This window comes from Mangrovibacter plantisponsor (assembly GCF_003182475.1).
GTDB lineage: Bacteria > Pseudomonadota > Gammaproteobacteria > Enterobacterales > Enterobacteriaceae > Mangrovibacter > Mangrovibacter plantisponsor.
Genome location: NZ_QGTS01000013.1, coordinates 57,672 through 115,342 on the forward strand (window position 1 = coordinate 57,672; position 57,671 = coordinate 115,342).

Sequence of the window (57,671 nt, forward strand, 5' to 3'; positions counted from 1 at the left end):
CAGCATAAATCACGTCTTAATGAAAACCGGAATTACTGCCAGTTGAAAAATGGAAACCACCGCGCAAACAGCAAACTAAACGCAATATATGCGCATAATAGAAGGACACAGACTGATGTAATGATATGATTAGCGCAATTTGCGTGGGCGTGTAGAGCAGCCCCACTTCAAAACAGGTAAAGGTTACGCATATGATTATTGTCACTGGTGGCGCCGGTTTTATCGGCAGCAATATTGTTAAGGCTCTGAACGATAAGGGCTATCGCGACATCTTAGTGGTAGATAACCTGAAAGATGGTACGAAATTCGCCAACCTGGTGGATTTGGATATTGCCGATTATATGGACAAAGAAGACTTCCTTATCCAAATCATGGCCGGGGAAGAATTTGGCGAAGTAGAAGCAGTATTCCATGAAGGTGCCTGCTCATCCACCACCGAGTGGGATGGCAAGTACATGATGGATAACAACTATCAGTACTCCAAAGAACTACTTCACTACTGCCTGGAACGTGAAATCCCCTTCCTTTACGCTTCATCCGCAGCAACCTATGGTGGCCGCACATCTGATTTCATTGAGTCACGTGAATATGAACAGCCACTGAATGTCTACGGCTACTCTAAGTTTCTGTTTGACGAGTATGTTCGCCAGATTCTGCCTGAAGCTGATTCGCAAATCGTGGGGTTCCGTTACTTCAATGTTTACGGTCCACGTGAAAGCCACAAAGGCAGTATGGCAAGCGTGGCCTTCCACCTGAACACACAGCTGAACAAGGGTGAAAACCCGAAACTGTTTGAAGGTAGCGACAATTTCCGTCGTGACTTTATCTATGTTGGCGATGTTGCCGCGGTTAACTTGTGGTTCTGGGAAAATGGCGTTTCTGGCATTTTCAACTGTGGCACAGGCCGGGCAGAATCATTCCAGGCGGTTGCCGATGCAACTCTGGCATGGCACAAACAAGGCAGCATTGAATACATTCCGTTCCCGGACAAACTTAAAGGCCGTTACCAGGCGTTTACGCAGGCCGATCTGTCCAACCTGCGCGCGGCGGGTTATGACAAACCCTTTAAGACTGTCGCGGAAGGGGTAACCGAATATATGGCCTGGTTAAACCGCCAGGCATAATGGTTATCAAGGCATGAAAATTTTGGTAACAGGCCCATCCTGGGTCGGCGATATGATGATGTCGCAAAGCCTTTACCGCACTTTGAAGGCTCGCTACCCGCAGGCCGTGATCGATGTGATGGCACCAGCATGGTGCCGTCCGCTTTTATCACGCATGCCCGAGGTAAATGAGGCAATTCCCATGCCTCTTGGTCATGGTGCTCTGGAGATTGGCGAACGCCGAAAATTGGGTTTAAGTCTGCGAAATAAACGCTATGACCGCGCTTATGTGCTGCCTAATTCGTTTAAATCCGCGTTAGTGCCATTCTTTGCCAACATTCCTCAGCGTACTGGGTGGCGCGGAGAAATGCGTTACGGCTTACTGAATGATATCCGTCCCCTGGATAAACAAGCATGGCCGCTCATGGTGCAACGCTATGTTGCGCTGGCTTATGAAAAAAATGCCATGCATTCAGCACAGGATCTGCCTCATCCCTTGTTATGGCCACAACTTCAGGTCAATGACGGTGAAAAAGCCCAGGTAAAGGCACAATTTAATCTGGAAGATGGCCGCCCGGTCGTTGGTTTTTGCCCGGGGGCTGAATTTGGCCCGGCCAAACGTTGGCCACATTATCACTATGCTACCCTGGCCGGTAAACTTATCGATGAAGGCAAGCAGGTTGTGTTGTTCGGTTCCGTCAAAGACAACGAAGCCGGGCAACAGATTCAGGCCGCGCTGACTGATACACAACGCCAGTATTGCCGTAACCTCGCAGGTGAAACAGCTCTGGAACAAGCTGTTGTGTTACTGGCAGGCTGTGAATCTGTTGTCACTAACGATTCAGGTTTAATGCATGTTGCAGCCGCCCTTAATCGCCCCCTGGTCGCATTGTATGGCCCCAGCAGCCCGGATTTCACCCCGCCGTTATCTCACAAAGCGCGGGTTATAAGGTTGATTTCCGGCTACCACAAAGTGCGTAAAGGTGAAGGTGAACAGGGGTATCACCAGAGTCTGATAGATATTACGCCCGAACGTGTGCTGGTTGAATTAAACGATTTACTCAAGGAACAGGAAGACTAAATGCAGGTATTGATTGTCAAGACATCCTCAATGGGCGATGTGCTCCATACATTACCTGCACTGACAGATGCCTGCGACGCAATACCGGGTATTCGTTTTGACTGGGTGGTAGAAGAAGGTTTCGCCCAAATTCCTGGCTGGCATACCAGTGTGAATCGGGTTATTCCTGTGGCAATCCGCCGCTGGCGTAAAGCCTGGTTTTCATCTGCTGTTACTGCAGAGCGCCATGCATTTCGTAACCAAATCCAGTCTGTTCAATATGATGCAGTTATTGATGCCCAGGGGCTTCTAAAGAGTGCCGCACTGGTTACCCGCCTTGCCCAGGGCCCCAGGCATGGGATGGACTGGCGCAGCGCTCGTGAACCCCTGGCCTGCCTGTTTTACCAGCACCGCCATACCATTGCCCGCCAGCAACACGCGGTGGAAAGAACACGTGAGTTGTTTGCTAAAAGCCTTAACTATGAGAAACCACATCACCAGGGCGACTACGCAATAGCACAGCACTTTTCGAACAAGAAGAACACACAACCCTACGCTATTTTCCTTCATGCCACGACTCGGGATGATAAACACTGGCCAGAAGACTGTTGGCGCGAGCTTATCAGCATGTTCGCCAATAAGGGACTTCGTATCAAACTGCCTTGGGGAGCACCACATGAAGAAGCCAGGGCTAAAAGACTTGCAGAACAATTTGAGTATGTTGACGTTCTCCCACGGATGAGCCTTCATGATGTTGCACAACAGCTCGCAGGGGCAAATTTTGTCGTCTCTGTAGACACAGGATTGAGTCATATGGCTGCGGCTCTGAACAAACCGAACATCACACTTTACGGACCTACAGATCCGGGGTTAATTGGCGGATATGGTCAGAATCAAGTAATCTGTCGCCCTACCAACAGCAAGTCATTAAATGACTTATCCGCCAAAGATGTATTCATTCAGCTGAATGAATACGGCATGTTTTAAAAATGTCAAGTTAGGTACTCTTATGGCAGAGTTTAAACGAATTCTTGTAACCAAACTGAGGCATCATGGTGATGTTCTCCTCACATCCCCTATATTTACTACACTACGCCGTTATTATCCTGACGCGCAAATAGATGTTGTTGTCTACGCCGAAACTGCAGATATGCTAACCCTGCACCCAGCAATTGATAATGTGTTAGTTATTGATCGCAAATGGAAAAATCTTGGTGTGTGGCAACATTTAAAAAAAGAGTTAGGGCTAATTCGCCATATAAAAAATCAGCATTATGACTTGCTTATACACCTGACCGAGAGTATGAGAGGTTTTTGGTTTGCCCAACTAGGTAAAATCCCCATGGGGGTAACCTTCGAAAACAATAATCGTAAAAACCTCTTCTTTTGGTGTAAGAAATTCCAAAAGCAAGTCAAACGTATTCATCTTCGTCATACAGTTGAATGTCATTTAGATACGCTCCGGGCTTTGGGAATACAACCTGCAATAGAGGAACGTAGACTAATATTAATTGCTGGTGATTCTGCAGAAAAAGGGATAAAAGATAAACTTTATGCTGCCGGGTGGCAAAACCAACCATATGTTGTAGTACATCCTACCTCACGCTGGATGTTTAAATGCTGGAATACGAAAGACGTTGCTGCAGTGATGGAATATCTTAACTCTCAAGGTAAAACCGTTGTATTAAGTGCAGCGCCTGCAGAAGAAGAAATGAAAATGGTGAAGGAGCTCCGTACCATAGTGAAAACTCCTTTTCTGGACTTGTCTGGCACAATGTCTCTTAAGGAGTTGTCTGCATTAATACAACATGCAGAGATGTTGTTCGGCGTCGACTCTGTTCCTATGCATATCGCCGCAGCCATGCAGACTCCAGTGGTAGCACTATTTGGTCCAACAGGAGATAAGGAGTGGGGGCCATGGATGGTTAAAAGTGAGATCGTAACTTCCCATAACCACCCTTGCCGCCCTTGCGGGCAAGCAGGCTGTGCTAATAGCCATATTTGTGACTGCTTGGTACATCTCCCCAAGAGCCAAGTGATTGAGGCAATTAATACTATTCAGGTTCGTCAATGAAACTTGCCATTATCAGACAGAAATATCGCCATGACGGTGGAGCTGAACGTTTTGTTTCGAGAGCATTAAGTGCCCTAAGCGATAAAAGCGATTTGAATATCAGTATCATTACCCGCCAATGGGAAACAGATATTAACCCCACTTATAATGTCATTACTTGTGATCCACCGGCTAAAAACCGTCTGCAACGTGAGATTAATTTTGCCCGTGAAGCACAGCGCTATTTTGTCTCATTCGATATAGTTCAAAGCCATGAGCGCATACCGGGTTGTACAATTTATCGTGCTGGAGATGGCGTACATAAGGAATGGCTAAACATTCGTTCGCGTACAATGAATCCACTGCAGAAATTAGCGCAGGCATTCTCTCGTTTCCACCGTTATCAATTACGGCAAGAGAAAGCAATGTTTGAACATCCATCATTAGAAAAAGTGATATGTAATTCATTTATGGTTAAAGAGGAAATTATAAAGCATTTCACCATTGCTCCCGAAAAAATACATGTCATTTACAACTGTATTGATACTAATATATGGAATCCATCACTCAGCGCCCTGCATCGCAGGCCTATGCGCGAACGCTATTCTATTCCTTTACAGGCAACACTTATGTTGTTTGTAGGCTCAGGCTTTGAGCGTAAAGGGTTAGATGTTGCAATACACGCAATTGCTAATCACCCTAACGTATGGCTATTAGTGGTAGGTAATGATCGCAAATCGTCCCACTATAAAAAAATAGCTCAGGCTCTGGGATGTGAGCAGCGCCTGGTCTTCGTTGGTGTGCAAAAAGAAACTGCCCCATTTTATGCAATGGCTGATGCTTTAATTCAACCGACACGGTATGATCCTTTTCCTAATACAATTCTGGAAGCTATGGCTTGTGGGTTACCTGTTTTGACTTCAGATAAATGTGGAGGAAAAGAGTTTATTGATATTGGAATAAATGGGTATGTCTTCGATGCACTAGATTGGTGTTCTTTCTCTGGAGCTATCGCTCAGTTACAAAATGACTTCGACTACAATGTTGCCTCTCAAATCTCTTTTAACAAGGTGGTCAATTTAACAGATCATTATATTTCGAATGAACTTTATAACTTATATCATTTCTTAATAGAGAAAAAACAAAATGATATTTGATGCATTTTACAACAAAAAAGTTACAAAAAACCTTCCATTATATTTAGTAGGCGCATTTATCATGCTGAGCTTTGCCGGAGATTTGACCAGATTCAAGAATCTCTCGGTTATATTAATGGCAGCCACCACAATTTACTTTTTGTTCCATAATTATCGTACTGCTTTAGCTCCGTTTAAAAGCACACTATCTTTATGTCTCTTAATTTTTATTTTAACACTTTTTTATTCACTGCTAATTTCTACTGACCCACAACTCAGTATTGAGAACTTCAATAAACCCATACTAAATGGATTATTACTTTTTTCATTCCTAATCCCTGTTGTTCTTCATAAAAATACCGCCGTACAAATAGCAATAATGATACTATTATCAGTTGCTATGGGACTGCTTATTACCTACACCAGGGACCTTTTGATTTACATTGATGATTATCAGAATGGAATCATCCCCTTCACTGCAAGGACACATCGCAATCTTTCTGACAGCTATGTGTTTTGCTTCCCAGTTATTCTTTGTCTTTGGAAAATTTATAAAAAAAACAGTCTGATACACTGGGGCGTGTTACTTTTCACCTCAATTATAACCATAGTTTTTATGCTAGGGACTTTCGCAAGAGGTGCATGGCTTGCAGCATTGGTGATGAGTGCGATCATTTTCATCATTAATAAAGAAAAAGCACTTGCTCTATTGGGTATATCCACATTAATTTGTGGTGCTGCAATACTTCTATCTTATAAAAATGCACATGAATATCCACTAACGAGAAAAATGGAACAAACATCCAGCAGTAATCGCTATAGTGGAGGTACACAAGGAAGCGCACTGGAGCTAATTTTACAAAATCCTATCAAAGGATACGGTTTTGGTAATGACCTGTTTAATCAAATATATAACAGTCAAGTCAAGAATCGCCCTGATTGGATTTATAAAAAATCACTTGGTCCACACAATATCTTTTTATCTATTTGGTTTGCAGCGGGAATAGCAGGCCTGGTTGCACTAATACTGCTAACAATTATTACGATTAACTATGCTTTCAAAGCATTCATTGCCAGCAAAGATAATGTAATTACAGCACAGGCCATACTGTTTTTAATGGTATCATTTATAGGTTGGGTTATTGTTCGTGGGTCTTTTGAAAATGTCTATTTGAATGAAATTGGTATTTATTTTGGATTGCTCATTGCATTAACATTCAGAGTCTCATTAGAAAAAACAAGGAAAACAATATAATGAATACAACTTAACATTCATAAGATATTATATCCTATAGTCGTTACGGTGACTCACCCTAACGACTGGTGTACAATGCGTAAAAAGATAATGTCAGGTCCGCGTATGCTGCCCAGAAAAATTCTTGTCATAAATGTAGCTCGCTTTGGCGACACATTATTAATTACACCTGTATTAAAGGCGTTAAAAGAACACTGGCCGATGGCTACACTGGATGTGTTCGCGCACAAAAAAACAGCATCAATTATCGAAAACCTACCTTGGGTAAACCAGATAACTCCTTTTTCCAAGAAAAAGGCAATGTGGCTAAAATACTTTTCGCCCAAACAGTATGATCTGGCACTGGTGTATGGTAACGATGATGCACTTGTTGACTATGCCCGACGTGTTTCTACACTAACCGTATCCTTTTCAAACAATCCAGGCAATGATGCCTGGTGTACTGTTGCACCACCAAAACAGCTAATTCCTGCACAACAGGAACGAGCCCTATTGGCTCAAGCTGTTGGTGTGAATATTACAGACTGGCATCTTGCTTATTGCGTAACAGAACAAGAGCGTAATTTTGCACACCGCTTTCTGACCAGGCATAATCTGCAGAATAAACGTTTAGTTGGCTTTCAACTACAAAGCTTTCCCGCTAAGGCCTATCGCGACTGGCCAGTTTCATCGTTTAAGGCGATAGCATATCGCCTACTAGAGCATTACCCTGAGAGCCACATACTCTTATTAGGCGGAGTGGATGGCAAAAGCACAGCAGATGCTCTGGCCTCTGAACTAGGGTCTCGGGTTACATCTTTTGCAGGCGTATTAAGTATGAGACAAAATGCAGCTGTAATGAGCCACCTTTCGCTGTATCTCGGAGTGGATACTGGACCAACTCATCTGGCTGGCGCTCTCGGTATACCTATGGTTGCCATGTACCATGCTTTTCACCCTGGACGCTATCTGGCTCCACAGCAGCACGCTGAGCTGATTGTTATTGAACATCCAGTTAAGTATGCTGATGCCAGTCGCGAAGAACCTATGTCAAAAATTGATGTTGATACGGTCTGGAATGCGGTCAATACCCTGCTTTCAAAATGTCCTGAAATAAAGGTTAGCGAATGAAGATTGGCTTTGTTGATGTGACCATCACCACCTCTTATGGCGGTATCCAAACAGCTGTATGGGAACTTGCGAAAGCGTTGGCAAATTTGGGTCATGAAATCTTCCTCTACGGCGGTGCAGGAGATATTCGCCACGATATTAAGAATTACCAGATTACCGTCCGTACATTCCCTTATACACCCAGAGAGAAGGTGGTTAATATCGGACGTCGATTTCAGAGAATAGTTGAACGACTTTCCATGGCCACTCATGCAAGAAAAACGATCGCCGAAGATGACCTGGACTGGCTAATTCTTACCAAACCTTTCGATTTTTTCTGGCCTCTCCTAATACCAGGGTCATGTAAAACTCGCTTTTGTTATATGAGTGGTGGTACTAGCTTCTTTAAACTTGACCGTTGGTTAAGTAAACGTATTGATGCATGGGTCAGTTGTAGTGAATTTAATGCCTGGCAAATTCAGCATCACTTTAAGCATTTCCCACATGTGATCTACAACGGTGTAGATATAAATAAATTTACCCCTGACTCAGGGAATGTACGCCAGAAACTTAATATTAATGATGATCATTTTTTGCTGGTTTTTGCCGGGCGACTGGTTGGTTGGAAAGGCCTTTCATACGTATTAAAGTCACTGGCGCTTATACAGGATGAGCGAGTACGTTTTCTAATTATCGGCAGTGGAGAAGAGCGAGAAAATCTACAAGTCCAATCCCAAATGCTGGGAGTAGACAAACAGGTCATATTTCATGACCCAATAGAGCACTCATCTCTGCCTGCTTTTTATAGCAGCGGAGATGCTGGTATCTTTCCTAGTACAGGAGATGAAGCTTTCGGAATCACAATTGCTGAAGCAATGGCCTGCGGGCTTCCAGTAATAGGTAGCTATATTGGTGGTATTCCTGAAGTTATTGGTAACGAAGGTTCTGCGGGATTGTTGGTATCCCCCGGACATCCAGAAGCAATTGCCAACGCCATCCGTCTGTTAATGGGCGATAGAGAAAAACGTTGTTTAATGGGGCATAACGCTCGCCAACGTATCACAAATCTCTACACATGGCAGCATTCGGCACAACGCTTACTATCGGTGCTAAAAAAATGATCAGATTGGCCTACATCGACCCATATGCAGTACCAGATACCCGTGTTGCTTCGCTCCAAATTTTGCAAAATGTGGATGCTTTTGCGCGCCATGATATGCAGGTATTTCTGGTAACACCAACCAGCCATACTTCAGCAGAAAGTCTGCTTGGCCGCTCTGTATCGAAAGGCGTCATTTTCTCACCACTGGACGACCCTCGTGGAAAATGGTACTTCCCTTTTAATACCCAAAAAATATTCTTTCTAAGGGCATTTCGATGGTTGAAACATAATCCTGTAGATGTGATATACACTCGTAACCTTAAAACAGCCCGTTTTTTTCTCAGCAAAAATTTGGGAATTCCTGTCATCTTTGAAAGCCATGAAATCTTTGCCCAAAGTTTCAAAGAGTCACATGATCTTAGCCATGTGAAGAATCAGCGCAAATACGAAGCACTGCTAAAAAATGAGCGTTTTGTCTACCAAAACTCGGCGGCGATAGTTGTCCTGACCTCGTTCCTTGAAGAGGATATTCGTCGCAATTATAACGTTAGCACACCTTGCATTATAAGCCCTGATGGTGTGGATAGCTTAGCAGTAGACGCAGTGCCCACACCAGCCACTTCGCCTTCGCCATCGCCCTGTTCTATATTTTACTTGGGGAGTCTGCATCCATGGAAAGGTATCCCCACGGCAATTAGTGCAATGCGCCACGTCACTGGTGCGACGTTAACTATAGCTGGTGGAAATGAGGAACAAATAGCTACTCTTTCCACGTTAGCACTACAGGAAGGCGTGGCAGATAAAATCCATTTTCTTGGTTATGTGAACCCACTTAATCGTTTTCAGGAAATATCTCGCCATGATATTTGTATTTTACCGCTCACTAAAACCAGTATTGCAAGTCGTTATACTTCACCACTCAAGTTATTTGAGTATATGGCAATGGGTAAAACGATTGTAATCTCAGACTTACCATCAATTCGCGAAGTAGTGGATGAATCAAGCGTCTTTTTCGCTGAAAGTGAAAACAGTGATGTCCTGGGTCGTGTACTACAACATGTCGTAGATAATCGTGACGATACCAAAAAACGTGCAGATACAGCACTGCTGCTATCGAAAAACTTTACCTGGGATCACCGAGCACAACAGATATCCCGTACTGTTCATCATTTACTACTAAAAAATTGAAATGGAAAAATCGCTGATTTTTACTGTCCCTCCAATCCATTCAGTTCCACCGAGTCATGCAGCAGCAGTAGAGTGGTGGGTTTATAACGTCGCCAGCAGGCTGTCTATTCCGACAGAAATTGTTTGTATCCGTAAAGGTGAGTTAAAACAAGAAAATGTTACATCTCATTGCTCAATTTTTCGGATTGGTATGGGGCGTGTCTACAAGCGTATTTTTCAAAAATGGACTCGCCTGGACCCTTATTCTTATGCATGGCGACTAGCACGCCGGGCACGAGGCATTCGCTTCGGTGATCAAAAGTTGATAATACATAACTCCATCCATCTGTATAGTGCTGCTGCACGTTACTACCCGGAAAAAGATATGATTCTGCATATGCACAATATGCAGGACACAGCCAGACTCACAAGTTCAGTAAAAATTATTACACCCAGCAATTTTCTTGCGAACTGGTACAGAGAAAAAATTCCTGGTGCAAATGTCAAAGTTGTCCCTAACGGTATTGATATAGACTTGTACACAGGCTGCGAACGATGGTCTCGAGGACAATTAGGGCTGTCTGAAACAGACACAGTTATTCTTTATGCGGGAAGATTATCACCAGAAAAAGGACCGTTGGAACTGATGCAAGCGATACATCGATTGAATCAGTCTGGGTCGCAATTAAAACTGGTTATCATCGGGGATCCCCAGGCAAATAACAGCGGTCCACGAGCTGAATATCAAAAAAAGATACGAGAAATGGCTCAAACTATGAATACTAGTTGTATTCTGGTAGGAAGTGTTGCACCAGCAGAAATGCATAAAGTTTATGCAATAGGTGACCTGACCGTAGTCCCTTCCCGCTTTGAAGAACCTTTCTGCATGGTGGCGCTGGAATCGATGGCATCTGGCACTCCGGTATTAGTCAGCCCTCGTGGTGGAATATCCGAATTCGTTATTGATGGCAGAACTGGTTTCATGCTTCGGGAACCTCTGTCTGCAGCCTCAATAGGGGAAGATATTCTGGCAACACTGAAGCGGGGAGACCTGCAAGCTATTGCTCAATATTCACGTGAGGAAGTACTGTCAGGCTACGGCTGGCAGACGATAGCCGACAAATACAGAGTAGTTTTGCAAGAGTGGCAGTAATCCATTACGGTCTTACCGGAAAAGATATAGCTTTAACCAGGGTAAATGCTTAGAATTTGCCCCGGCAATAAATGAAAAACCGGATATTAGTTTGGAATTACTATATACCTTTCTACTCTACCTTATTCAGCCATTTGTTTGGTTAAGGCTTCTGCTACGCAGCCGTAAAGCCCCGGCTTACCGGAAGCGCTGGGCCGAACGCTATGGTTTTTGCAGTGGGAAAGTCGCCCCAGAAGGTATCCTGCTGCATTCAGTTTCCGTGGGTGAGACACTGGCAGCCATTCCGCTGGTGCGTGCCCTGCGCCACCGTTACCCGGCTTTACCCATTACCGTTACCACCATGACGCCAACCGGGTCTGAACGGGTTATGTCTGCATTTGGCAAAGATGTTCACCATGTGTACCTGCCTTATGACTTACCCGGTTCAATGAGCCGCTTCCTGGATACAGTTCGCCCCAGGCTGGTCATTGTGATGGAAACAGAGTTGTGGCCGAATATGATTGCTGCCCTGCACACACGCAAAATTCCGTTGGTTGTGGCTAATGCCCGTATGTCGGAACGGTCAGCTAAAGGCTATGGCAAACTTGGTGGTTTTATTCGCAGAGTGCTCGGTAAAATTACCCTGATAGCGGCACAGAACGACGAAGATGGTAACCGTTTTTTGGAGCTTGGCCTCAAACGCAGCCATCTTGCCATTACTGGTAGCCTGAAATTCGATATTTCCGTCACACCAGAACTGGCTGCCAGAGCAGTCACACTACGCCGCCAGTGGGCGCCACGCCGCCAGGTATGGATAGCAACCAGCACTCACGATGGCGAAGAACAAATTATTCTGGAAGCGCACCGTCAATTACTGGCCAGTTTCCCGGACCTGTTGTTAATCCTGGTTCCTCGTCACCCGGAACGTTTCCGCGATGCCGAAGAAATGGCGCAAAAAGCCGGGTTCAGTTACACACTCCGCAGCACTGGTGAGATCCCGTCAGGCAGCACTCAGGTCGTGATTGGTGACACTATGGGCGAATTAATGCTGCTCTATGGCATTGCTGACCTTGCCTTCGTTGGGGGTAGCCTGGTGGAGCGCGGCGGCCATAACCCGCTGGAGCCCGCTGCACATGCAATTCCAGTGCTGATGGGGCCACATACCTTTAACTTCAAGGATATTTGCGCCAGGTTACAGCAGGCAGATGGTCTGATAACCGTTACTGATGCTGCATCACTGGTCAAAACTGTCTCCGGGTTGCTGAACGACGAAGACTATCGCCTGTGGTATGGCCGTCATGCCGTTGAAGTGCTGTATCAAAACCAGGGTGCATTACAGCGCCTGTTGCAACTTCTTCAACCCTATCTGCCTCAACGGAGCCACTAATGGCATACCGGTTATCCGTTGTTATGATTGCCCGTAATGCGGCTGATACGCTGGAAGAGTGCCTGAAATCAGTAGACTGGGCTGATGAAGTGATTCTGCTGGATTCAGGCAGTACCGACGACACCATGGCAATTGCCTCAGCGCATGGAGCTGGTGTGTACTCATCCCCGGACTGGCAAGGTTTTGGTATCCAGCGCCAGCGCGCCCAAAGCTATGCCACGGGCGACTATATTTTGATGATCGATACCGATGAGCGCGTTACCCCAGAATTAAAATCTGCTATTCAGTCAGTACTGAGCACTCCCCCCGGCAATACAGTTTACGCCATCAACCGGCGTAACTTGTTTTTGGGGCGTTTTATGCGCCATAGTGGATGGTATCCAGACCGTGTAACTCGCCTGTATGCCAGGGAGAAGTACCAGTACAACAGCAACCAGGTACATGAGTCACTGGATGCCCCCGGTGCGCCACAAACCCGGTTGCAGGGTGATTTTATCCACCTCACCTGCCGCGACCTGAGTGTCTTTCAGACCAAACAACTGCAGTACGCCACCGCCTGGGCCCATGAACGGCATCAACAAGGCAAGCAAACCTCGGTCATCAGTATTTTCACTCATACAATTGGGGCGTTTGTGAAGACGTTACTGTTGCGGGGAGGTGTACTGGATGGGAAGCAGGGCTGGATACTGGCGGTTGTTAACGCACAATATACCTTTAACAAGTATGCTGAATTATGGGCCCTTAACCACGGTTACATGGAAAAACAGCCATGAGTGTACGCGCGATATACCCCGGCACATTTGACCCAATAACCAATGGTCATATCGACATTATTACCCGGGCATCCAGGATGTTCGACACCTTGATCCTGGCTATTGCCGCAAGCCCCAGTAAAAAACCGTTATTTTCACTGGCTGAACGTGAAGCACTGGCAAAAGACGCTACCGCTCATTTGCCGAATGTTCAGGTAATGGGGTTCAGTGAGTTAATGGCGGAGTTCGCCCGCCAACAAAATGCTCAGGTCCTGGTGAGGGGCGTTCGCGCCGTAGCTGATTTCGAATATGAAATGCAGCTCGCTCATATGAACAGCCACCTGATGCCAGGGCTTGAAAGCATTTTCCTGATGCCATCGCGTGACTGGTCTTTTATCTCTTCAACACTGGTCAAAGAAGTGGCGAGGCATCATGGCGATGTCAGTGCTTTTCTGCCTCCCAATGTGCATCAGGCATTGTTAGCAAAGATAAACACTAACAATAACCCGGCTCCCTGAGGGCTTAATGCTGGCAACACGGGCACCAAAATGTTGTACGTTGCCCGTGTTTACCACTTTTAATCACTGCCCCGCACTGGCGGCATAATTCCCCTGCACGGCCATAAACCTGTAATTCCTGAGCAAAATACCCGGGCTTACCGTCCGTTTGCAGGAAGTCGCGCAGTGTTGTTCCGCCCTGCTCAATTGAGTGAGCCAGTACCGCTTTAATTGCCTGAGTCAGGCGTTTCGCATCATCTGGCGATAACGAATGCGCCACCCTGTCCGGGTGTATCCCCGCCGCAAAGAGTGACTCACTGGCATAGATATTCCCCACCCCCACCACAAGCTTGTTGTCCATCAACCAGGGTTTTACCGCGATTTTTTTACTCCGGCTCTTCTGATACAGGTATTCGGCATTAAACGCCTCTGTGAGCGGCTCAGGCCCTAAATGTGCTAATACAGGGTGCCCTTCCAACTCTGTAGCCCATAACCACGCGCCAAACCGGCGGGGGTCGGTATAACGCAGGCACTTACCGTTAGATAAGATGACATCAACGTGGTCATGTTTTTCTGGTGGCGCATCCTGCGGCAAGACACGCAAGCTGCCAGACATACCAAGGTGAATGATTATCCAGCCCGTAGGGAGTTCCAGCAGCAGGTACTTCGCCCTGCGCTGCACACTCAGTACAGGCACATCACTCAGGCGATAGATTTCATCAGAAACAGGCCAGCGCAGGCGCCCATTGCGAACTTCGACAAACTGAATCGTCGCGCCCACTAAATGGGGCTCAATTCCACGGCGGCTGGTTTCAACCTCAGGTAATTCGGGCATGGCATCCTCTTTGCTCTTTCAGCCTTACCTTGTTGCAGCAAGACCTGGTCACAAACGCATCTGGCAAACAGATTCTAACGTGTCAGCCAGCACCATGATGATATGGGGATTGAAGGCGGGAAATTCCAGGCATAAAAAAACGGCCCCGAAGGACCGTTTCTCACAAAGCCACTAAAATTATTTAATTTTAGCTTCTTTGTATACAACGTGCTTACGAACAACCGGATCGTATTTGTTCAATTCCAGTTTTTCGGGTTTAGTACGTTTGTTCTTCGTGGTGGTATAGAAATGACCAGTACCAGCAGAAGAAACCAGCTTGATCTTCTCGCGAACACCTTTAGCCATGATTTAATTCCTCTTAGTACTTCTCGCCACGGGCACGCAGATCAGACAGAACTGATTCGATGCCTTTTTTATCAATTACACGCATACCTTTAGCAGATACACGCAGGGTTACAAAACGCTTTTCGCTCTCTACCCAAAAGCGGTGAGAGTGCAGGTTCGGCAGAAAACGGCGTTTAGTCGCGTTCAGTGCGTGTGAACGGTTGTTACCGGTCACCGGACGCTTGCCAGTAACTTGGCAGACTCGGGACATGTCTATTCTCCAAAAATCAAATTAGCTCGAGCTTCGTAAAGGGTATCGGCAGCCTCGTCAGGCCTGTACTGGCCTGGTCTTCCGGTTCAATGTGAACTCGTGATGCCAGGCCCAATCGCCAAACCCGAGATTCTCAAAGGTGGCGTAGTATACGCTGACTCAGGGATGTGCTCAAGTCCCGAACAAATAAAGATCCCGGAGGATCGCGTAAATTGCCCTAAATCCACCCTCTTTCTGCGAAAGAAACGGTCTCTCCACGCCCAATAACCAGATGGTCAAGCACACGAATATCCATAAATTGGCAGCTTTCTACCAACCTTTGGGTGATTAACTGGTCAGCGCGGCTGGGTTCGGCCCGGCCCGATGGGTGATTATGAGCGAAAATAACACTCGCTGCATTAAGTTTAATGGCCTGGCGCACCACTTCGCGCGGATAAACCTCAACATGGGTGAGTGTTCCGGAAAACATTCGCTGGTGTTCAATCACTCTGTTATGGTTATCCAAAAACAACACCATAAAAATTTCCCGTTCCTCTGATGCCAGCTCATTTTGTAAAAACTGCCTGACAACATGAGGATTATTCAGCGTATCCATTTCCGCAAGAGCGGATGCGTGAAAGCGGCAGGCCAGCTCAGTAATCGCATTCAGTTCAGCATATTTCGCCACCCCAATACCGCCTACCTTGCGGATTTGAGCCAAATCCGCGCTTAATAAAGCCCTGAGAGAACCAAAATGAAACAGTAACTGGTGTGCCAGCGTCAGCACATGAACACCACGCTTGCCGGTACGTAAAAATAATGCCAGAAGTTCTACATCCGTCAGCACTTTCGCACCATATTTCATGAGTTTCTCCCGCGGGGGAAGCCCTGCCACATTCTCCATCACGCCTCCTGTTGCCACGCCTGCACGTCAAACAGGTGACACAATGCCACCAGCATCTCTTCCTGGCGAATGGCCAACACGCTGGCTGCGAGCCTGTACGCAGAGAATCAAGGGCATCGAAACCCCGTTTGCATGATTTGTGGTAACATGCCGCATCTTGTTTTCATACAGACGGGAACATCACCATGGGCTTGTCCGGTAAAAAAATTGTCCTGGGTATTAGCGGCGGCATTGCTGCCTATAAAACCCCTGAACTGGTACGCAGGTTGCGCGATCATGGCGCAGAAGTGCGTGTTGTTATGACCGAAGCGGCAAAAGCGTTCATCACCCCACTAACTCTGCAGGCCGTATCCGGGCACCCGGTATCAGAAAGCCTGCTGGATACTGCAGCAGAAGCAGCAATGGGGCATATTGAGCTGGGCAAGTGGGCAGACCTGGTGATTCTGGCTCCGGCCACGGCTGATTTAATTGCCCGGGTGACTGCCGGCATGGCAAATGACCTGGTCAGCACAATGTGCCTGGCGACACCTGCCACCGTTGCCGTCGTCCCGGCCATGAACCAGCAGATGTTCCGCGCCACCGCCACCCAACAAAATATTGAACGCCTGGCCGAACGTGGGTTACTTATTTGGGGCCCGGACAGTGGTAGCCAGGCCTGTGGCGATGTAGGGCCAGGCAGAATGCTCGACCCACTGGTAATAGTTGAAATGGCAGAGCAACATTTCGGCCACAGCCAGGACCTGAAAGATCTGAATATCATGATAACAGCAGGCCCAACACGTGAACCCCTGGATCCCGTCAGGTATATTACCAATCACAGTTCAGGGAAAATGGGTTTTGCTCTGGCTGCTGCTGCGGCAAAAAGAGGGGCCAATGTCACTCTGGTCAGCGGGCCTGTGTCACTCCCCACTCCACAAGGCGTACTGCGTGTTGACGTAACAACGGCGCTGGAAATGAATGCGATTGTGCAGCAATCCGTACAAAAGCAGGCAATTTTCATTGGCTGTGCCGCCGTCGCCGATTTCCGTGCCGAACAAATCGCTGCGGAGAAAATAAAAAAACAAAGCGATGAAGACGGGTTGATCATAAAAATGGTAAAAAACCCGGATATCATTGCAGGCGTGGCCGGGTTAACAGAAAACCGCCCTTATGTTGTCGGGTTTGCTGCCGAAACAAGTAATGTGGAAGAATATGCCCGGCAAAAACAAACCCGCAAACACCTGGATTTAATCTGCGCAAATGACGTTTCTGTAGCAGGCCAGGGGTTTAATAGTGATATGAATGCATTGCACCTCTTCTGGCAAGATGGGGATAAAGCGCTGGCGTTAACCAGCAAAACCCAGCTTGGTCAATTGTTACTGGACGAGATCATTACCCGTTATGATGAAAAAAATCGACGTTAAGATTCTGGACCCGCGTGTTGGCCAGCAATTTCCCTTGCCAACTTACGCCACCTCTGGCTCCGCCGGGCTCGATCTGCGCGCCTGTCTTGATGAGGCTTTCGACCTCGCCCCCGGGCAAACCACACTGGTGCCGACCGGGCTGGCTATCCATATTGCAGACCCTTCACTGGCGGCGGTAATTTTACCGCGCTCAGGGCTTGGCCATAAACACGGTGTTGTGCTGGGCAACCTGGTTGGCCTGATTGATTCCGATTATCAGGGGCAGTTAATGGTATCGGTATGGAACCGTGGGCAAACCACTTTTACTGTCGAACCCGGTGAGCGCCTGGCACAAATGGTTTTTGTACCGGTCGTACAGGCTGAATTTAATGTTGTTGAAGATTTTGCCGCTACGGATCGTGGAGAAGGCGGTTTCGGCCATTCTGGCCGCCAATAATAATCCAGGGACAGCCCCGCCAGACATCAGTAATTCGATGATGGCCCCGCAGGTAAATCAGCCTGCGGGTCAGGGTTAATGTGTGGGCATTACCTGGTCATTGCTTATTTCAGGGGTATTTTAGAACATGGCAGAAAAACAAACGGCGAAAAGGAATCGTCGCGACGAAATACTGCAGGCGCTGGCCCAAATGCTTGAATCAAGTGATGGCAGCCAACGTATTACCACAGCAAAACTGGCTGCCACGGTGGGTGTCTCTGAAGCCGCACTTTACCGCCATTTTCCCAGCAAAACGCGCATGTTCGATAGCCTTATCGAATTTATCGAAGACAGCCTTATCACACGTATCAACCTGATATTGAAAGATGAAAAGGATACCACTGCGCGTTTAAGGCTGATTGTGCTGCTTATTTTGGGGTTTGGCGAACGCAACCCAGGGTTAACCCGCATTCTTACTGGCCATGCATTAATGTTTGAACAGGACCGGTTACAGGGGCGTATTAATCAATTATTTGAGCGTATTGAAGCCCAACTGCGCCAGGTAATGCGTGAACGGAAAATGCGTGAAGGCGAAAGCTACACAGTGGACGAAACGCTGTTAGCCAGCCAGTTACTGGCGTTTTGCGAAGGTATGCTGTCACGCTTTGTACGCAGCGAATTTCGCTACCACCCAACTGATGATTTTGAAGCCCGCTGGCCGCTACTGGCCGCTCAGCTGAACTAAAAAAAGGGCCTGAAGGCCCTTTTTTACTGGTGAGGTTTACACACCGTATTGTTCGCGATACTCACGAACCGACGCCAGGTGCTGAGCCATTTCTGGTTTTTCTTCCAGCCAACTGATGACGTCTTTCAGGGTAATAATGGAAATGACTTTGCAGTGGTAATCGCGCTCCACTTCCTGAATCGCGGAAATATCACTGCGCCCACGTTCCTGGCGGTCCAGTGATATCAGTACCCCGGCAAGAGATGCACCATTCGCCTGGATAATCTCCATCGATTCACGAATAGCTGTACCTGCCGTAATCACATCATCCACCAGCATTACCCGGCCTTGCAGCGGGCTGCCAACCAGGTTACCCCCTTCACCATGGTCTTTTGCTTCTTTACGGTTAAAGCAGTAAGGCACATCCCGCTCATGGTGCTCCGCCAGTGCAACAGCGGTTGTTGTCGCAATGGGGATCCCTTTATAAGCCGGGCCAAACAGCAGGTCAAAATCAATCCCGGAGTCCACCAGCGCTTCGGCATAGAAACGCCCCAAAAGTGCCAGATCACGCCCGGTATTAAACAGCCCCGCATTGAAGAAATAGGGGCTGATACGCCCGGATTTCAGGGTAAACTCACCAAACTTCAATACCTGCTTGTTAAGCGCAAATTCAATAAACTGGCGCTGATACGGTTTCATGGATTCGCTCCTTACTGTGGCAATTCTGTTCACGCACGGGTGGCCTGGACATCACTGCCACAATGCGCCAACCCGCGGGCAAAAAAAAGGCGACTCACAGGCCGCCTGAAAATTAATTTTCTAACGCCGCCTTCTGCGACGCGATGATAGATTCGATACCCCCACGAGCCAAAGCCAGCAACGTGAGAAGCTCTTCATGGCTGAACGGCTCGCCTTCAGCAGTGCCCTGCACTTCAATCATGCGCCCGTCTTCCATCATGACCACGTTCATGTCAGTTTCGGCAGCGGAATCTTCCACATACTCCAGGTCACAAACTGCTTCACCATTCACGATACCTACCGATACCGCGGCAACCATCCCTTTCATTGGGTTAGCTTTCAGTTTGCCGTTTGCCACCATCGTGTTCAGGGCATCAGCCAGTGCCACACAGGCACCAGAAATAGAGGCAGTGCGTGTTCCACCATCAGCCTGCAGGACATCGCAGTCCAGCGTGATGGTGTATTCACCCAGCGCTTTCAGGTCTATTGCGGCACGCAATGCACGGGCGATAAGGCGCTGGATTTCCATAGTGCGCCCACCCTGCTTGCCCTTGGCTGCTTCACGCGCGTTACGGGTGTGAGTGGCACGCGGCAACATACCGTATTCTGCGGTTACCCAACCCTGGCCCTGGCCTTTCAGAAAGCGGGGGACGCCTTCTTCTACCGTGGCGGTACACAGTACTTTGGTATCGCCAAACGCCACCAGAACAGAGCCTTCGGCGTGTTTGGTGTAATGGCGAGTAAGAGTGACGGGGCGTACTTGTGTGTTACTACGGCCTGCTGGACGCATGAGTCTTCTCCGGTCAGAAACGAATGTGGCTGCGCATTATACGGACTTCGCGACCTTATTCCTATCCTGATGGGAGCATGCTGGCTATAATCCCCTCATCCATTTATAAAATTGGTTACTGATATGATCCGTAGCATGACCGCCTACGCCCGGCGTGAAATTAAAGGCAACTGGGGCTCAGCCTCCTGGGAACTGCGCTCAGTCAACCAGCGCTACCTCGAAACCTACCTGCGCCTCCCTGAACAATTTCGCAGTCTTGAACCCGTAGTGCGCGAACGTATTCGTGCACGCCTGACCCGCGGCAAAATCGAATGCACCCTGCGTTTTGAGCCAGACAGCCACGCTCAAAGTGAGCTGATTCTCAATGAGGAACTGGCAAAACAGCTGGTACAGGCCGGCAACTGGGTAAAAATGCAGAGTGATGAAGGTGAAATCAACCCACTGGATATTCTGCGCTGGCCAGGCGTGATGTCTGCCAAAGAGCAGGATCTTGATGCCATTACCAGTGAAATCATGGGTGGGCTGGAATCCGCACTGGATGACTTTATCGTTGCCCGTGAAACCGAAGGCCTGGCGCTTAAAGCATTAATTGAGCAACGCCTGGAAGGTGTCAGCACGGAAGTCAGCAAAGTGCGTGCGCAAATGCCGGATATCCTGAAATGGCAGCGTGAACGCCTGGTGAGCAAACTGGATGAGGCGTCTGTTCAGTTAGAAAACAACCGTCTTGAACAGGAACTGGTTCTGATGGCACAGCGGATTGATGTAGCTGAAGAGCTGGATCGCCTGGATGCCCACGTTAAAGAAACCTACAACATCCTGAAGAAGAAAGAAGCGGTTGGCCGCCGGCTGGACTTTATGATGCAGGAATTCAACCGTGAGTCGAATACGCTGGCATCAAAATCTATCAATGCCGAAGTGACCAACTCAGCCATTGAGCTGAAAGTGTTGATCGAGCAAATGCGCGAGCAGATTCAGAATATTGAATGATGTTTGTTGGAAGTCAACAACTGACATAAAACGATTAAAAATCAAATTATTATGTAGATTTGAAGATCATAAAATCCAAAGCTATCCTGTCTTGTTTGGGTAGTTATGGGTAGTAGATTGGGGAGTATTTTCTCGCTATAGTTTGCAGAGTGAGACTGTACTCCCCAATTTTTTTGAGGCTGAAAAGTGGGCAAGTTGCATGATAAAACCGTCAAGAAACTGATCAAGGAAAAACCTTCAGTCCGGCATGCCGATGGTGATGGACTATATCTGATGACCCCCAAGCGCGGCGATGCCTACTGGATGTTGCGCTATACCACCGCGGCCACAAAACTCCGGCGTGAATACACCATAGGCAAGGTAGTTGACTGGTCACTCGCCGATGCCCGGGATGAAGCGGCCAAGCTGAGGTTGGCGATCAAGCGAGAGGGAGCCGATCCGGTTCAGGAAAGACAAAAGGTCAACGGTAATCCCTTCAAGACCCTGAATGATCTGTATGCCGACTATTACCAGCTACGGCAACGGGAAATTGCTACACACGAGAAAGAACGCAGCCTTTACGAACGCGAGATTGCCTGGCGCATTGGCAAAGTCGAGTTGGAGAAGATAAGGCCTCTCGATGTCAGTGAGATCCTGCGCGACATCGCAAACGGCTATGGCGACAAACCGCCGAGGCCAACCATTTCCAACGACGTTATGCGCATGCTCAAGCGCATCTTTGATCACGGCATGAAGTTGGACGTAACCCAGTTCAACCCAGCCAGTCCGTTCCGTCCCAGGGATGCCGACGGGGAGGAACAAGCCGCTAACTACCCAATGACCGAATCCGAAGTGATTGAGTTCTTCACCAAGCTCAGAGCGATCCCGGCACAGTTCAGCCGCGAAAACTACTTAGCATGTGCCCTGCTGATAGCCACCTGTACCAGAAAAATGGAGCTTTTGGCCGCTCCATGGCACGAGTTTGACTTGACGAATCGGCTGTGGCACCTCCCCAAAGAGCGCACCAAGAAACGCCGTGCTATCGATATCCCACTCAGTGAACCGGCACTGTCATGGCTGGAAGAATTAAAGATCCGCAGTTGTGGCAGTGACTGGGTGTTCCCGGCCAGGCGGATAAGCAGGCAGGCTCGCACTCCCCACGTGTGTGAGAACACCCTGAACCATGCGCTGAAAAAGTTGTTTGAGCAGGGCTTCTTCTCGTTTGATAAGCGCCGGGTCCATGATTTGCGCGGTACCGCCAGAACTATGCTCGGTAAGATGGGGGTTGACGACAGCCTTGCCAAGCGTTGCCTGAATCAGCAAGCTGGAAATAGGGTCGATGAGATCTACAACCGGCATGCCTATTTTGAAGAGCGCAAAGAAGCACATACCAAGCTCGGTGAGTGGCTGGCCCCTTTTGTTAATGGCAGTGAGACAAATAAGATTGTCGATTTTGATGCGGTTTGCAAATCATAATTTTCACGGTATTAATTGGCGTGAAATGACAAATATACAAACTGCCAGAAGCAGATTGGTTTGATAAATTCCTAAATCACGTCAATAATTGACGTATATTTTATTGTTTACAAACCACCCTGAGGCTAGCCATGCTCAATACTGAAGCCAGACAGCAGCTGCAGAAGGTGCTGCCCTTGGATATGGTAGCCACCAAATCATGGCTGGAGGCACAAGGGCTCAACTTGCACTTTCTGGACAATGCTGTGCGCAACCAGACCCTGATCCCTCTTGCAGCAGGTGTTTACTCCAGGCAGGAAGCAAGGCTCTCCTGGAAAGGCATCGTTGCCTCTTTGCAGCGCATGTCCGATGCCCCCATCCATGTCGGAGGCTTAACCGCGTTAGAGCTTGAAGGCCTCGGTCATTACCTGTCCAAGGGAAGCAAACCAAGGGTTCAGCTCTATTCCGATGCTGCGCTCCCCAAGTGGCTGGACAGAATCAAGATCCCAGCGCAGATTGAGTGGCACGGTACGCGCCGCCTGTGGCCTGAGACGCTGATGCAAGACGACAAGTATCTCCGGCAAGACACTTGGCAGGCATCACTCCCCCCACTCCGCTATTCCTGTCCAGAGAAAGCCATTCTGGAACTCTTGGCAGCGATGCCCAAGACCATCAGCTTTGAACATGCTGACCAGCTTATGCAGGGACTTCACAACCTCTCACCACGCAAGTTGGATGCCTTGCTGAAAGCCTGTTGCAGCATCAAGGCGAAGCGGCTCTTTCTCTGGTTGGCAGGAAGGCACCAACACGCCTGGCTCAAGCACCTGAAACCTGATTGTTATGAGTTGGGAACCGGTAAGCGACTGATCGCCAAGGGCGGCAGGTTGGAGCCAACCTGGCAAATCACTGTACCGAAGGAGATGTAAAGCACATGGATAGACAAAGCCATTACTACCGACAAGTCCAGCTATTGCTGCAGCTCATTCCCTTCGTTGCCCGGCATGACTGTTTCGCCCTTAAAGGTGGAACGGCTATCAATTTGTTCGTTCGTGACTTTCCCCGGCTCTCGGTCGATATCGATCTGGTTTTTCTACCCATGATGGAGCGGAATGAGGCCCTGAAGACCATCAAGGACAATCTTGGAGCACTGGCCTCGACCATCATGGTCAGTCTCGAAAATACCAAGGTTATCCGTTCGTTTCAGGATAAAGCGGATGCCCTGCGTCTACTGGTGGAGCGTGATGCCGTTCAAATCAAAATTGAACTCTCACCCGTACTGCGCGGCACGGTTTACGAGCCCAGGGTCATGCCGGTCAGTGAAGCCGTTGAAGAAGAGTTTGGCTTTGCCGAAATGGCCGTGGTGAGCTTCTCGGATTTGTATGCAGGCAAAATCTGCGCAGCGCTAGACCGCCAACATCCAAGGGATCTTTTCGACATCAAACAGTTACTCGATAGAGAGGGGATAACCGAGCAACTACGTAAGGCATTGCTGGTATATATTATTAGCCACCCCCGCCCTATTGCCGAGCTGCTAAACCCCCATTTCAAGGACATTACCGGTTTGTATGAGGGGGAGTTTAGCAACATGGCCGAACAGGAAATTCCTCTGGCCGATCTGGAAGCCGCACGAGAACAACTCGTTAGGATCATCAATACATCCCTGACACCACAGGAGCGAGAATTTCTGCTCTCATTCAAGAACTACACACCGAATTGGACCCAGCTCGGATTGGCCGGCATAGACCAGTTACCTGCCGTCCGCTGGAAACTGCAAAATCTGGCCAGGATGAAACCCGAAAAACATGCGGAGGCTTACGCCCGGCTCAAAGACTTGCTGGGAATGTGAAAATCCCCGGCTCTCGAAGGGGCCGGGGAACTTGTCTTGTTTAGGCGACTTTTCTCTGCTCTATCCACCACAGCAGATCCGAAAGCCGCCAGGCTACACAATGAGCACTCAGTTTGACTCGTTTGGGGACTAAGCCTTGTCTCTCCATAGACCACCACTGAGTGCGGCTGACGCCGGTGATCGCCCTGCGATCATGCTCTCTGACCAGTCTTTCACACTGGCCTGACTGACTGAGTACTTGAGCACGGACATCTTCAGTGGGTAATACGAAGGTTTGTTCATTCATTACGTTTTCCTCCGGAGATTGAATGGGAAAAGTGGGAAACTGGGAAATTAGTCATCAAGTTCCAGCTCCTGTATTCCGGCATAGATGCGTTCAGGCCACAGTGCGAAAAAACGATGGGACTTACCTTGGATCATGAGTTTTAGCGTTGCCCGCTCAGGCTCGTTGGTTGCAAGCCATCCCCGCTGGAGCATCGGCATCACCTCACGCATGTACTGGCCAGGCATGTCCAGCTGCCGCAGAAACTGTTTCTTATCGATCAGCCATTGCCGCTCACCATCAAGCTCTCGGATGTAGCCCAGCAAAGAAGTGGCATTTTGATGACCGAGTGGTTGCAGAGCCTTCTCCCATTTCGGCAGCAAAACTTTTAAGCGGGACAGAACTTGGTGTTCCTCAGAGTTCATCACATGACCCCGAGCAGCCAGCCACTGCATCCAAACCTGCTTCACTGAATCGACGGACTCTTCCTCATCCCAGGGCACCAGGTAATTTCTAGAAGCAAGAGAAAGTACCGTTGCAACCAGTGCAAAGCGCTGCAGCACGCGAATTACCTGCGATGACATATTGCTGGTTCGCCACTGATCAACCAACCGCTGGATCTCAGACTTGGCGTAGTGGGCAAGCTCATCCGTCGATGTCAGCAGGTTCATCCATTCGGGGAACAGGCTCCCGTGATACCGGCTGGTCTGCAGCTTCAAATGATCGACAAACAGTTGCGGACACTGAAAGCGATGCAACGCATCAAAAGTGCCAAATCGACCAAAAACAGGTATTTCGACCAAACGGATCTGTTGACCGGCCTTAGGCCGCTTCCCAAGCGATTGAAAAACTTCTGACAGCCAAACTTCACCGCTGCTCAACGCCAATGTCCGCCAGTGAGAAGGTCTGGCGAGTGCTCCGCTTTCCGTTGCCCGCAGCTTACTGGTACCCGCGACTATATGGTAAACAGCAATATCGACGTCCTCTGGCCGTGCCAGGCCAATTTCATCCAGTGCGAGTAACATGTCATGCTGCTCGGCGGCCACCGCCGCCAAGCCATTCGCCGTGGAAATCCAGCTGCGAACGAAAGATCTATCGCTGTAAACCGATGCCGCCAATTCAAGTAGCGATGTCTTCCCGGAGGAGGAAGGCCCGACCAAATGAAAAATACCGTTCTCCACGGCGGCTGGATGTAGCAGCGGCGCGGATAGCGCCACGCCCACCACAAACACCATCAACGGATTTCCGGTACATAGAGCGCCCACCTGTGATTGCCACTGCGCCAAAGTGCCGGCGCATTTCAGCATCGAGTCGTTCAGTTGACCGGCGTAGTAATAAGGTTCAGCGTTTGTACCAACGGACCAATCCTGAGTGACATAAACACTGTCATGCCACCCCGTAGTATCGACACAAATTCCTGAAGGGGCTTTCAGAATCTCTTGCAGCAAATAGCGCTGCAAACGCGACCAGCTTTGTGGATAGGGCTCTAACCAATAGCCCGAATCAATCAGGGCATCACGTACCTGGCGTGACTGATCACCATGTAATACCCGGTTGAATACTATGTCCTGTAGCAAAACACTATCCATGTTGCGCCACTGGATTAACGCACCAAAACCATGTTTACGGGTATTTCGCCGAGTTCTGGCTACAACCCTTATCCACCCGCCAACAATCTGCCAATCGCCCTTTTCAAGGCATTCCAGATGTGCATCAGTTAGACGAAACTCCATTATCGCTTCCTATTACAACTCTGCCATCCAGCGACGAACATCCACCGCTCTGAAACGTACAGCCTTGCCCATTGGATTAGGCTTGATGGGCTGAGGAAACTTGCCAGCTTTGACATAACGGCGCAAAGTTGGCTGGGATAGTTTGGTTAGTGAACACACTTCTTCATACGTGAGTAGATTGTTCAGTGATGCGATATTCATATGTTGGTATCTCCCATAACATCTTGATTTGTCATGAGCGATCATACCGTTCACCGAGTACAATCCTCGTCGCTGGAATTGTCCATTTTGGGCACATTGAGCGATATTTATCGGTGCTGCAAATACAGGAATGAGAACAAAGAATTAAAACTATCAACTCACAAACCAGAATGTAACAAATTGAATTTTAATGACTAAACCCAAACCGTTACATGTCACGCTATTCATTCGTGACATGTAACGCCAGAATTTTTATTCTAAACACTCACAGAACTGTTCAGAATATTCATGGAGAGCGCTATGGCTAAAACACTGAAACAAATGCTGGAAGAACAGCCTGAGCATGTTGTCGCGGCTGCGGCAGAAAAGGCATCATTGATACTGGCAGAGCTGGATAAGAAAAAGCAGCTCGAAGAGGGAGGGAAAATGGATGGCAGTGATCAAAGCTAATCGTCGGTAAAGGTTCGGAAGTCATCATCATAGCTTCCCAAAAGCCATCGTCTCTGATGCCGACGCTTCGCAGACCTTTCCTGCGCAATGCTATGCCGCTGCTTGAACATCCACACGATAATAACCGAAATACCCAGGGCCAATGCCGCAGTCCATTTAAAGCACAGTAGAGCGATCCAAAAGAGCACCATGAGCCTGGGAAGGCGCATATACCAGCAAAGCACACGCCACAACCACACTACCAAAGGCAAACAGATCAACAACCAGACGAAGTTGGTGTTGCCATAGGCCGCCAATCCTGTGACAAAGAGCAGCATCAAGAGAATATTGCCTAGGAATTTCATCGTCGGGGACTCTCCCGAAAAAATTTCACATGTGAAAGTCAGCACGTTTAAAGACAGGCTACCACGGCACAGGAAAATGCAAGCTCTAATCAGCTTAGTTACGTGGTTTTTGATCATCTTCAGACATAGTTTGGTTCGCTTTATAGCTATATAGGCACCAGGCGAACACTGCAGTGAAAAACAGCCAGAGCCCGAACATTCCCCATTCAAAGGCATTCATGATTACCCTCCTGCTAGCGGTATAGAATTCATCATGGATCCAGATCCACGAAATCACAACAACCAATTGAAAGTTATTAACTTTGTTCTGAAAGAACATTTTTAGTGGAAAACGTATTGGCCCACATTCCACACTGGAAAAAAGCTGGCTATTCCTAGCCAATGCCTACCCATTAACTTTCCACATAACTATCTATCTGGAATCTTGGCGCTCAAATTCCACATACGTGGAAACAAAGTTCGAAATCACAGGTTGGAATAAACCCACCGATGCGCCTATCTATCTGGAATCTTGGTGCCAGCATTCCCCTCTGGACTATTACGACTGATATTCCAGAACCTAGATGGAACCTGAGGCGTATGGAACGTTGGCGGATAAATTCCTATCTATCTGGAATTTCAGAGAAGGCAATCGGACTTTCGCGATTACAGCTCACCAAATCACAAATTCGAAGCCTAAGCCCGACGCAATATATGTGGATCATCAAAAACCCATCGAAAAACTACCTCTCAGTCATTATCACTAACGAACACAGGGCAATGACACCCATACTCCATCCAAAAGCGATCTGTTGGTGGCTTTTTGAATGCTGAATCGAGCTGACCGATGACTTAGGGTGTTTTTTGATTGCCCACTATTGGCCGATACTCCGGATTAAAACAGATGAATGGGTACCTATGCGGCATTAAGCGGGTGAAACCAATAGAGGCTCAATGAGTAGTAGCGTATACTCGACAACCAATAGCAATGGTGATAACCACCTCAGCCCCAAATGTCATGGCAGGCCCCACCTATGAGGAGCAAGTAATGTCCGAGATGGATGATCGCTGGTTATCGGTCGATGAGATCAGCCAGTACCTGGGTGTCAGCAGTGACACCGTTTATCGCTGGATTGATAAGCAGGGCATGCCCGCCCACCGCATGGGACGTCTTTGGAAGTTTAAGAAAGATGAAGTTGATGAGTGGGTCAAGGGTGGCGGCGCGGCGGACAGGAGCAAGATGAATGAGCAGGAAGAATAGAAATGACAATTCAGTCGATCTGAATAGAATCCTCCCTGGGAGGCTATCAAGCCCCATGAAAACCACTAGTCCACGACTTCGAAGGGTTGGTAATGGGGCCCTATGGTTAGAATAGTGCAGACAAAGCAAACCATGGAAAGCTGCAGAGGCGACACCTTTGACGGTTGGCCTGCCCGTACCCTGCTGGAGGCGGGCGACATTCCCATTGCCCAAATCGCCGAGCTTGCCCTGCGTGAAGGTCAGAGCTCAAATCCTTTGTACCGGGTCCACCGCTGGTTTGCACGCCGAGTGGGCTCTCAGTTCCGTTCGATCATCACCGCGCTGACCCTTCCCCCTGACAAGACCGACGCCTTTTGGGATACCTATCTCGGAAAGACCTCCGTGCATGGCGCCGTCGTTCTCGATCCCTTCATCGGCGGCGGGACAAGTTTGGTGGAGTCCATGCGCTGCAACGCCCGGGTGATTGGTTTTGATATCGACCCGGTCGCGACCTTTATTACCCGATTTGAATTGGCCGCCTCCCTAATGGAGGATCACTATCCGGAAATCGAGCAGATCTGCAATGAGATCGCCCAACTCATTATGCCGTTGCATCGAACTATGGTGGACGGTGTCGAACGGGATGTTCTTCATCATTTCTGGGTCCAGGTGAAGCAGTGCTCGAATTGCCAGAACGACGTAGAGCTCCATCCCCATTTCCAACTGGCCTACTCCAAAGAGAAGGGCCTGCAGTGGGTATTCTGCAAGGACTGTCATGCGGTCCACGAATTGCCGATTGAACGCAAGGTGCTGCACTGCTCTTGCGGCAAGCGCACCACTATCAGCGTGGGCACGCACGGCAACGGGATCATGACTTGCCCGACCTGCAAGCACACACAAAAGATCGCAGCGGACGACCTTGACGGTGCCGAACGTCCCGCTTGGAGACTCTTTGCCCAGGAGTATCTGGTCGGAACCGGCAAGAACTGCACTAGGCATTTCAAGCGTGTCGAAGAGGCGGACAAGGCATTGTACGACCGAGCCACCCGTAAGCTGCGGATGATCGGGGGTGGCTTGCTTGTGCCGGCGAGAAGCATTCCCCGCGAGGGGCGTTCGGATGGACGACCTCTGATCCACGGGATTCGGCATTACGCAGACTTTTTCAATGACCGGCAGAAGCTCCACCTGCACCTTCTCGGTTCGGCCATTGGCCGAGTGGAAAGCGATGAGGCGCGGCGCTGCCTTGAGTTGGCCTTCAGTGAGCATCTCACCACGAACTGCATGTACACGGCCTATGCGTTTGGCTATCGCAGAACGAGCCCAATGTTCTCCATTCACTCATACCGGCACATCACTCGTCCGGTTGAGCTGAACCCTTGGCAGGATGGCGTTGGACGGGGGACGTTCATCAACACAGTCCGGAAAATATCAAAGGCAATTGCCTTTGCCAAAGCGCCCGAGGAGCTGCATCCGGAAGGCACCAGAGTCGCTTATGAAGATGATTTCGAGCGCGAACAAGCCTGCCTTGGCTCTGTCGATGATGTATTGAGCGGCAGCGCCACGGCGGCTATTGAAACCCAGTCTTCCGAGGAACTCCATTTACTACCGGATGGCTCAGTGGATCTCGTGCTGACCGATCCGCCGTATTTCGACAATCTGAGCTACTCGGAACTCTCGGACTTCTATTTGGCCTGGCATCAGGCTTTGAGAATCGCACCGTCCCCGTATGACGATAACGTCACTTCGGCTCCGATACTGCAGAACCTGGCCATCACGCGACGGTCCGACGAAGCCATCAAGGGATACCAGGAACGGCTTCAGCAGATTTTCATGGAATGCAATCGAGTGCTTAAGCCGGATGGGATCTGCGTGTTCACCTACCATCATAAACTCGCATCGGCGTGGGATGCTCTCGGCACGGCTCTACTTCATTCGGGACTCTCGGTAACCAAGGTGCTGCCCATGCGTGGCGAAGGCCAAGGAGGCCTTCACACTTACGATGGCACCATCAAGTGGGACGCGGTGCTGGTCTGTCGCAAGAAGAAAGGCGTCATCAAGAGGGGCGTTCCGGTCATCAGCGAAACCGCCTTCAAAGACGCTGTCTTGGAGGCGGAATCTCACTTTGAGACCTTGTCCGCCCATAAACGGATCGGCTTCAAAATACCTGATTTCACAAATTTGGCTCGGGCGTTGGTCGTCAGTAGAGGTTTCTTAGGCGAGGCGGATACCAGCACACGACCGATGTCGGATGCATTGAAGAACATACCAACCCCGGGAGAGTTGTGATGGCGAAACTCGATAAAGGAACGCTTGCCCTAACATTCAAATTCGATTGTGACCGGTTTCTCCGGTTTCGACTGGCCAGTGATGCTGAAAGGGACTCACTTGGGATCTCTGCCGAAACCTACAAACGCCCTGGTATTGAACTTATCAAAGCAGCCGGGCGGCGTTGGGAAGCCGACAAATACCAGGATCTGATCGACACCTCGGATGATGGGAAAGTTGTGTTCCTTCTCGAGGACAAGGTCGATGATCTTCTGGGACGGAAGCCCTTCAAGAAAATCCAGAACCTTTTTGACATCCTCCGGCAACAGGAGCCACCCCAGGCAATTATCGAGGCGGAGTTCACGGTTCCCACAAACATCACTCCCGGCCTTCAAAAGGCATACGACGATTTCGGTCTCGACCAGGTAAGAGTGCGCCCGGACATCCTTTGGATACATCCAGGTGGTACTGGTGCGCCGCTGATTGGCAATGGGACTGTGCCTGAATACGAAATCCATATCATTGATGTGAAAATGGCTGCGGAGCCATCCCTGCGGCACTTCACGGAAGTGACCTACTACGCTCTGGCATTGGCCACAGCCATCCAGCAAGAAGGTCTTGGCGGCAGATATGCCGTTTCGGCGGAAGGCACCATCTGGCCAGGAAGCCATGACATCAATGCGTTCAGGAATCTGGTCCAGCTTTATCAGGCCAAGGGAGCCGCAGATCCTGTTTCCAAGGCCCTCAGCGAAACGTTGATTCGGGTTCCGTATGAGGTCTATGAAGTCCACGTGAAGCAGTTTTTCGAGGATCGTCTTCTCAGGGTTCTGCAGACCGACATGGAGGATGCCAGTTGGCATGTCGGTCCCAAGTGCCAGCTTTGCGACTACGTTCGCTATTGCCGAGATAAGGCATCTGAATGCGATCATCTTTCCCGGCTGGCCTGGCTCAATCAAGGGCAGGCGGAACTTCTCCGTTCAAATGGCATTACCACTACGGCGGGACTGACTGAAGCCGTGACTACCGCCGATGATCGGTGGCAATCCGTTATCGACTCCAGCCACCAGTTGCGGGCGGATGGGCCAGCGCTGGCAACTCGCGCCCGTTCCTTGACCGAGGGGGCACCCTTGCCGGTCGATGGACGGCGCAGCGCCATGATCCCCGCGTGGACTGACCAAAGCATCTTTATCACGATTCATTTCGACCCGGGCTCTGGTATCTCCTTTGCCCTGGGCGCGGCGCGGCTCTATTTCCCGCACGGCCGCAAGCCGGGCGATCCTCCGGTGACGGACGAAAAGATTTTCATCGTTGACCGTGTCGATGCGATGAACCCGGAAACGGAGCGCGAGAGGCTGAAGGAATTTGCGACCGTGGTTTCTGAGTGGTTAGATGAGGTGTCAACCGTCAATACAGGTCTACCCGCCCGTGACCGGCTATCTTCCCATATCTTCTTCTGGGACATGCTGGAGATGCGACAGCTCAAGCGCATGTTCGAGCGTCATATGCAGAACCCTGACGTGATCGAACTGATCGAGATACTTACCCGATTCTTCCCACCGGACAGCCTGTTGCCCGATCCGGATGCTTTCAAGTCCCAGCCTGGGACAATCGTCAAGGAAGTCCTGCGAATGCTCGTTGGGCTGCCGGTTGCCCACGATTACTCCCTGTTTGATGCAGCGAACAGTTTCTTCCCAAATGTTCGGGAGGATGGAACCCCGTATAAATTCGATCTGCCTTTTGGGTTCGCTACCCCAATGAGCGATCAGATCCCCTTCGAACGTGCCTATGAGCTGTGGCAGGACAAAATTTTCGTCCGCCATTTCAATAAACTTCACCCTACTGACCCGTCCAAGTGGAGACGCTACACCCGGGACGAACTCTACGATGGCATTAAGCGGGCCACTAAGGTTCACCTGCAAGCTTTGCAGCACATCGTCCGGCGACTGCGTGAAAATTACAAAGACCGGTTGGTGCTGAAAAAGAGCGGCTTCTCTGCCGCACGATCCTCCCAGGCAAGTGTTCCGGAGGCGGCAAGAAGCCTGATCGCTTTTGAGAAGCTCAATGTCGCATGCCAGGAAATGGAGAACCGGAACACTCGCTCAATGCCCGTCGATGAACGGGAGGCGAGGTTTTTCTCGATACGCGGGTTGACCTTGAAGCCTCAAGCAGAGGCTGATCCGATCATCGATGAGATCAAGTTCGCGAATCCACAGTACCAACACGAAACGCTCTATGTTTTCGATTTTTCACCGACCAGCAGGGATTCCAGAATCAAGGAAGGCGAATTTACCGTCGCGCTGTCCAACGAGAATGAATACGTGGATCTCGACGAACCGTGGCGTCGGCGACTTGGACTGGGTTTCCAGGATGCAGAAGAACTGCTGGGCGAACACGGCCTGACCGAGCGGTGGATGACGAACAAGTCGATAGGGGCATTGCTTCAGGTAGAGGTCATTCGGTTGGAGGCCATGCAGGACAATCCCTATGTGGTTCTTAAGCCAGGTCACCAGGTGCTCTTTCAGTTTGCCGTCGCCCAAGGACTCGTGGCACTCGACTCACCGCTTGTCCTCGATCCGATGTACCGGGACTTCTCGAGCGACAGGATAGAAAAAGCATTGAGGTCTGTCGGCGGCAAGGCAGCACCGATCAAACGTGCCAGGAAGCGGAGGTAAGGCAATGGCTAAGAGACCGACAAAAATGACCGAACCAGCCCATAGCCTGATGTATACACCCGGCTCGCTGGCAGCAGGAAAAACATTCGCCGACACCAACCAGTTGTACGCGAAGGTAACACCATATCTGAAGGATGCCTTTAACGAAAAGCAGGAATCCCTTTTTCACGATGCATTCGGAAACAGGATTTCTTTGCTTTGGGGGCCGCCGGGTACAGGAAAGACCACGGTCTTGGCCGGGACTATTCTTGGGTGGATTGAACATTACGCCGAGGCGGGAATTCCGCTGCGTGTCGGTATCGGGTCTAGCAACTACAACGCTATCGATAACGTCCTCAACGAAGTCCTGGAACTGATCAACAGGCGGACGACCACGGTCGGAGCGTTAGCTTGCCCAGTTCGTGTTACAAGGGTGAGGAGCGCCTCCTCCGCGCCTCCCTTGAGTGATCAGATCGAAGATATGCCGAGTACCTCCGCAAGGGCTCAGGGCTTTGTGAATGCCCTGAAAGGCGACGATCCCGGGATCATCATCGTAGGGGGCACCTGGCAGCAACTTGGGCGACTTGCCGAGAAAGATCACCAGGATAGCGAACCGACAGCCGAATGGTTTGATCTTCTGGTGATCGACGAGGCATCACAGGTTCAGGTTGCTGCGGCTGCGGCCTACTTTCTGCTTTTGAAGCCTGATGGGCATGTTGTCCTTGCAGGTGACGACCGGCAGCTTGGGCCGATCTACGGCTTCCAGATGAAGGATAGCGTTCAAGGGCTGTTTGACTGCATTTTCTCTTACATGAAGGAGACCCACGGCATCACCCCGGTGCAGCTTAAACACAACTACCGGACCAACGTGGAAATTTCCGCATGGCCCTGTAAGCGTTTTTATAAGAACGAATACGAGGCGTTCTTCCCCGAGAGAAAGCTGGATCTCGCCATCAATATTGATGGAAGACCAGCCGACTGGCCTGAGCAGTTGCCATGGTCCGACCAGTTTCTCCGCATTCTGGACCCAGACTGCCCTGTGGTGGTGATCAGCTACTCCGCCAACACCTATACATTATCGAACCCTTTCGAGGCGCAGATCGTTTCCGCTTTGACCCTTTTGTACAAGAAGCTGGTCGACGCACAACAGTTTGGAGTAAGCGCCCAGAAGTTTTGGACGCAGAAAATCGGCATCGTCACTCCCCACCGAGCCCAGATGGCATCCATCAGAAATCTGCTCGTGGACGCAGCCGGTATGACGATGGACCCGCCTCCATTTGTGGACACTGTAGACCGGTTCCAGGGTCAGGAACGCGACCTCATCCTTTCCAGTTACGTGGTGGCCGACCGGGATTTTGTTGCGTCAGAAGATGCGTTCATCCTAAGCCCACGACGATTCAATGTGACGCTGACCCGAGCGAGAAGCAAGTTTGTGATGCTTATTAGCGACGCGCTTCTCCAGTATCTGCCATCCGATCCGGACGTGGCCCGTGACGCCGCTCACCTACAGCTCTTCGCCGAGCAATATTGCAGTTCGGTATTCGACACCATCGACTTGCCGTTCTTTGAACGCGGGGTTCTGTCGACCATGAGATGCAAACTAAGGGGGCGATGTGAGAATGGAGGGGAATAGATATTATGAATTCTAAACCTGAAGACGTCGGAGCCAGAGCCTGTTGGCTTGTCGGAGCAATATATGGAAAAAGTAGTCGTCTCACTGCTGCTCGAATTGAGAAGAAAGATCTTTAACGCTGGGAACGGATTGTAAATGCCCTGGACTTCAGATCATACCAAATGGCTCATCGATACCGGTGAGCGACTAAAGACCGCCGATGGCAAGGAGGTCGAGGTCTGGGAGCTTCGTCATGAGAAAGATGAGGCCGTGCTATCGGCCTGGGCGAAACACTTTCGAAATCATTACTGTCTGGATACCGAGATCGATTTCCTCCGGGGTAAACGCCCGCGACCGGACTATCTGACCAATATCAAGTTCCCTTGCAGAACATCCAAACTCGGCCCAGGAATCAGAGCAGGAGATTTCGGGGAAATTCTGGTTTCCGATTACCTGCAATGGCTTCTCGGTTACTGGGTACCCAGGGTACGGTGGTCATCAAAGGTTGTTCGAGATGAATCGCCCAAGGGCAGCGATGTCATTGGATTCCGATTTCACAAAAAAAACGGCGAAGCCTCCACCAAGGACGTGTTGTTTGTTTTTGAATCCAAGACAAAATTCTCCGCCTCTACAATCAATCGCCTGCAGGATGCCATCAACGATTCTGCCAAGGATCACATTCGCATCGATGAATCACTGAACTTCATCAAGCAAAAGCTCTTTGAAAAAAGGGAAATCGAACAGGCTCAAAGGATCGAGAGATTTCAAAGCCCAGTAGATATGCCCTACAAGGAAACCTACGGCGCTGCAGCCATCATTTCAGACGAATTTTTCGACGCCGAAGAATTGGCTGCAGCTGACTGCGGGAAAATTCCCAAGTCAGCAAAATCAAAGGAGTTCTTCCCTCATCCAAATGGTGACAGCCTAGTTCTCTTGGTTATCAAGGGACCCAGCATGATGGACCTTGTCCACGAGCTCTACAGGAGGGCTGCGGATGAGGCCTGATAGAAAATCCAATCGTCTTTTGGGTGTTACTCGATCAAAAGCAAAGATGATCGAGTACCATGTACCTGAAGAATATCAGGAGATAGATTTATCACTACATCCTAATAAGCTCTTCACCATTTCGATTGGCCTGCTTGGTGACCTCGCCGCCGCCATCAACCGGGTGGAGCCAGATCCCGATTCCCTCGCAGAGCTAAAAAACAATCTGCTATTTTCCGCCCGTTTTTTCGACTCCTACCTCCAATCAAAGCTGAACGAGACACTTGATCCATACCTAGTGCTTCTGGGCTCCGCCTCCTTTTACCTGTGTGATCTTCCCGGAAGCGCGTCGGTATTGGCGAAGCGCATCGATGGCGACTGCCCGGATCTGGATGGCGATAGTTTGGAGTACCTGTTGCTCTGGTTGCTGCAGGCCGATCTGGGAACCTATTTTGATGGAGCTGAGGGGCCGTTCGGCGGATTCATCGACGGGATTTCAAAGTGGATTCTCCAGTTTTTTGAGGATGGGAACGGCGAAAAAAATCTCCTCGATTTGGCCATGAAGCTGCGGGACGCCGTCTATGAATTCGGCACGCCCAGGCAGCTTCTTTTTGGTGATGTGATCGCAGCCGTTCTGAGGAAAAAGCTGGAAAACTCCGCCTGGAAGGCTTTGCCGTCATATTCCGGGCTGCCCCGAGACAAATGGCTCCATGCGCTGCAAAAGGATTCGTTCATCAAGGAACTCTGGCCTGCACAACACCTTTTGGGCCAGGCGGATGTTCTCAAAGGCGAGTCTGCCATCATTCAAATGCCCACCAGCGCTGGCAAAACGAAGGCAACGGAGCTGATCCTTCGAAGCGCGTTTCTGGCCGACCGCGTGTCACTGGCCATCATCATCGCCCCGTTCAGGGCACTGTGCCATGAGATCAAGAACAGTCTCGTCGAGGCATTCCACAACGAACACACTAGGGTGGATGAGTTATCCGATGCCCTACAGACCGACTTCGAGATTGCCGAACTCCTGGGGCACAAACAGATTCTGGTTATAACCCCCGAGAAGCTGCTTTATGTTCTTCGGCATGCTCCCGAGCTGGCTGCCCACGTTGGCCTGCTGGTTTTTGATGAAGGCCACCAGTTCGACAGCGGCACCCGAGGCATCACATACGAGCTGCTCCTGACGTCGCTGCGCTCCATGATTCCTGAAGGAACCCAGAAGGTGCTGATCTCAGCGGTCATCAGCAACGCCGAGGCTGTTGGAGAATGGCTGAACGGGGAGCCCAATGTCGTCGAAGGAACAACCCTGATTCCGACTTTCAGGTCGGTCGGGTTCGCGAGCTGGCTCGATCAGTTGGGAAGGATCGAGTACGTCGACAGCCGTGATGCCGAACAAGGCGAGTTTTTCGTTCCCAGGGTGATTGAAAGATTCAATCTCGGGAAAAGAGGCAGAGAGCAGAAAGAACGTCATTTTCCAGAGAGGGACGATGGCCAAGCCATTGCACTCTATCTCGGTATAAAACTGGCCCCTAATGGAAGCATCGCCATCTTCTGTGGCAAAAAATCAACAGCGACAAGCATCTGTGAAAAAGCGGTAGAATTCATTGATCGTGGTATTCCGTTTCCACTCCCACAAGAATTCTCAAATCAAATGGAGGTTGAACGGCTCCATTACCTCCATGCTGCGAATCTTGGACCTGAAGCATCGGCTTCAATGAGTGCCGAGCATGGCATATTTTCTCATCATGGCAATACACCACATGGTATCCGCCTTTCAGTGGAACACGCTATGCGTGAAAACCTCGTGCGGTTCGTTGTTTGCACCTCCACACTGGCGCAGGGCGTAAATCTCCCAATTCGGTACCTCATTGTTACCAGCGTCTACCAGGGCATGGAGCGCATCAAGGTTCGCGATTTCCACAATCTCATTGGCCGAGCGGGCCGAGCGGGGATGCATACTGAAGGCAGCATTTTGTTTGCCGACCCTATTGTGTATGACAAGCGCCGCAACCGAAAAGACGGTTGGCGGTGGGATATAGTCAAGGAGCTGCTTGATCCAACCAAGTCAGAGGAATGCGCAAGCAGCCTCTTTCAACTGATCCCTCTGGTTATCCGGAATGACCGTACCAAGTCAAAAGACAAAATGAATCATTCGTTGACATGGGACATCCTGTCTTTTGCCAAAGCTCATATAGCCGGGTGGGATTCCCTGAATGAAATTATCACCAAGATTGCTAAACAATACGGTGGAAACGGTTTCACGGTCGATGCGGTTAAACCGCAATTCGAATTTTTCAGCCTGACTCTCGCCTCCATCGAAGGCTTTCTTCTCTCCAACTGGGATGCTGTTGATAATGGGTTGACGGAGGAAGACATTGCTGATCTCGCGGAACAGACATTGGCGTACTTCTTGGCTGATGATGAGAAACGGGAACAGATTCAAGAATTGTTCAAGCTTCTGGCGGAAAACATATCAGAGAATATTACTGACGTTAATCGGCGAAAAGCATTTGGCAAAACACTCTATGGTGTCAACGATGCCAAGGCGATTGAGGGGTGGGTTCAAGATAACGCTGATGAACTTCTTGACGCCCAAAATGGAGACGAAGCTTTTGACCTCGTGTGGCCATTAATAATGGGGCATGTACACAACAAAGCTTTCAATAAGTTCGACAAGAAGAACGTCCTGAAAGAAATTACGAAGAAGTGGATTTCAGGAACCCCATTTCATCAGCTTTTCAGAATTGCCGACAATAATAAATGCAAGCTCGGTAAGGGGAAGAGGCCCAGGAAAGTCAAAATCGAAAATATCATTGATATCTGCGAGGGCGGTCTTGCCTACGATGGGGCTCTTCTTGTGAGTGCATTGTGTGAATTTGTAGAAATGCTGGACCGCGAAGGAACAGATGACCCGATCAATCGTCTCCAAATTTTCCAAAAGCGACTGAAATATGGTCTGCCGAACGAAACCACCATTGCCCTTTACGAGCTTGGCTTTTCGGACCGCGTCATCGCTCAGGACCTCGCCGCATCCTTGAACCTGGCAGCGACTCAGAAGAGGGATCTCGTGAAGGCGCTGAAAAAAGATCGGGACGGAGCCAGGGCGGTAATGGAGAAATACCCAAGCTATTTCCAGGAGAGGATGAATGAACTCCTGTAGTAGAAATCCAGATCATCAACCAAGGCTATCTCGCGCTCTACTGTTGGCCAGATTGTTGGCGGACCGCAGAGCCTACGGCAGTTCTCTGGGAAAGCTCGCATTTCTCCAGGAGTGGGCATGAACAAGCAGACGCAGCCATCACCAAGAGAACATCATTTCTACGTTGCAATAGCCAAGTTCCTTTTCCACCATCCGGAGCATGGCATTGTATCGGTGCGGGACCCGATCAAGATCAAGGATGCAGAGCGGTACGGACTCAGCCCTCTCTTACTCTACGGATTGACGGTTGCCGGGTTACCCATTCGATGGATGACCTTTACCCCGGTCGATCAGCCCAAGGCTCTCCAGGATGCTCTTCTGGAAGCCTGGAATAACGCTGAGGGATTGCGTGGCCGACCGGACATCCTGCGGATCAACAGGCACCTCGCGACGGCCAGCCCTGAACTGGTAGGGGAAATGGCAAAAATCGGAGTCCAGGTCGAAGTCGCCAATGCCAGGGAGAAATCCCTTCCCGCGTCCCTGCGCTCAGCCCAGGACGCCAGCCGGTGGCTGCTGAGGAAGCACGACGGAAATGACTGCTCTCTTAACGGGTCCATCCAGGCCCTTTGCCGGTACGCTCAGGATGACCACGATTTTCGTGTCAGGGAGGGCCACAGAGGCGTGAACAGTCGCGAGGTGGAAGACAGGCTCCAGCAGTGGCTGGCCTTACCGGCGCAAGTGACAGTGCCAACAGTGACCAACGGACTCGACTGGGCACCTGGTCCATGGCTGTCTTCCTGGCAGACCTCCCTGCCGCCAGATCAGCCCCGATATTTCAACCTCGATGGGTTTGATGGCAGTACCTGGCTACTGACAGGTGAGAAGGCAGCGGAGGATATCGTTGAGGATGAAGATGTCTGGGCCGACAGTGACTATGACAACGCGGCCGAAATCGCCAAGAACCTTGTGGCGTGCTGGCCCAATTCACCTGCAGAGATTGCCAAGTGTGCCGGGATCACCCTGCGGGAACTCCAATGGTTCACTTCGGGGAAGGCGTCCCTTGACCGGCATGCGCGTTTTGACCTGGAAGCCTTACTCGGCATCGAATACGACGAAAGTATGGGCAGATATGTGGAGGCCGGACCTTATGTCCTAGTGGCCCACAAACCACTGGCCCTAAAAGAAGTCTATGAAGGCATTTCCAGCGGTGGAGATGCATGTCCCTGCGAGATTGTCCCTCGTCTGGGAACTTCCGACCCAAGCTGGCGATACGTGTTGATCAACACTTATGGAGAGCCCCCGAGCATTGTGATGGCACCTCGCGGAGCAAAAATCACGGAGCGCCTTTCTGAGTTGCTAATGAATTATGGGGGCATCAAGGCTGTCGCTCCGGGGTTCTACCGAGATGTCGTTTCTACCTGCGCCCGGGCCTGCCGTGAACCTGCGGGTAATATTCGTGAGATGAACGATTTCGCGAAGCGCTACGAAGCGCATTGGGCAGGTTGCGCCTGGCAACCGGAATGAACCGACATGGTTAAGTCAAAGCATAGAGATTAGTATTGTCAGGTTGGTGTTCCCACTTTCCCAGTTTTCCCACCTCAACAAGCCTGAGGTGGGCTTGTTGGCATAATGTTCACTCAGCACAAACCCAATAAGATTTTTGCTTGTGGGTAGTAAAGCGGGTAGTGAACACAGCAGAAATATGGAAAATAAACTTAAGATATTGTTTTAATTAGATTATTAAATTTTAATTTACGAGCAAATCCAAAACATCGAGTAACACCGCAGCTAAAAATAGCAGCCCATATCGCTATGGGCTTGTTATTTAAGTTAATGGCAAACGCAGGGTTACCCGGCGATTGCCATGCCAACCGTCATATGCAGGCCATAAAACACGCCACGGCTAATCAGTTCACCTGCCAGCACCAGTACAAATGCCAGTGACAATACAGGCACGGCAGGGTAATACCCTTTTAACTGTGGCACCACCCAACACACCAGCGCGGCGGCCAGTAGCAGCAGGCTCCATGCCATCAGTGCACCATATTGCGGAACTAACGCCTGAGCCTGTTGCACGGAACTGTGAATTGTTGCCAGTTCACTCCCCTGCATTACCGCCACCACCGCACTACCCAGCAAAGCAACCAGGGAAACCGCAGGTAACACGCGCATGCCCCAACCTTCAACACCCACCACACGCAGCAACAGGTAGCCAAGTAACGGTCCACCCATCAACATAGTCAGGAAAAAGCGTAACCCAGTCCATATTGAATACCAGGTTGGCACTGTATCTATCGTGTTGTAAACCCTTGCCATCATCCAGACAAACACCAGACCCAGCACCATGGTGACTACCAGCCATAATGCCCGCAGCGGCTGTGAAAGCTTATTAACCACAGCCAGTAACCAGCCAATACCTCCAACGGCAAAAAAGAGTGAGCCACTGGCGATTTCGTTACTCAGGGCCGAAGCGCCAATCCGGTTTAACGAGTTAAACGCCCGCATGGGTGAACCCAGGTGCATCATGGAGGCAATAAACCCGATTCCCATCAATACCCACAACCCCAGCATCACGAGGGTGACCCTCTTTTGCTGCTCTGCACTGGGTTTGGCACACAACAACATCAGTGCCATAACAATAAATCCACCCACCACACACTGCCCCAGCACGGTAAACAGCATCAGTGGCCATTCACTCCATCCGTTACCCATTTCACACCTCCTTCGGGTTTGCCAGATAACCGCTGGTATCCCCTGCAGGGCGGCTGTTGGCGTTGGGTTTTATGACAATACTCGGCTTTGTGAAATGTGCAGACGGCAAAGGTGCAACTGCCGCCAGCTCACCATGTTTTTTGCGCAGTTCTTCGATTGGCCCAAAGTCCAGCGCTCTGAGTGGGCAGGATTCAACACAAATCGGCTTTTTGCCTTGTGCAACACGGGAGTAACAACCATCACACTTGGTCATGTGCCCTTTGGCCGCGTTATATTGCGGCGCACCATAAGGACATGCCATATGGCAGTAACGGCAGCCAATACATACATCTTCATTGACCACGACAAAGCCATCTTCCCGCTTGTGCATTGCGCCACTGGGGCACACCTTCGTACAGGCCGGATCCTCGCAATGATTACAGGCGATGGATAAATAGTAAGCGAACACATTCTGGTGCCAGACACCGTTATCTTCCTGCCAGTCACCTCCCGCATATTCATAAATGCGGCGAAAACTCACATCCGGCGTTAAGTCTTTGTAATCTTTACAGGCCAGCTCACAGGTTTTGCAACCGGTGCACCGACTGGAATCAATAAAAAATCCATACTGGGTTGTCATCGGTTACTCCTTACAACTTTTCAACCTGGACCAGGTTGGTGTGTGACGGGTTGCCTTTTGCCAGTGGTGACGGGCGTTGGGTTGTCAGTACGTTGATGCTGCCAGCCTGGTCGACCCGTTGAGCATCCGGGGAATACCAGGCTCCCTCGCCCAGGGCGACAACACCCGGTAAAATACGTGGCGTCACTTTTGCCTCAATGTGAACCTCTCCCCGGCCATTAAAAACCCGCACGCGATCACCGTTGGCGATGCCGCGAGCCTGAGCATCCATGGGGTTAATCCACATCTCCTGGCGGCAGGCGGCTTTTAAAACGTCCACATTGCCGTAAGTTGAGTGTGTGCGGGCCTTGTAATGAAAACCGGTCAATTGCAGCGGCCACTGTTTTGCTAATGGGTCGTCATAGTTTTCAAACCCGGCACTGTAAACCGGCAGCGGGTCGACCACATCGTCTTTATCCAGTTGCCAGGTCGCGGCGATCTCAGCCAGTTGTGCGGAGTAAATTTCAATTTTCCCGGAAGGAGTGGTGAGCGGGTTGGCAGCAGGGTCCTCGCGGAAAGCTTTGTAGGCAACGTGGTGCCCTTCAGGATCTCGTTGTTTAAAAATCCCCTGTTCACGGAAGGCTTCGAAAGACGGTAAATCGGGAATGGCTTTACGAGACAGCTCATGGAGATGGCGCATCCACCCTTCCTGAGTACGCCCCTCGGTAAATTTCTCTTCCACACCCAGGCGTTTTGCCAGAGCGCTGGTCATTTCATAAATAGTTTTGCATTCAAAACGCGGCTTAATGACCTGGTCGTTAAAAATTACATAGGACATATTCCCGCAAGAGGCATCCAGCGCGAAGTCCATCTGTTCAGACGCGGTGCAATCCGGCAATAAAATATCGGCATATTTCGCCGAAGCAGTCATGTGGCAATCAATCACCACTATCATTTCACACTTATTCTCATCCTGAAGAATTTCGTGAGTGCGGTTAATTTGCGAGTGCTGGTTCACCAGGCAGTTACCGGCATAGTTCCAAATCATCTTGATGGGAACATCCAGCTTGTCTTTCCCGCGCACCCCATCACGGGTGGCCGTCATTTCAGGACCGCGCTCAATTGCATCGGTCCACATAAACATTGAGATGCTGGTTTGCACCGGGTTATCCAGCGTTGGCATCCGTTCGAATGGTATTTCATAAGACCCTTCACGAGCACCGCTGTTGCCCCCGGAAATACCCACGTTCCCGGTCAAAATCGGCAACATGGCGATAGCCCGGGAAGCCAGTTCTCCATTGGCGTGGCGCTGTGGCCCCCAACCTTGAGAAATAAATGCCGGTTTTACTGAACCGATTTCTCGTGCCAGTTGAATGATACGTGCGGCCGGAATACCGGTAATGGGTGCCGCCCAGTCAGGTGTTTTCGCCACGCCATCGTTACCTTGCCCAAGGATATAGGCTTTGTAATGGCTGTTTACGGGCGCTCCAGGCGGCAATGTTTTTTCGTCATAGCCAACACAGTATTTATCAAGGAATGCCTGGTCGACGAGGTTCTCAGTAATCAAAACCCAGGCAATTGCCGCAGCCAGTGCGCCATCAGTACCTGGCCGAACCGGGATCCACTCATCCTCGCGCCCTGCCCCGGTGTCGTTGTAACGCGGGTCGATGATTATCATGCGCGCATTAGATTTCTGGCGTGCCTGTTCAATGTAGTAGGTAACCCCGCCGCCGCTCATCCGCGTTTCGCCCGGGTTATTACCAAACAACACGACCAGTTTGCTGTTTTCGATGTCAGACGGGCTGTTACCATCTGCCCAGCCACCGTAGGTGTAGTTCAGTCCGGCGGCAATCTGAGCTGTTGAATAATCGCCGTAATGGTTCAGGTAGCCGCCCACGCAATTCATCAGACGGGCAATCAGTGTTTTTCCTGGTGGCCAGGAGCGGGTCATCGTGCCGCCCAACGTCCCGGTACCATAGTTAAGGTAGATAGATTCGTTACCGTAGTCTTTAATCAGGCGCTGGGTGTTGCTGGCGATAATGTCATAAGCTTCATCCCAGCTAATACGCTCAAATTTCCCTTCGCCCCGTTTGCCCACGCGTTTCATTGGGTACTTCAGCCGGTCAGGGTTATAAACCCGGCGGCGCATAGAGCGGCCACGCAGGCAGGCCCGCACCTGGTGCAAACCATCGTAATCATCATTGCCGGTGTTATCGGTTTCCACATAGCGAATTTCACCGTCAACAACATGCATACGCAACGGGCAACGGCTACCACAGTTAACGGTGCAGGCACTCCAGATTACCTTTTCCTGAGAGCCTGCCGGGGCAATCGTATCTGCGGCGCAAACTAAACGGGAAAAGGGCAAAGAAAATGCGCTACCAGCCAGTGCCAGGCCACCAATTGCAGTTCCTTTCATTAAGCCTCGTCGGCTGACTTCTGCTTCCAGCAAAGCATCGGGGGTTTTATGGCTCATAAATACTCACCTTGCTTATTTTCGTCATTGATGCAATTCAACCGCTATATAAATATTTATATAATGGTTTGAATTATCAGTTTATTTTCTTTTTCAGTGTGAGTATTACGCTGTCCGGGGAATTAATAGTTTGCTTAGTATCAATCCAGCTGTTGAAACATGCAGATAAGGCGTATTTCTGAGAGCCCGGGCAGAAAATCAGGTTTTCAAAAAGAGTCATCAAAGGTGATAACGAATATCACTCGCAATTATTTTTCACCGTATGGCCGGGCATATTTTCTGGTCAGCCTTTGGCGTATAGAAAAACCTTAAAACATATCTCCCTTATCTATTTCACCGAAAATGGCTCACGGATTTCCGGTAAGCCCGGCAATAAAAGGACACTTCAAGGTTAACAATATAGTCACTTCAGGCTGGCTGGGGAGTTATGGTCGGTTTGGCTGGATTACCTGGATATCAATTAACCCTGCATTCTTTAGCTGATTTTTCCCGGCTATGCTCTCTGGCCCACCACATAATAATAGTTACATTTTTGTCACACAAACCCATGCAGTAGCGTCGCCTTTTTATCAGTGCTTTTGCTATCATTTACCCTCTGCAGGCCGTAATAACTAAAAAAACTCGCACTGTCTACCCTGTCCCTTACCATCCTGACGGCCCGTTTTAAGAAACGTAGCTGTCATGCTTGTCGCCTGAAATGACAACAAAAATTTATTAGTTTTTGATATAAAAGGAAAAATATGGACTGGGAAACCTGGCGCTTTGTTATCAGTGTCACGCTGCCAAACCTGCTGCTACTCCTTGCTGGGATCATATTGCGCCGGGCAGGGCTGATGAACGATACATTTATTGATGGCGCCTCAAAAATTGTCTTTGTTGTTGCGCTGCCCTGCTTATTGTTTTTCAGTATCGCCACACAAAAAATCTCGCTGGCACAAAATCTGCCTCTGGCCCTGTACGGTCTGGTGGGCACGACATTATCCTGGTTGATACTTGAGCTTATCGCCCCCTTATTGGTAAAAGAGCGCAAGGAGCGAGGTATCTTTGTTCAGGGTGGGTTCCGTGCCAATACTGCAATTGTCGGCCTGGCTTATGCATCAATGGCCTATGGCAAAGCTGGTATAGCCACAGGTTCACTCTATATGGCGACAACAGTTATTCTGTTTAACCTTTTATCCGTCATTTCATTGACCCGCACTCTGCAGGGGAACGGGAAAAAAGCGCCGTCACTGGCTTCAGTTTTAAGCGGTGTTGTAAAAAACCCCCTGATTATCAGCCTGGTGCTTGGGCTGGCCTGGAATGCTACTGGCTTTTCTATCCCGCATCCTGTGTTTCAGACTGGTGAACTGATTTCTGCGACAGCACTGCCACTGGCAATGATGTGCGCCGGCGCGTCACTGGACCTGCGTAGTATGTTTAGATCATCCAATACGGCGTTATATGCCAGTCTGGCTCGTGTCGCGGTGGTTCCGGCAGGGTTAACTTTCGGTGGGTGGCTATGCGGCTTTGAAGGAACAACGCTCGGCGTCATCTTCCTGTTTTCCGCTACGCCTGCCGCTGCTGCCAGTTACGTAATGACTCGGGCAATGGGCGGCAATGCCGTACTTGCCGCCAATATTATTGGTTTGACCATGGTTGGCTCAATTGTCACAACATCTCTGGGATTGTTTATTTTAAGAACCCTGAACCTGGGTTAACCAGGTTCTTTCCGCCAAAAATTTGGTACGTGTCATGTTATCCTGTTAGCCATGCACACTTATCATGGTATAAGCATTCTGGTGTGTGTCACTCAGAGTCGTGAATGAAGATGGCATTTCCCCTTTCACAACAATTAGGTGCTTTTTTAAAAGAACGGCGCCAAAGCCTGGATGCCCGTGCACTGGGGTATCTCTCTCAACGCCGCCGCACTCTGGGGCTACGCCGCGAAGAAGTCGCTCAGCGCGCCAGTATTAGCGTAACCTGGTATACCTGGCTTGAGCAGGGCCGGGGCGGCGCGCCTTCAGTTCCCGTGCTCGAACGCCTGAGCCAGGCGCTGTTGCTGACAGACACCGAACGTGAGCATCTGTTTTTATTGGGTGTTGGCCATCCACCTCAAACAAAACACCAGGAAAATCAGGTAATACCCGCCCATCTTCAGCATGTACTGAATACGCTTAACCCATGCCCCGCGCTGATAAAAAATCTTACCTGGGACGTTCTAGCATGGAATGACGCTGCCCGCCTGGTGTTGACTGATTACACACGTCTTGAGCCTGAGCAACGGAATATTTTGCGGCTTATCTTTTCACATGAACCAGTACGCCAGCATCAGGCAGACTGGGAGGCTGTGGCTCGTATGGTGGTTGGTGCGTTTCGGGCTGATATTGCCCGCGTTGGCGAAAGCCCACGCGTACAACACCTGGTTCAGGAACTTTCCGCTAAAAGTGCATTTTTTGCAACGCTTTGGGAAACACACAGCGTACAGGATTTAAGTGAAGGGATTAAATACCTGCATCGCTCTGACTGCGGGGCGCTTGCGCTGAATTATTCATCTTTTGGCATTCACGCGCGGCCAGATTTAAGCCTGCTGGTATACAGCCCTGCAACGGATGAAGATGCCAGTAAAATAGCAACAATCTTCTCTGTTGCTCACAAAACTATTTGAATGGATACCCTTGCTCAAGTAACCCCAAAAACTCTTGCAGCCAGGGCATATCAATGGTTTTCACCATCGCCGGGAAAAAAACTTGCGGTGAAGGGAAAACATCCAGTACGAAGCAATTTTCTAACCGGCTGGCATCAACTTCAGACTCAGGTAGCAATGTTGCCGCTTTCAGGCCAGACTCCAGCCAGTCAATAATTACACCGGGCTGAGCAATGTGCATAATCACATTCGGATTTACTCCGCCCTTACTAAAATTATCAAACAACATCTCATAAATTCCCGAATCCCGGGAACGTTGCAGCAAAACAAGGGGAAGCTCACCAATCGCCAGGTAAGGTATTGTCCCACTATTTATATCGCTACTCATACAACCTGCCAGCGCCTTATTAATTACCGCTACCAGTTTTACTGGCTCAAAAGCGATATAATCAAAGCATTCAGGTTGATAAGGTTTCTGAATTAACGCTAAATCTAATAAACCATCATTCAGTTGCTCTTCTAAATTACTGGAATCAGAAACGGAGATGCGTAATTCTATTTCTGGATGTTTCCGGTATAATTCAAGAAATAGTGGTTTGAAATAAGATTGGTATAAGTGTGTCAAACCTATACGCAATAGCCGCTTTTCTCTGTTGGCTATTTGAATAGTTTCACGAGTTGTATTTTCTATTTGACGAAAGATATCACTGGCGCGGCGATAGAGAAAATTACCCGCATCGGTAGGTTCGATTCTATTTCCATTACGCACAAAAAGAGAAGCATTGAGCTCTTCTTCAAGCTCCTGAATCCTCCGGCTAAGCGGGGGTTGTGCCATGTTTAGCGCTCTGGCGGCCTGGCTGATAGAACCATGCTCAACGACCTTACAGAAATACTTCAATCTTTTCAGATCCATAGAGAAAACGCCCTCCGCCAGACTATGAGGCCGTATTATCGCATATTTCTGTTTTTCGTGCATAAACAACTTAATAATTCAACAAAATAAAAACATTGCGGTAACATTTTTTGCATTATATGTAGCAATTTAACCTGAAGTAAATATATAATGTGACTGTAATCACTGCCACTCACACCTTTTTGATATGGTTTGTATAATCTAAACGGTATTTGTCTGGTTCTATTAGCAGGCATATATTTTCAGGTGCAAAGACAACTTACCTGAAAAATACGGACCACTATTATGGCAAATGAGCTAAATAAAGATCAGAGCCAGACGCATGATCTTCGCTCCGCAATTGAATTACTCAAATCTACCCCCGGCGAATATGTCGAAACGAATGTAGAAGTCGACCCTCGCGCCGAATTATCTGGTGTTTACCGCTACGTTGGTGCAGGTGGTACGTGCGAACGTCCTACCCGTAAAAACGGCCCGGTAATGATGTTCAACAAAATTAAAGGGTTCGATGATATCAGTGTCATTATTGGCCTGAATGGTTCCCGTAAACGCGTTGGGCAGTTCCTTAACTGCGAACCAGAAAGACTGGGCCATCTGCTGAAAGATTCCGTGCAGAACCCTATCGCTCCAGTTGAAGTCAGTGCTGACAAAGCAGTGTGCCAGGAAGTTGTACACCTGGCGACAGATGCAAATTTCGATTTGCGTAAACTGCTGCCAGCTCCGACCAACACCGAAGAAGACGCTGGCCCTTACATCACTATGGGTCTGTGCTATGCATCTGATCCAGAAACCCATGAATCAGATATCACGATTCATCGCCTGTGTGTTCAAAGCCGTGATGAGCTTTCAATGTGGCTCACTCCAGGCCGCCATATTGATGCATTCCGCATGAAAGCTGAAGAAGCGGGCAAACCACTGCCTATCTCCATCAGCATTGGTGTTGATCCGGCAATTGAAATTGCCGCCTGCTTCGAACCACCGACAACCCCACTTGGCTTTGACGAACTGAGTGTTGCCGGTGCATTGCGCGGCCACGCTGTTGAAATGGTGAAATGTAAAACCATCAATGAACGTGCAATTGCCCACGCAGAAATCGTTATTGAAGGCGAACTGCTGCCAAATGTACGTGTTCGTGAAGACCAGAACACCGACTCTGGCAAAGCGATGCCTGAATTCCCGGGTTATACCGGTGAAGCGAAAGAGGCACTGCCGGTTATCAAGGTGAAAGCCGTCACCCATCGCCACAACCCTATCTGGCGCACTACTGTAGGGCCAGGCGAAGAACATGTGAACATGGCAGGTATTCCAACTGAAGCCAGTATTCTGGATATGGTAAACCGCGCGATGCCTGGTAAACTGTTGAATGTATTTGCACACTCTGCAGGTGGTGGCAAATTACTGGCAGTTATGCAGTTTAAAAAATTCGCGCCAGTTGATGAAGGCCGCCAGCGTCAGGCTGCGCTGCTCGCATTCTCTGCATTCCCGGAACTGAAACACGTTATTCTGGTAGATGAAGATGTTGATATCTTTGACAGTGACGACGTGCTGTGGGCTATGCAGACTCGTTATCAGGGTGATGTAGATACCGTCTTTATTCCTGGTGTACGCTGCCATCCTCTGGATCCGTCACAAACACCAGAATACAGCCCAAGCATTCTGCAAACGGGGATGTCCTGCAAGACTATCTATGACTGCACAGTGCCGTTCCATCTGAAATCGCATTTTGAACGCTCGAAATTTAAAGAAGTGGATGTGAAACGCTTCCTGCCAGATTTCGAATAAGGAGTTATTGAATGACCACACAACGTATCATCATCGGGATCAGTGGCGCATCCGGTTTCCAGTATGGCGTAAAAGCCCTTGAGTTACTGCAAGGGAAAGGTCTTGAAGTGCACCTGGTTGTCTCCAAAGGTGCAGAAAGGACCTGCGAACTGGAAACGGATTACGAACTGGACAAGGTGATGGCGCTGGCGGATGTTGTGCATCCCATCGGCAACCTTGGGGCGTCAATATCCAGTGGTTCATTCAAAACCCTGGGTATGCTGGTTGCTCCCTGTTCTATGCGTTCCCTTGGGGCTATTGCTCACTGCCTGACCGACAATCTACTCACTCGGGCAGCAGATGTGGTGTTAAAAGAGCGCCGTCGCCTTGTCCTGCTGGCCAGGGAAACTCCGCTCAACCTTGGGCACCTGCGTAATATGCAGGCAGTAACGGAAATGGGCGGGATTATTTTCCCGCCCGTCCCGGCGCTCTACCAGCGCCCGCAAACAACCGATGAAATTATCACTCACAGTGTGGCTCGAGCTCTGGATCTATTTGATCTGGACGTGAAAAATATTCCGCGCTGGGGTGAAGGTGATATGCATCATGCGAATTAACCCTTTTTAAAACTCCCTCTCGGGTATAACACACTACAGGAACAAAAAAATGTTAATCGGTCCTTATGTCAACGGCACTGCTGTCGTTGTCGGCGGTCTGTTGGGTGCGCTTGCTGGCCGTATGCTTCCGGAACGTGTCCGGACTGCTCTTCCTTTAACCTTCGGCCTCTGCTCTGTTGGGCTGGGTATTAAGCTGGTTATTGAAGTGAAATATATGCCCGCCGTAGTTCTGGCTATGGTCATTGGCGCAGTACTTGGTGAACTGTTCTATGTCGAAAAAGGCATTGGTAAGGCAGCTGGCCTGACCCGCGGTATCGTCAACCGCTTTTTACCCCCGGTTAAAGGACTAACCCACGAAGAATTTACTGAAAAATTTGTTGCCATTCTGGTGCTGTTTTGTGCCAGTGGCACAGGTATCTTTGGTGCCATGCACGAAGGGATGACCGGTGACCCGTCTATCCTGTATATCAAAACGGTACTGGATCTGTTCACTTCAGCAATTTTCGCCACCATGCTGGGCTACGCGGTAATGACCATTGCTATTCCGCAGGTCATTCTTCAGGTTCTGCTGGCAATGCTGGCAGTCGTTATTTTACCAATGACTACACCAGACATGATGGCTGACTTCTCCTGCGCTGGCGGCCTTATCATGATTGCGACAGGTTTGCGTATCTGCAATATCAAACTGTTTCCTGTGGCAAACATGCTACCGGGTCTCTTCCTGGTGATGCCGTTCTCCCACCTTTGGGCATCTTTAGTCGCATAAAACGTTAAGCATGGTTCGGGGTTTCCGGGCCATGCTATTTTCGTCAGAATGCGGCAGACCACCCCGATTATTGCCCATCCGTTATACTTCACATTTCCAGATATCCCTGGCCTGATACGAGAGTTTTATGATGCAACAAGAACATGTGGTGCTGCTCAATGCACAAGGCAAACCAGAAGGAATCCTGGAGAAATACGCCGCGCATCATGAGAACACTCCGCTTCACCTGGCTTTTTCTTGCTGGGTATTTAATGCACAGGGGCAATATTTACTGACCCGCAGGGCATTAACCAAGAAGGCCTGGCCTGGCGTGTGGACTAATTCTGTTTGCGGTCACCCTCAATGGGAAGAAACACAGGAAGAGGCGATTCACCGCCGTTGCCAGTACGAAACAGGGGTGAATGTTGAAAACATAACCCCCGTCAGCCCACACTTTCGTTATTGCGAAACCGATGCCAACGGGATTATGGAAAACGAGATTTGCCCGGTATATGCGGCACTGGCCGTTAATGAAGTACAACCTCACCCTGAAGAAGTAATGGATTACCACTGGGTTCAGTTGAATGATGTCATCGCATCCGTGCGCCATACACCATGGGTATTTTCCCCCTGGATGGTACAACTTGTTTCCGATTCCAGTGCCATCAGTGCCCTGAACACTTTCGTGCAAAATATTACCAGATCTCAACGGTAAAAATGCCGGGCAAACCACCCGGCTGTGCAATAACAGGTAGTAACACAGGCGGGTTTGGCCTGTTGTTAATCCGCAATACCACGTATTACTTCCCCTGATGCGGCTGGTAAAAATCAGCCCCCCGCCAGTCAGTGTAGAATGGCAGAACCTGGCGTTTAACCGGCTTATAGCTGCTCCCATTGGTACGTTCACCCTGCCCGCTGTATACCGCCATTAACGGAAACGGGTACACAGGGCGTGATGCTGCACCTGCCGGAATGGATTGCAGGCGAAAACGCGTTTTTCCATCCTGAACTGGTGGCATCATTGCTGCAGGTTTCGTTTTTCCTGCCCCGGCACCTTGCGGCTGGCCAAAGCTGTTCTCTGCTTTTGCCGGTGCCTGCCATGCCATTACAGCCTCTGGAGCCACACCATGTTCAACCCAGTTCATCATCGGTGTTAAGAAATCCACCAGTGACGGGCCTTCACCACCAGAACAGTGATACACGCCAGGAAGTAAATACAAACGCTCGAATGCATCACGCTGTGTCACTCCCATTGCCCGACCAACAGCCTGGTGAAAGGCAATAGAATTGATGGGCGAAATATGAGGGTCAGCCAACCCATGCCAAATAATCAGTTTGCCACCAGCCTGTTTAAACGCGGCAAGGTTCGGGTTTGTCGCATCGTATAAGCTGTGTAACGCGCGCAGCTTATCAAACATGTTTGCATCAAACGTCATATCTTTAAGCGTGAAACTGGCTCCGGGATTTTTCACAAAATTCATATAACGCAGTGAAGCCAGAGCAATACTACGACTCATTATCGGCCCATCTGCCGTCTGTGGCACAAAGACACCGGCCCATGCCAGCTCAGACCCAGGCAGAACACTGCCAACAACCAGTTTTTGCCCGGTTTTCGGGTCAACCGGGCCTGAATAGAATCGTTTAACAGCCTCAACTTCTTTGGATGACAGGCAGTTTGCCTGAGGAGTATCGCTGCCAGGCGGGCATTGCAATACTGCGGGATTGAAATGGCAGGTCATCGGGTCTGAGAGCAGCCCGTCTTTTTGGCCATCCAGCGCATCACAGGCATTCAGAACCGCATTATGAATCAAGGGCAATCTGTCTGCGGTAATAATCGCTTTACCTTCTTTATCCGTATTGGAAACTGCCATCCAGGAATGGTACAGGGCATTCTGCACCTGGAAGTTCATTGCAGCCGCCCCGGCAATGATGCCATTAAAATCTCGCGGGAACCGCTGCGCCTCCATTAAGGCCTCACGCCCACCATCCGAACAGCCATTAAAGTAGGACCATTTTGCAGCTTGTGCATAATAATGCTGGATCAGGCTTTTAGATGTCACCACAGCCAGATGCTGAGCGCGCCAGGCAAAATCCTCGCGTTTTTGCTGCGAGTTACCAAAATCCACTTCTTCCATTGAGTGGCCCATATCCGTTGCAGCGAGAGCGAACCCGCCTTGCGCTAATGGGGCACACCCTGCAGCAGCACCAACATCCATCATGATGTTGCCGCACAAACCACCACAGCCTAATTGCATGTAGCGCCCGTTCCAGGTGGTCACCGGCAGAAGTGTTTTGATGGTTATGGATGGCATCAATTTACTACTGACCACACAGTAATTAACGGCGTTAATCGTTTCTTCTTTTGCCGAGCTGACCACACTGCCTTTGCCACCAATACCGGTCAAATCAACCTGCATAAGTGCTTCACACGCCTGTGCGGAAGGTACTGTAGCGATACCTGAATGCACAGAAACTGGTTGGGCAAATACAGGAGAGATGAACAATGCCATCATGCCTGCCCATGCCAGTGCTATTAACATCCTCATAGCGGTTAACCTTTTATGTGTTTTAAAGAGGTAATGAAATAAAACCTGGCAGGTTACGAGTGCACTGTCAGGGAATAAAGGACCAAAATTGAATAAATGCAACAATGGGAAATGCAGGCAAAATTACTGCGCACTTAACACGCGCAGTAATTTAATCAGTTATCAGCCAAGCATAATGCCGCCATCAACCGCCAGACGCTGGCCTGTCACAAAACCGTTTTCCATCAGGAAAATATAAGCGGCAGCCAGTTCATCCATTGTTGCCAGGCGTTTCAGTGGGATATTTTCTTCAAAATGAGCTTGTGTCCTGGCCAAATCATCTGCAGGTACATCGCGCCAGAATGGCGTGAGTGTCCATGTCGGTGCAACGGCATTTACCCGAACAGCAGGAGCCAGCTCCGCGGCTAACCCTTCAACTAAAGCGTTAATACCCAGGTTGCCAACGTAACTGGCACAGGCATGTTGTGCTCGCCCTCCGGTGCCTGATGTAAATACCATACTGCCACCGGTATTGAGGTGTGGCGCTGCCAGTTTACCGATGAGCACATTCGTCATAAATTTAGAATGTATAACGTGTTCTATGGTTTCCATTTCAGCCTCCATAAAACCGCCGCCCATAACATCGCCCACCATAGACACCAGGTGGTCAAACTTGCCTTGTTGACTAAAAAACGCAGTCAGAGCCTGGTGGTCATGGGCATCAACCTGGTGTAATGAAACGTCTGAATGCAACAGAGAAAGCGTTTTTTTCGCATCGGCAAGGCGCCCAGGATTACGGCCAATTAGCATTAAATTAGCCCCTTTTTTGGCAGCCATTAACGCTACATGCAGGCCAATACCAGAAGCACCACCAATAATTGCGACTGTTTTTCCTTCAAGGCTCATTTTACCGCCTCCTCTACTGCCTGAGCCGCAGCATTGGCAACATAGCTGTCGTTTTCACCATGCGCACCACTGACCCCCACAGCACCAATCACAACGCCACCTACGATAACAGGAATACCACCTTCTAAAGGCGTAACACCCGGCGTACTCAAAAAACTGGGGTGCCCGTTATTAATGAAATCTTCAAATGCTTTAGAAGGCTCCCCTAATAGTGCAGCAGTTTTTGCTTTCTCACATGCCACTTGTATGGTGACACCACTGGCACCATCCTGCTTTTCAAAAGCCAGTAACTGGCCTGCAGGATCTACCACAGCAACGCTGATTTTCCAGCCATGCGTCCGGGCAGATTGCTGGGCTGCGACAATTGCCTTTCTGGCGCCAGCAAGCGTAAGTGAAGGAGTACGATGAAACAGAGCAGATTCAGTTGGTTCAGACATAAACGTTACCTGTGTTTTCACAAACCCGATAGTGCTTGTTATTTATTAGATATATCTAAAAACCACCCTGTAAAAACCCAGCGATACCTTCCTCACCCAGCCAGCCCGCAAGGTGACTGACCTCCGGTGAATGTACAACACGCAGAATCTCTTTTGCCCGCCCGGGCCCAATCCCGGCAAAGCGCTGCCAGTCGGCCTGAGTACGTTGTGTAACCTGTTCCCAGTGTGTATCCGCAAAAGCCCGGAAATGGCGTTCCGGGAGTGGAACACCCAACGCTTTGACCCAACGGGCAAAAGGCTGCTGGCGTGCCAGAGTGAATTGTTGCCACAAATAGCTGGCATGGGCCGCAGATATACCGGGGGTGCGAGCCAGGGCGCCTTCATCTAATTGCAGCCAGGAAAAAATATGCTCAAATTGGTGATGTTCAGTCAGCACCCGCCATCGCCCCGGCCCGATACCTTTCAGGCCCAGCGCCTGAGGTTGTGCTAACCCATTCAGCCGGGCAAGGAATTGTTCCTGGCAATGTTCAGCCTGAGGAGAAAAACAGCTCAACGCATGAAAGTGTGTTGAATCTGGTGGTTCAGGTTTAATACGTTCAGCCACACGCCACAGCACATCATCCAGCCGAGGGATCCCTTGCCCCGCCAGGCTGATTACAACCTGATCGCCTGGCGCGATATCCCATTCCAGCCAGCGCCGGACAGACCCAAGGCTAACTCTCTTCACCTGCTTATCATCTATTTGCACCGGGTGAAGGGTTGCCACAACCGTCACTTTACCGGTACGCCCAACAGTAAAATCGATTCGTTTCACCTCAGCAATTTGTTGTTCAGGCGGGTATTTCCAGGCAACCAGCCAGCTATTCTCACCAGGCCGCCAGTGTTCTGCGGGCGCAGCATGCTCCGCCCGAATAATGATGCCATCAGTAGCAAAAGGTAAGGGTGAACGGAACCATGTGTCACGCCAGTGGGCGACATCGGTTACTGATGCCACAGGCTGTGACCAGCCTGACGTCAAAGTGAACCCGGCATCAGATAACACAGAAAACTGCCGGGATAACTCTTGCGGGCCATCCGGCCAGGCCCAGATAAAAAGGCCAATCCGGCTGAGGTGTAACCCAGGAACTTTACGCATCATAGCGCCCGCAACATAAGACCTGGCATTCAAACTGCCATCACGTTGTTGCACGTGCCCGGGCTCTCCAGCCTGCAAAAAGAGCTCCCCTTGCAGCACAGCATTAGCCAGCACCCCTTGCGTTCTTTGGGGCAAACCGGCGAGAAACGGGATCCGGTCGCTCCAGTCTTCTCCCTGCAGCCCATCACCACGGCTAAGCAACCGGACGGGTTTCCCATCCTGATAAACCAGGGTAATGGCCACACCATCTACTTTAGGTTGTACCCACAACGCCGTTTTCCCTGACATCCAGCGAGCCACTGCAGCCATGTCGGATAACTTTTTAACCCCTGTATGAGCAACCGGATGCCAGTGCTTCCCAGGCCTGGCCTGAATGGCATCACTTCCTGCCGCCGAATACTGAAAACAACGTTGCCAAAATGCCAGGCGGCTACGGATCTGGTCATAAAGTTCATCGCCAATTTCACTCACACCGTTTTGCCAGTATGCGGTATCCCACGCGGATACCTGGGCAGACAACGCGGATATTTCATGGCCAGCGCGCAGGGGGGACCAGTTCGGGCACTGGGCCTGCACGAAAGAAATGCACAGCAACTGAATGAGTAATAAAACTATTTTCATACTCACCTCCTGAGTCCGTGCACTGTACGCGACAGGAAAGAGTGCGAATATGTTGAAAAGATGCGTTTGCGAAACATGCCGAAAACAAAAAGGCCTGTTGCAGGCTGCACAACAAAAATCAGGAATTCCGAACGAAAAATAAAGAAATTACCGCCTGAAACCAGACAAAGGCTACGTAATGGCAGGAGGTTGTGTATAATAAGCGCGTATTACTCACTTCTTTATTTCGAATCGAATACTCATGGCTCAAGGCACGCTTTATATTGTTTCCGCGCCAAGTGGTGCGGGGAAATCCAGTCTCATTCAGGCGTTACTGAAAACTCAGCCACTGTATGACACCCAGGTTTCCGTTTCTCATACCACCC

General features: G+C 49.8%; 53 protein-coding genes (1 of these 53 only partly in view). 35 read left to right on the top strand and 18 right to left on the bottom strand.

Annotated features, from left to right (window positions below; all coding sequences use genetic code 11):
• The first annotated feature begins 191 nt into the window (after positions 1-191).
• From rfaD to coaD, 13 genes are all read left to right on the top strand, one after another.
• Positions 192-1,124 carry an ADP-glyceromanno-heptose 6-epimerase gene (gene rfaD / locus DES37_RS19350; RefSeq protein ID WP_036115751.1) on the top strand — a complete coding sequence of 311 codons (933 nt, stop codon included), beginning with the start codon at positions 192-194 and terminating at the stop codon, positions 1,122-1,124.
• Positions 1,125-1,137: 13 nt separating this feature from the next.
• Positions 1,138-2,184 carry an ADP-heptose--LPS heptosyltransferase RfaF gene (rfaF, locus tag DES37_RS19355; protein ID WP_036115748.1) on the top strand — a complete coding sequence of 349 codons (1,047 nt, stop codon included), beginning with the start codon at positions 1,138-1,140 and terminating at the stop codon, positions 2,182-2,184.
• A complete protein-coding gene (rfaC, locus tag DES37_RS19360; RefSeq protein ID WP_110027378.1) occupies positions 2,185-3,150 on the top strand; it encodes a lipopolysaccharide heptosyltransferase RfaC in 966 nt (321 codons plus the stop codon).
• A gap of 22 nt (positions 3,151-3,172) precedes the next feature.
• Positions 3,173-4,237 carry a putative lipopolysaccharide heptosyltransferase III gene (rfaQ, locus tag DES37_RS19365; protein WP_110027453.1) on the top strand — a complete coding sequence of 355 codons (1,065 nt, stop codon included), beginning with the start codon at positions 3,173-3,175 and terminating at the stop codon, positions 4,235-4,237.
• Positions 4,234-5,373 (top strand): glycosyltransferase family 4 protein, encoded by a 1,140-nt coding sequence (locus tag DES37_RS19370; protein WP_110027380.1) that lies wholly within the window; start codon positions 4,234-4,236, stop codon positions 5,371-5,373. Before rfaQ ends, DES37_RS19370 begins: the two co-directional genes overlap by 4 nt.
• A complete protein-coding gene (rfaL, locus tag DES37_RS19375) occupies positions 5,363-6,607 on the top strand; it encodes an O-antigen ligase RfaL (RefSeq protein ID WP_110027381.1) in 1,245 nt (414 codons plus the stop codon). The genes DES37_RS19370 and rfaL overlap by 11 nt, the downstream gene beginning before the upstream one ends.
• 75 nt (positions 6,608-6,682) lie before the next feature.
• Entirely contained in the window at positions 6,683-7,717 is a 1,035-nt protein-coding gene (locus tag DES37_RS19380; RefSeq protein WP_342768400.1) for a glycosyltransferase family 9 protein, read from the top strand.
• The gene (locus DES37_RS19385) at positions 7,714-8,817 is read left to right on the top strand and encodes a glycosyltransferase family 4 protein (protein ID WP_110027383.1); all 1,104 of its coding nucleotides are present in this window, start codon (positions 7,714-7,716) and stop codon (positions 8,815-8,817) included. Before DES37_RS19380 ends, DES37_RS19385 begins: the two co-directional genes overlap by 4 nt.
• Entirely contained in the window at positions 8,814-9,986 is a 1,173-nt protein-coding gene (locus tag DES37_RS19390; RefSeq protein ID WP_110027385.1) for a glycosyltransferase, read from the top strand. Before DES37_RS19385 ends, DES37_RS19390 begins: the two co-directional genes overlap by 4 nt.
• Before the next feature lies 1 nt (position 9,987).
• Positions 9,988-11,118, top strand: a complete 1,131-nt coding sequence (locus tag DES37_RS19395; RefSeq protein ID WP_110027386.1) for a glycosyltransferase — start codon at positions 9,988-9,990, stop codon at positions 11,116-11,118.
• Between the two features lie 91 nt (positions 11,119-11,209).
• Positions 11,210-12,484: a lipid IV(A) 3-deoxy-D-manno-octulosonic acid transferase gene (waaA, locus tag DES37_RS19400; RefSeq protein ID WP_036115720.1), complete on the top strand. Its 1,275-nt coding sequence runs from the start codon at positions 11,210-11,212 to the stop codon at positions 12,482-12,484.
• Positions 12,484-13,257 (top strand): glycosyltransferase family 2 protein, encoded by a 774-nt coding sequence (locus tag DES37_RS19405; protein ID WP_110027388.1) that lies wholly within the window; start codon positions 12,484-12,486, stop codon positions 13,255-13,257. The genes waaA and DES37_RS19405 overlap by 1 nt, the downstream gene beginning before the upstream one ends.
• On the top strand, positions 13,254-13,754 hold the full coding sequence (gene coaD / locus DES37_RS19410) for a pantetheine-phosphate adenylyltransferase (protein ID WP_110027390.1): 501 nt from the start codon (positions 13,254-13,256) through the stop codon (positions 13,752-13,754). The genes DES37_RS19405 and coaD overlap by 4 nt, the downstream gene beginning before the upstream one ends.
• A 4-nt stretch (positions 13,755-13,758) precedes the next feature.
• Here coaD and mutM read toward each other — a convergent pair whose 3' ends face one another.
• The 4 genes from mutM to radC form a co-directional block, all read right to left on the bottom strand.
• On the bottom strand, positions 13,759-14,568 hold the full coding sequence (gene mutM / locus DES37_RS19415) for a bifunctional DNA-formamidopyrimidine glycosylase/DNA-(apurinic or apyrimidinic site) lyase (protein ID WP_110027391.1): 810 nt from the start codon (positions 14,566-14,568) through the stop codon (positions 13,759-13,761).
• A gap of 177 nt (positions 14,569-14,745) precedes the next feature.
• The gene (gene rpmG, locus DES37_RS19420) at positions 14,746-14,913 is read right to left on the bottom strand and encodes a 50S ribosomal protein L33 (RefSeq protein ID WP_036115707.1); all 168 of its coding nucleotides are present in this window, start codon (positions 14,911-14,913) and stop codon (positions 14,746-14,748) included.
• Between the two features lie 13 nt (positions 14,914-14,926).
• Positions 14,927-15,163 carry a 50S ribosomal protein L28 gene (gene rpmB / locus DES37_RS19425; RefSeq protein WP_036115703.1) on the bottom strand — a complete coding sequence of 79 codons (237 nt, stop codon included), beginning with the start codon at positions 15,161-15,163 and terminating at the stop codon, positions 14,927-14,929.
• Positions 15,164-15,380: 217 nt separating this feature from the next.
• Complete coding sequence (gene radC / locus DES37_RS19430; protein ID WP_036115700.1) at positions 15,381-16,046, bottom strand: RadC family protein; 666 nt, start codon at positions 16,044-16,046, stop codon at positions 15,381-15,383.
• A gap of 185 nt (positions 16,047-16,231) precedes the next feature.
• On the opposite strand from radC, the gene coaBC reads away from it, so the two are divergent.
• The 3 genes from coaBC (at position 16,232) to slmA (ending at position 18,609) form a co-directional block, all read left to right on the top strand.
• A complete protein-coding gene (gene coaBC / locus DES37_RS19435; protein WP_110027393.1) occupies positions 16,232-17,449 on the top strand; it encodes a bifunctional phosphopantothenoylcysteine decarboxylase/phosphopantothenate--cysteine ligase CoaBC in 1,218 nt (405 codons plus the stop codon).
• A complete protein-coding gene (dut, locus tag DES37_RS19440) occupies positions 17,427-17,885 on the top strand; it encodes a dUTP diphosphatase (RefSeq protein ID WP_036115695.1) in 459 nt (152 codons plus the stop codon). The genes coaBC and dut overlap by 23 nt, the downstream gene beginning before the upstream one ends.
• A gap of 127 nt (positions 17,886-18,012) precedes the next feature.
• On the top strand, positions 18,013-18,609 hold the full coding sequence (slmA, locus tag DES37_RS19445; RefSeq protein WP_036115693.1) for a nucleoid occlusion factor SlmA: 597 nt from the start codon (positions 18,013-18,015) through the stop codon (positions 18,607-18,609).
• 36 nt (positions 18,610-18,645) lie between these two features.
• Here slmA and pyrE read toward each other — a convergent pair whose 3' ends face one another.
• Both pyrE and rph read right to left on the bottom strand, forming a co-directional pair.
• Positions 18,646-19,287, bottom strand: a complete 642-nt coding sequence (gene pyrE / locus DES37_RS19450; RefSeq protein WP_110027395.1) for an orotate phosphoribosyltransferase — start codon at positions 19,285-19,287, stop codon at positions 18,646-18,648.
• Positions 19,288-19,399: 112 nt separating this feature from the next.
• Positions 19,400-20,116 (bottom strand): ribonuclease PH, encoded by a 717-nt coding sequence (gene rph / locus DES37_RS19455; protein ID WP_036115688.1) that lies wholly within the window; start codon positions 20,114-20,116, stop codon positions 19,400-19,402.
• Between the two features lie 123 nt (positions 20,117-20,239).
• On the opposite strand from rph, the gene DES37_RS19460 reads away from it, so the two are divergent.
• From DES37_RS19460 to DES37_RS19475, 4 genes are all read left to right on the top strand, one after another.
• Entirely contained in the window at positions 20,240-21,103 is an 864-nt protein-coding gene (locus DES37_RS19460) for a YicC/YloC family endoribonuclease (RefSeq protein WP_110027396.1), read from the top strand.
• A 186-nt stretch (positions 21,104-21,289) separates the two neighbouring features.
• On the top strand, positions 21,290-22,558 hold the full coding sequence (locus DES37_RS19465) for a tyrosine-type recombinase/integrase (RefSeq protein ID WP_110027398.1): 1,269 nt from the start codon (positions 21,290-21,292) through the stop codon (positions 22,556-22,558).
• A 131-nt stretch (positions 22,559-22,689) separates the two neighbouring features.
• Complete coding sequence (locus DES37_RS19470; RefSeq protein WP_110027399.1) at positions 22,690-23,463, top strand: type IV toxin-antitoxin system AbiEi family antitoxin; 774 nt, start codon at positions 22,690-22,692, stop codon at positions 23,461-23,463.
• A gap of 5 nt (positions 23,464-23,468) precedes the next feature.
• Entirely contained in the window at positions 23,469-24,383 is a 915-nt protein-coding gene (locus DES37_RS19475; RefSeq protein ID WP_110027401.1) for a nucleotidyl transferase AbiEii/AbiGii toxin family protein, read from the top strand.
• A 40-nt stretch (positions 24,384-24,423) separates the two neighbouring features.
• Here DES37_RS19475 and DES37_RS19480 read toward each other — a convergent pair whose 3' ends face one another.
• Genes DES37_RS19480 through DES37_RS19490 form a run of 3 tightly spaced genes read right to left on the bottom strand, consistent with a single transcriptional unit; the run spans position 24,424 to position 26,579 of the window.
• Complete coding sequence (locus DES37_RS19480) at positions 24,424-24,669, bottom strand: helix-turn-helix transcriptional regulator (RefSeq protein ID WP_089564912.1); 246 nt, start codon at positions 24,667-24,669, stop codon at positions 24,424-24,426.
• A 47-nt stretch (positions 24,670-24,716) separates the two neighbouring features.
• Positions 24,717-26,378, bottom strand: coding sequence for a DUF927 domain-containing protein (locus DES37_RS19485; RefSeq protein ID WP_110027403.1), 1,662 nt, complete (start codon positions 26,376-26,378; stop codon positions 24,717-24,719).
• Positions 26,379-26,390: 12 nt separating this feature from the next.
• On the bottom strand, positions 26,391-26,579 hold the full coding sequence (locus DES37_RS19490; RefSeq protein WP_110027404.1) for a helix-turn-helix transcriptional regulator: 189 nt from the start codon (positions 26,577-26,579) through the stop codon (positions 26,391-26,393).
• Positions 26,580-26,879: 300 nt separating this feature from the next.
• Between DES37_RS19490 and DES37_RS25675 the strand changes: the two genes are divergently transcribed.
• Positions 26,880-27,029 carry a hypothetical protein gene (locus tag DES37_RS25675; protein WP_170123795.1) on the top strand — a complete coding sequence of 50 codons (150 nt, stop codon included), beginning with the start codon at positions 26,880-26,882 and terminating at the stop codon, positions 27,027-27,029.
• Here the strand turns inward: DES37_RS25675 and DES37_RS19495 are convergent.
• Positions 27,026-27,373 (bottom strand): hypothetical protein, encoded by a 348-nt coding sequence (locus tag DES37_RS19495; RefSeq protein ID WP_110027406.1) that lies wholly within the window; start codon positions 27,371-27,373, stop codon positions 27,026-27,028. The two genes, DES37_RS25675 and DES37_RS19495, sit on opposite strands and share 4 nt — an antisense overlap.
• Before the next feature lie 1,027 nt (positions 27,374-28,400).
• Between DES37_RS19495 and DES37_RS19500 the strand changes: the two genes are divergently transcribed.
• From DES37_RS19500 to DES37_RS19530, 7 genes are all read left to right on the top strand, one after another.
• Positions 28,401-28,613: a helix-turn-helix domain-containing protein gene (locus DES37_RS19500; protein WP_001293242.1), complete on the top strand. Its 213-nt coding sequence runs from the start codon at positions 28,401-28,403 to the stop codon at positions 28,611-28,613.
• 114 nt (positions 28,614-28,727) lie between these two features.
• On the top strand, positions 28,728-30,878 hold the full coding sequence (locus DES37_RS19505; RefSeq protein WP_245930135.1) for a DNA methyltransferase: 2,151 nt from the start codon (positions 28,728-28,730) through the stop codon (positions 30,876-30,878).
• The gene (locus DES37_RS19510) at positions 30,878-33,529 is read left to right on the top strand and encodes a hypothetical protein (RefSeq protein ID WP_110027410.1); all 2,652 of its coding nucleotides are present in this window, start codon (positions 30,878-30,880) and stop codon (positions 33,527-33,529) included. The genes DES37_RS19505 and DES37_RS19510 overlap by 1 nt, the downstream gene beginning before the upstream one ends.
• A gap of 4 nt (positions 33,530-33,533) precedes the next feature.
• Entirely contained in the window at positions 33,534-35,141 is a 1,608-nt protein-coding gene (locus DES37_RS19515; RefSeq protein ID WP_110027411.1) for a DEAD/DEAH box helicase, read from the top strand.
• A gap of 135 nt (positions 35,142-35,276) precedes the next feature.
• Positions 35,277-36,125 (top strand): Hachiman antiphage defense system protein HamA, encoded by an 849-nt coding sequence (locus DES37_RS19520; RefSeq protein WP_110027412.1) that lies wholly within the window; start codon positions 35,277-35,279, stop codon positions 36,123-36,125.
• A complete protein-coding gene (locus DES37_RS19525) occupies positions 36,115-39,258 on the top strand; it encodes a DEAD/DEAH box helicase (protein WP_110027414.1) in 3,144 nt (1,047 codons plus the stop codon). The genes DES37_RS19520 and DES37_RS19525 overlap by 11 nt, the downstream gene beginning before the upstream one ends.
• 117 nt (positions 39,259-39,375) lie before the next feature.
• Positions 39,376-40,761 carry a hypothetical protein gene (locus DES37_RS19530; RefSeq protein WP_110027416.1) on the top strand — a complete coding sequence of 462 codons (1,386 nt, stop codon included), beginning with the start codon at positions 39,376-39,378 and terminating at the stop codon, positions 40,759-40,761.
• 324 nt (positions 40,762-41,085) lie between these two features.
• Here the strand turns inward: DES37_RS19530 and DES37_RS19535 are convergent, their stop codons facing one another.
• Genes DES37_RS19535 through dmsA form a run of 3 tightly spaced genes read right to left on the bottom strand, consistent with a single transcriptional unit; the run spans position 41,086 to position 45,023 of the window.
• On the bottom strand, positions 41,086-41,949 hold the full coding sequence (locus tag DES37_RS19535; protein WP_110027418.1) for a DmsC/YnfH family molybdoenzyme membrane anchor subunit: 864 nt from the start codon (positions 41,947-41,949) through the stop codon (positions 41,086-41,088).
• A 1-nt stretch (position 41,950) separates the two neighbouring features.
• Positions 41,951-42,568 carry a DMSO/selenate family reductase complex B subunit gene (locus tag DES37_RS19540; RefSeq protein WP_110027419.1) on the bottom strand — a complete coding sequence of 206 codons (618 nt, stop codon included), beginning with the start codon at positions 42,566-42,568 and terminating at the stop codon, positions 41,951-41,953.
• Between the two features lie 10 nt (positions 42,569-42,578).
• A complete protein-coding gene (gene dmsA / locus DES37_RS19545; RefSeq protein WP_110027421.1) occupies positions 42,579-45,023 on the bottom strand; it encodes a dimethylsulfoxide reductase subunit A in 2,445 nt (814 codons plus the stop codon).
• A gap of 740 nt (positions 45,024-45,763) precedes the next feature.
• Between dmsA and DES37_RS19550 the strand changes: the two genes are divergently transcribed.
• Together DES37_RS19550 and DES37_RS19555 are read left to right on the top strand one after the other, a co-directional pair.
• Complete coding sequence (locus DES37_RS19550) at positions 45,764-46,720, top strand: AEC family transporter (RefSeq protein WP_036115673.1); 957 nt, start codon at positions 45,764-45,766, stop codon at positions 46,718-46,720.
• 110 nt (positions 46,721-46,830) lie between these two features.
• Complete coding sequence (locus DES37_RS19555; protein ID WP_036115670.1) at positions 46,831-47,667, top strand: helix-turn-helix transcriptional regulator; 837 nt, start codon at positions 46,831-46,833, stop codon at positions 47,665-47,667.
• Here DES37_RS19555 and DES37_RS19560 read toward each other — a convergent pair.
• Complete coding sequence (locus DES37_RS19560; RefSeq protein ID WP_036115667.1) at positions 47,660-48,559, bottom strand: LysR family transcriptional regulator; 900 nt, start codon at positions 48,557-48,559, stop codon at positions 47,660-47,662. The two genes, DES37_RS19555 and DES37_RS19560, sit on opposite strands and share 8 nt — an antisense overlap.
• A 285-nt stretch (positions 48,560-48,844) precedes the next feature.
• Between DES37_RS19560 and DES37_RS19565 the strand changes: the two genes are divergently transcribed.
• The 4 genes from DES37_RS19565 to idi all read left to right on the top strand — a co-directional run bounded on the left by DES37_RS19565 (position 48,845) and on the right by idi (position 52,397).
• On the top strand, positions 48,845-50,341 hold the full coding sequence (locus DES37_RS19565; protein WP_036115665.1) for a UbiD family decarboxylase: 1,497 nt from the start codon (positions 48,845-48,847) through the stop codon (positions 50,339-50,341).
• Positions 50,342-50,352: 11 nt separating this feature from the next.
• Positions 50,353-50,937: a UbiX family flavin prenyltransferase gene (locus tag DES37_RS19570; RefSeq protein WP_036115663.1), complete on the top strand. Its 585-nt coding sequence runs from the start codon at positions 50,353-50,355 to the stop codon at positions 50,935-50,937.
• 49 nt (positions 50,938-50,986) lie between these two features.
• Positions 50,987-51,703, top strand: coding sequence for a DUF554 domain-containing protein (locus tag DES37_RS19575; RefSeq protein ID WP_110027423.1), 717 nt, complete (start codon positions 50,987-50,989; stop codon positions 51,701-51,703).
• Positions 51,704-51,833: 130 nt separating this feature from the next.
• A complete protein-coding gene (idi, locus tag DES37_RS19580) occupies positions 51,834-52,397 on the top strand; it encodes an isopentenyl-diphosphate Delta-isomerase (protein WP_110027457.1) in 564 nt (187 codons plus the stop codon).
• 85 nt (positions 52,398-52,482) lie between these two features.
• Here idi and DES37_RS19585 read toward each other — a convergent pair whose 3' ends face one another.
• From DES37_RS19585 to ligB, 4 genes are all read right to left on the bottom strand, one after another.
• Complete coding sequence (locus DES37_RS19585) at positions 52,483-54,228, bottom strand: tannase/feruloyl esterase family alpha/beta hydrolase (RefSeq protein ID WP_110027424.1); 1,746 nt, start codon at positions 54,226-54,228, stop codon at positions 52,483-52,485.
• Positions 54,229-54,390: 162 nt separating this feature from the next.
• Positions 54,391-55,113 carry an SDR family NAD(P)-dependent oxidoreductase gene (locus DES37_RS19590; protein ID WP_036115659.1) on the bottom strand — a complete coding sequence of 241 codons (723 nt, stop codon included), beginning with the start codon at positions 55,111-55,113 and terminating at the stop codon, positions 54,391-54,393.
• A complete protein-coding gene (locus tag DES37_RS19595) occupies positions 55,110-55,550 on the bottom strand; it encodes a GlcG/HbpS family heme-binding protein (RefSeq protein WP_051691521.1) in 441 nt (146 codons plus the stop codon). Before DES37_RS19595 ends, DES37_RS19590 begins: the two co-directional genes overlap by 4 nt.
• 55 nt (positions 55,551-55,605) lie before the next feature.
• Positions 55,606-57,306, bottom strand: a complete 1,701-nt coding sequence (gene ligB, locus DES37_RS19600; RefSeq protein WP_110027426.1) for an NAD-dependent DNA ligase LigB — start codon at positions 57,304-57,306, stop codon at positions 55,606-55,608.
• 241 nt (positions 57,307-57,547) lie between these two features.
• Here ligB and gmk point away from each other — a divergent pair, with 241 nt between their 5' ends.
• Positions 57,548-57,671, top strand: the 5' end (the start) of a protein-coding gene (gmk, locus tag DES37_RS19605; protein ID WP_036115654.1) for a guanylate kinase. The gene runs 500 nt beyond the window's last position; 124 of the gene's 624 nt are visible here — the first part of the coding sequence; the start codon lies at positions 57,548-57,550; its stop codon lies beyond the right edge, outside the window.

Coding starts and splice junctions, on each gene's coding strand:
- DES37_RS19370 (WP_110027380.1), top strand. CDS start 4,234: ATGAAACTTGCCATTATCAGACAGAAATATCGCCATGACGGTGGAGCT.
- DES37_RS19535 (WP_110027418.1), bottom strand. CDS start 41,949: ATGGGTAACGGATGGAGTGAATGGCCACTGATGCTGTTTACCGTGCTG.
- idi (WP_110027457.1), top strand. CDS start 51,834: ATGCAACAAGAACATGTGGTGCTGCTCAATGCACAAGGCAAACCAGAA.
- DES37_RS19530 (WP_110027416.1), top strand. CDS start 39,376: ATGAACAAGCAGACGCAGCCATCACCAAGAGAACATCATTTCTACGTT.
- rfaC (WP_110027378.1), top strand. CDS start 2,185: ATGCAGGTATTGATTGTCAAGACATCCTCAATGGGCGATGTGCTCCAT.
- dmsA (WP_110027421.1), bottom strand. CDS start 45,023: ATGAGCCATAAAACCCCCGATGCTTTGCTGGAAGCAGAAGTCAGCCGA.
- DES37_RS19475 (WP_110027401.1), top strand. CDS start 23,469: ATGGATAGACAAAGCCATTACTACCGACAAGTCCAGCTATTGCTGCAG.
- DES37_RS19500 (WP_001293242.1), top strand. CDS start 28,401: ATGTCCGAGATGGATGATCGCTGGTTATCGGTCGATGAGATCAGCCAG.
- DES37_RS19585 (WP_110027424.1), bottom strand. CDS start 54,228: ATGAGGATGTTAATAGCACTGGCATGGGCAGGCATGATGGCATTGTTC.
- DES37_RS19555 (WP_036115670.1), top strand. CDS start 46,831: ATGGCATTTCCCCTTTCACAACAATTAGGTGCTTTTTTAAAAGAACGG.
- DES37_RS19550 (WP_036115673.1), top strand. CDS start 45,764: ATGGACTGGGAAACCTGGCGCTTTGTTATCAGTGTCACGCTGCCAAAC.
- DES37_RS19590 (WP_036115659.1), bottom strand. CDS start 55,113: ATGAGCCTTGAAGGAAAAACAGTCGCAATTATTGGTGGTGCTTCTGGT.
- radC (WP_036115700.1), bottom strand. CDS start 16,046: ATGGAGAATGTGGCAGGGCTTCCCCCGCGGGAGAAACTCATGAAATAT.
- mutM (WP_110027391.1), bottom strand. CDS start 14,568: ATGCCCGAATTACCTGAGGTTGAAACCAGCCGCCGTGGAATTGAGCCC.
- DES37_RS19520 (WP_110027412.1), top strand. CDS start 35,277: ATGCCCTGGACTTCAGATCATACCAAATGGCTCATCGATACCGGTGAG.
- DES37_RS19460 (WP_110027396.1), top strand. CDS start 20,240: ATGATCCGTAGCATGACCGCCTACGCCCGGCGTGAAATTAAAGGCAAC.
- DES37_RS19515 (WP_110027411.1), top strand. CDS start 33,534: ATGGCTAAGAGACCGACAAAAATGACCGAACCAGCCCATAGCCTGATG.
- DES37_RS19575 (WP_110027423.1), top strand. CDS start 50,987: ATGTTAATCGGTCCTTATGTCAACGGCACTGCTGTCGTTGTCGGCGGT.
- rfaL (WP_110027381.1), top strand. CDS start 5,363: ATGATATTTGATGCATTTTACAACAAAAAAGTTACAAAAAACCTTCCA.
- rpmB (WP_036115703.1), bottom strand. CDS start 15,163: ATGTCCCGAGTCTGCCAAGTTACTGGCAAGCGTCCGGTGACCGGTAAC.
- DES37_RS19485 (WP_110027403.1), bottom strand. CDS start 26,378: ATGGAGTTTCGTCTAACTGATGCACATCTGGAATGCCTTGAAAAGGGC.
- rfaF (WP_036115748.1), top strand. CDS start 1,138: ATGAAAATTTTGGTAACAGGCCCATCCTGGGTCGGCGATATGATGATG.
- slmA (WP_036115693.1), top strand. CDS start 18,013: ATGGCAGAAAAACAAACGGCGAAAAGGAATCGTCGCGACGAAATACTG.
- rph (WP_036115688.1), bottom strand. CDS start 20,116: ATGCGTCCAGCAGGCCGTAGTAACACACAAGTACGCCCCGTCACTCTT.
- DES37_RS19510 (WP_110027410.1), top strand. CDS start 30,878: ATGGCGAAACTCGATAAAGGAACGCTTGCCCTAACATTCAAATTCGAT.
- DES37_RS19405 (WP_110027388.1), top strand. CDS start 12,484: ATGGCATACCGGTTATCCGTTGTTATGATTGCCCGTAATGCGGCTGAT.
- pyrE (WP_110027395.1), bottom strand. CDS start 19,287: ATGAAACCGTATCAGCGCCAGTTTATTGAATTTGCGCTTAACAAGCAG.
- DES37_RS19570 (WP_036115663.1), top strand. CDS start 50,353: ATGACCACACAACGTATCATCATCGGGATCAGTGGCGCATCCGGTTTC.
- DES37_RS19395 (WP_110027386.1), top strand. CDS start 9,988: ATGGAAAAATCGCTGATTTTTACTGTCCCTCCAATCCATTCAGTTCCA.
- DES37_RS25675 (WP_170123795.1), top strand. CDS start 26,880: ATGGCTAAAACACTGAAACAAATGCTGGAAGAACAGCCTGAGCATGTT.
- coaD (WP_110027390.1), top strand. CDS start 13,254: ATGAGTGTACGCGCGATATACCCCGGCACATTTGACCCAATAACCAAT.
- ligB (WP_110027426.1), bottom strand. CDS start 57,306: ATGAAAATAGTTTTATTACTCATTCAGTTGCTGTGCATTTCTTTCGTG.
- DES37_RS19540 (WP_110027419.1), bottom strand. CDS start 42,568: ATGACAACCCAGTATGGATTTTTTATTGATTCCAGTCGGTGCACCGGT.
- DES37_RS19385 (WP_110027383.1), top strand. CDS start 7,714: ATGAAGATTGGCTTTGTTGATGTGACCATCACCACCTCTTATGGCGGT.
- DES37_RS19490 (WP_110027404.1), bottom strand. CDS start 26,579: ATGAATATCGCATCACTGAACAATCTACTCACGTATGAAGAAGTGTGT.
- DES37_RS19470 (WP_110027399.1), top strand. CDS start 22,690: ATGCTCAATACTGAAGCCAGACAGCAGCTGCAGAAGGTGCTGCCCTTG.
- DES37_RS19595 (WP_051691521.1), bottom strand. CDS start 55,550: ATGTCTGAACCAACTGAATCTGCTCTGTTTCATCGTACTCCTTCACTT.
- dut (WP_036115695.1), top strand. CDS start 17,427: ATGATGAAAAAAATCGACGTTAAGATTCTGGACCCGCGTGTTGGCCAG.
- DES37_RS19560 (WP_036115667.1), bottom strand. CDS start 48,559: ATGGATCTGAAAAGATTGAAGTATTTCTGTAAGGTCGTTGAGCATGGT.
- DES37_RS19525 (WP_110027414.1), top strand. CDS start 36,115: ATGAGGCCTGATAGAAAATCCAATCGTCTTTTGGGTGTTACTCGATCA.
- coaBC (WP_110027393.1), top strand. CDS start 16,232: ATGGGCTTGTCCGGTAAAAAAATTGTCCTGGGTATTAGCGGCGGCATT.
- rfaD (WP_036115751.1), top strand. CDS start 192: ATGATTATTGTCACTGGTGGCGCCGGTTTTATCGGCAGCAATATTGTT.
- DES37_RS19380 (WP_342768400.1), top strand. CDS start 6,683: ATGCGTAAAAAGATAATGTCAGGTCCGCGTATGCTGCCCAGAAAAATT.
- DES37_RS19565 (WP_036115665.1), top strand. CDS start 48,845: ATGGCAAATGAGCTAAATAAAGATCAGAGCCAGACGCATGATCTTCGC.
- DES37_RS19495 (WP_110027406.1), bottom strand. CDS start 27,373: ATGAAATTCCTAGGCAATATTCTCTTGATGCTGCTCTTTGTCACAGGA.
- DES37_RS19480 (WP_089564912.1), bottom strand. CDS start 24,669: ATGAATGAACAAACCTTCGTATTACCCACTGAAGATGTCCGTGCTCAA.
- rpmG (WP_036115707.1), bottom strand. CDS start 14,913: ATGGCTAAAGGTGTTCGCGAGAAGATCAAGCTGGTTTCTTCTGCTGGT.
- rfaQ (WP_110027453.1), top strand. CDS start 3,173: ATGGCAGAGTTTAAACGAATTCTTGTAACCAAACTGAGGCATCATGGT.
- DES37_RS19390 (WP_110027385.1), top strand. CDS start 8,814: ATGATCAGATTGGCCTACATCGACCCATATGCAGTACCAGATACCCGT.